Source organism: Streptomyces sp. NPDC005483 (genome assembly GCF_040606035.1).
Classification (GTDB): domain Bacteria; phylum Actinomycetota; class Actinomycetes; order Streptomycetales; family Streptomycetaceae; genus Streptomyces.
Genome location: NZ_JBEXEA010000039.1, coordinates 1 through 57671, shown reverse-complemented (window position 1 = coordinate 57671; position 57671 = coordinate 1). Strand labels below are relative to the sequence as shown.

The 57671-nt window shown below is 69.8% G+C and carries 24 protein-coding genes and 6 pseudogenes (1 of these 30 running past the window's edge); 16 read left to right on the top strand and 14 right to left on the bottom strand.

Annotated features, from left to right (window positions below; all coding sequences use genetic code 11):
- The 4 genes in view from ABZT06_RS42550 to ABZT06_RS42535 are tightly spaced (at most 43 nt apart) and all read left to right on the top strand, a layout consistent with a single transcriptional unit that may run on beyond the window.
- Nucleotides 1-1210, top strand: the 3' portion of a protein-coding gene (locus tag ABZT06_RS42550; RefSeq protein ID WP_355753401.1) for a glycoside hydrolase family 13 protein. It extends 422 nt beyond the left edge of the window; the window shows 1210 of its 1632 coding nt (coding positions 423-1632); its start codon lies off the left edge, out of view; its stop codon occupies nucleotides 1208-1210.
- A 43-nt stretch (nucleotides 1211-1253) separates the two neighbouring features.
- The gene (locus ABZT06_RS42545; protein WP_355753398.1) at nucleotides 1254-2585 is read left to right on the top strand and encodes an ABC transporter substrate-binding protein; all 1332 of its coding nucleotides are present in this window, start codon (nucleotides 1254-1256) and stop codon (nucleotides 2583-2585) included.
- A gap of 6 nt (nucleotides 2586-2591) precedes the next feature.
- Entirely contained in the window at nucleotides 2592-3965 is a 1374-nt protein-coding gene (locus tag ABZT06_RS42540) for a sugar ABC transporter permease (RefSeq protein WP_355753395.1), read from the top strand.
- Complete coding sequence (locus ABZT06_RS42535) at nucleotides 3962-4801, top strand: carbohydrate ABC transporter permease (protein WP_355753393.1); 840 nt, start codon at nucleotides 3962-3964, stop codon at nucleotides 4799-4801. The genes ABZT06_RS42540 and ABZT06_RS42535 overlap by 4 nt, the downstream gene beginning before the upstream one ends.
- Before the next feature lie 143 nt (nucleotides 4802-4944).
- Here ABZT06_RS42535 and ABZT06_RS42530 read toward each other — a convergent pair whose 3' ends face one another.
- Nucleotides 4945-6027: an esterase-like activity of phytase family protein gene (locus ABZT06_RS42530; protein WP_355753392.1), complete on the bottom strand. Its 1083-nt coding sequence runs from the start codon at nucleotides 6025-6027 to the stop codon at nucleotides 4945-4947.
- 379 nt (nucleotides 6028-6406) lie between these two features.
- On the opposite strand from ABZT06_RS42530, the gene ABZT06_RS42525 reads away from it, so the two are divergent.
- From ABZT06_RS42525 to ABZT06_RS42505, 5 genes are all read left to right on the top strand, one after another.
- Nucleotides 6407-9265, top strand: a complete 2859-nt coding sequence (locus ABZT06_RS42525) for a nitrate- and nitrite sensing domain-containing protein (RefSeq protein WP_355753390.1) — start codon at nucleotides 6407-6409, stop codon at nucleotides 9263-9265.
- A 64-nt stretch (nucleotides 9266-9329) separates the two neighbouring features.
- Nucleotides 9330-9764, top strand: coding sequence for a roadblock/LC7 domain-containing protein (locus ABZT06_RS42520; protein ID WP_355753388.1), 435 nt, complete (start codon nucleotides 9330-9332; stop codon nucleotides 9762-9764).
- A complete protein-coding gene (locus ABZT06_RS42515) occupies nucleotides 9761-10132 on the top strand; it encodes a DUF742 domain-containing protein (protein ID WP_355753386.1) in 372 nt (123 codons plus the stop codon). The genes ABZT06_RS42520 and ABZT06_RS42515 overlap by 4 nt, the downstream gene beginning before the upstream one ends.
- A gap of 104 nt (nucleotides 10133-10236) precedes the next feature.
- Complete coding sequence (locus tag ABZT06_RS42510; protein ID WP_355753384.1) at nucleotides 10237-10845, top strand: ATP/GTP-binding protein; 609 nt, start codon at nucleotides 10237-10239, stop codon at nucleotides 10843-10845.
- A 65-nt stretch (nucleotides 10846-10910) separates the two neighbouring features.
- On the top strand, nucleotides 10911-11276 hold the full coding sequence (locus ABZT06_RS42505) for a response regulator (RefSeq protein WP_355753382.1): 366 nt from the start codon (nucleotides 10911-10913) through the stop codon (nucleotides 11274-11276).
- Between the two features lie 256 nt (nucleotides 11277-11532).
- Here the strand turns inward: ABZT06_RS42505 and ABZT06_RS42500 are convergent, their stop codons facing one another.
- Complete coding sequence (locus ABZT06_RS42500) at nucleotides 11533-12003, bottom strand: SRPBCC family protein (RefSeq protein ID WP_355753379.1); 471 nt, start codon at nucleotides 12001-12003, stop codon at nucleotides 11533-11535.
- 442 nt (nucleotides 12004-12445) lie between these two features.
- Between ABZT06_RS42500 and ABZT06_RS42495 the strand changes: the two genes are divergently transcribed.
- Entirely contained in the window at nucleotides 12446-15502 is a 3057-nt protein-coding gene (locus ABZT06_RS42495; RefSeq protein ID WP_355753377.1) for a hypothetical protein, read from the top strand.
- A 16-nt stretch (nucleotides 15503-15518) separates the two neighbouring features.
- Here the strand turns inward: ABZT06_RS42495 and ABZT06_RS42490 are convergent, their stop codons facing one another.
- Nucleotides 15519-16703 (bottom strand): ISAs1 family transposase, encoded by a 1185-nt coding sequence (locus ABZT06_RS42490; protein WP_355753375.1) that lies wholly within the window; start codon nucleotides 16701-16703, stop codon nucleotides 15519-15521.
- A 668-nt stretch (nucleotides 16704-17371) separates the two neighbouring features.
- Here ABZT06_RS42490 and ABZT06_RS42485 point away from each other — a divergent pair.
- On the top strand, nucleotides 17372-27025 hold the full coding sequence (locus tag ABZT06_RS42485; protein ID WP_355753373.1) for a hypothetical protein: 9654 nt from the start codon (nucleotides 17372-17374) through the stop codon (nucleotides 27023-27025).
- Nucleotides 27026-27599: 574 nt separating this feature from the next.
- Here ABZT06_RS42485 and ABZT06_RS42480 read toward each other — a convergent pair.
- A pseudogene (locus ABZT06_RS42480) lies at nucleotides 27600-27770 on the bottom strand (iron-sulfur cluster biosynthesis family protein); the annotation flags it as partial.
- 132 nt (nucleotides 27771-27902) lie between these two features.
- Nucleotides 27903-28064: pseudogene (locus tag ABZT06_RS42475) on the bottom strand (iron-sulfur cluster insertion protein ErpA); the annotation flags it as partial.
- Between the two features lie 259 nt (nucleotides 28065-28323).
- On the opposite strand from ABZT06_RS42475, the gene ABZT06_RS42470 reads away from it, so the two are divergent.
- Nucleotides 28324-29292, top strand: coding sequence for an ATP-binding protein (locus ABZT06_RS42470; protein ID WP_355753371.1), 969 nt, complete (start codon nucleotides 28324-28326; stop codon nucleotides 29290-29292).
- Nucleotides 29293-29359: 67 nt separating this feature from the next.
- Here the strand turns inward: ABZT06_RS42470 and ABZT06_RS42465 are convergent, their stop codons facing one another.
- Nucleotides 29360-30193 carry a helix-turn-helix transcriptional regulator gene (locus ABZT06_RS42465; RefSeq protein WP_355753369.1) on the bottom strand — a complete coding sequence of 278 codons (834 nt, stop codon included), beginning with the start codon at nucleotides 30191-30193 and terminating at the stop codon, nucleotides 29360-29362.
- A 238-nt stretch (nucleotides 30194-30431) separates the two neighbouring features.
- Nucleotides 30432-31298 carry a transporter substrate-binding domain-containing protein gene (locus ABZT06_RS42460; protein WP_355753367.1) on the bottom strand — a complete coding sequence of 289 codons (867 nt, stop codon included), beginning with the start codon at nucleotides 31296-31298 and terminating at the stop codon, nucleotides 30432-30434.
- Between the two features lie 377 nt (nucleotides 31299-31675).
- Between ABZT06_RS42460 and ABZT06_RS42455 the strand changes: the two genes are divergently transcribed.
- Nucleotides 31676-32578 (top strand): LysR family transcriptional regulator, encoded by a 903-nt coding sequence (locus ABZT06_RS42455; protein ID WP_355753364.1) that lies wholly within the window; start codon nucleotides 31676-31678, stop codon nucleotides 32576-32578.
- A 65-nt stretch (nucleotides 32579-32643) separates the two neighbouring features.
- Here the strand turns inward: ABZT06_RS42455 and ABZT06_RS42450 are convergent, their stop codons facing one another.
- A complete protein-coding gene (locus ABZT06_RS42450; protein ID WP_355753362.1) occupies nucleotides 32644-38181 on the bottom strand; it encodes a hypothetical protein in 5538 nt (1845 codons plus the stop codon).
- Between the two features lie 1288 nt (nucleotides 38182-39469).
- Between ABZT06_RS42450 and ABZT06_RS42445 the strand changes: the two genes are divergently transcribed.
- Nucleotides 39470-45016: a hypothetical protein gene (locus tag ABZT06_RS42445; RefSeq protein ID WP_355753361.1), complete on the top strand. Its 5547-nt coding sequence runs from the start codon at nucleotides 39470-39472 to the stop codon at nucleotides 45014-45016.
- Nucleotides 45017-45026: 10 nt separating this feature from the next.
- Here ABZT06_RS42445 and ABZT06_RS42440 read toward each other — a convergent pair.
- A pseudogene (locus ABZT06_RS42440) lies at nucleotides 45027-45125 on the bottom strand (IS5/IS1182 family transposase); the annotation flags it as partial.
- A 122-nt stretch (nucleotides 45126-45247) separates the two neighbouring features.
- Nucleotides 45248-45574: a prolyl oligopeptidase family serine peptidase gene (locus ABZT06_RS42435; RefSeq protein ID WP_355753418.1), complete on the bottom strand. Its 327-nt coding sequence runs from the start codon at nucleotides 45572-45574 to the stop codon at nucleotides 45248-45250.
- Between ABZT06_RS42435 and ABZT06_RS42430 the strand changes: the two are divergent.
- Nucleotides 45545-45747, top strand: a pseudogene (locus tag ABZT06_RS42430) (IS5/IS1182 family transposase); the annotation flags it as partial. The gene ABZT06_RS42435 and the pseudogene ABZT06_RS42430 sit on opposite strands and share 30 nt — an antisense overlap.
- On the opposite strand, the pseudogene ABZT06_RS42425 reads toward ABZT06_RS42430, so the two are convergent.
- The 3 genes and pseudogenes from ABZT06_RS42425 to ABZT06_RS42415 all read right to left on the bottom strand — a co-directional run.
- A pseudogene (locus ABZT06_RS42425) lies at nucleotides 45748-46251 on the bottom strand (winged helix-turn-helix domain-containing protein); the annotation flags it as partial.
- A gap of 156 nt (nucleotides 46252-46407) precedes the next feature.
- Nucleotides 46408-46677: pseudogene (locus ABZT06_RS42420) on the bottom strand (transposase); the annotation flags it as partial.
- A gap of 17 nt (nucleotides 46678-46694) precedes the next feature.
- Nucleotides 46695-47543 carry a transposase gene (locus ABZT06_RS42415; RefSeq protein WP_355753359.1) on the bottom strand — a complete coding sequence of 283 codons (849 nt, stop codon included), beginning with the start codon at nucleotides 47541-47543 and terminating at the stop codon, nucleotides 46695-46697.
- Between the two features lie 590 nt (nucleotides 47544-48133).
- Here ABZT06_RS42415 and ABZT06_RS42410 point away from each other — a divergent pair.
- Nucleotides 48134-54529, top strand: a complete 6396-nt coding sequence (locus ABZT06_RS42410; RefSeq protein ID WP_355753357.1) for a hypothetical protein — start codon at nucleotides 48134-48136, stop codon at nucleotides 54527-54529.
- 235 nt (nucleotides 54530-54764) lie between these two features.
- Here the strand turns inward: ABZT06_RS42410 and ABZT06_RS42405 are convergent, their stop codons facing one another.
- Nucleotides 54765-57197: a hypothetical protein gene (locus ABZT06_RS42405; protein WP_355753355.1), complete on the bottom strand. Its 2433-nt coding sequence runs from the start codon at nucleotides 57195-57197 to the stop codon at nucleotides 54765-54767.
- Between the last annotated feature and the right edge of the window lie 474 nt (nucleotides 57198-57671).

Sequence of the window (57671 nt, the reverse complement as noted above, 5' to 3'; positions counted from 1 at the left end):
GCCCAACAACTGGCACGCCATGTTCGGCGGCCCGGCCTGGACCCGGGTCACCGAGCCGGACGGCCGCCCCGGCCAGTGGTACCTGCACATGTTCACCCCGGAGCAGCCCGACTGGAACTGGCGCGACCCGGAGGTGGCCGCCGAGTTCGACCGGGTACTGCGGTTCTGGCTCGACCGTGGGGTCGACGGCTTCCGTATCGATGTCGCCGCAGGTCTGTACAAACACCCCGAACTGCCGGACTCGCCGGACCCCGAGGCCGATGCCCGCACCCGCGACTCGGTCAACCCGCTCGCCTGGAACCAGCCCGAGGTGCACGACGTGTGGATCCGCTGGCGGTCCCTGTGCGAGGAGTACACCGCCCGGGACGGCGAGGAACGCCTCCTCGTCGGCGAGGTGTCTGTGCCCAGCGCCCGGGAACACGCGAAGTACGTACGGCCCGGCGAACTGCACCAGGCCTTCTTCTTCGACCTGCTCAGCGCGCCCTGGAACGTGGACGCCTTCCGCAAGGTGATCTCCGAGGCCATGGCGGACATCGCCGGCACCGGCTCCACGGTCACCTGGGTCCTCAACAACCATGACCAGGTCCGCACCGTCACCCGCTACGGCGAACCCACCCCCGAGGGCAGCGGCCTCGGCGCCGCCCGCGCCCGCGCCGCCGCGCTGCTGATGCTTGCGCTGCCCGGAGCGGCCTACATCTACCAGGGCGAGGAACTCGGCCTGCCCGAGGTCGTCGACCTGCCCGACGACGTCCTGACCGACCCCATCTTCCGCCGCACCGGCAGCCGCGCCCGGATCCGCGACGGCTGCCGGGTGCCGCTGCCCTGGTCCGGCCAGGCGTCCCCGTTCGGCTTCACCTCCGGTACGGAGGGCGCCAAGCCCTGGCTGCCGCAACCGGAGTACTTCGCCGAATACGTCACCGACCGTGCCCTCGCCGACACACGTTCCTTCTGGCACCTGTACCGCGACGGCCTGCAACTGCGACACACCCTCCCGCAACTGGGCGAGGGCAGTCTGCGCTGGCTGGACACCTCACCGGGCGTCCTCGCCTTCGTCAGGGGGGACGGCATGGTCTGTGCCGTCAACTTCGGCACCGCCCCCACCCCGGCCCCCGTGCCCGGCTCTCCCCTGCTCACCAGCGGGCCGTGCCCGCCGGGCGTGCTCGCCGGATCCACCGCGGCCTGGTGGATCAGCGACGGCACCGATCTCTGACCTCTCGCCCACCTTCTATCCATCCCTGAAGGGAACATCGACGATGATGCGACCACGTATCGCCCTGCTCACCGGCTGCACCGCACTGGTCCTCGCCCTCGGCGCGACCGCCTGCGGCGGTGCCACACCCACCGCGGCCGGCGGGGACAAGCCGCTCAGCGGCCAGACCGTCACCGTCGCCGGCGTGTGGACCGGCAGCGAGCAGAAGAACTTCCAGAAGGTGCTGGACGCCTTCTCCGAGAAGACCGGCGCCAAGACCCAGTTCATCTCCACCGGCGACAACGTCTCCACGGTCATCGGCAGCAAGATCGAGGGCGGCAACGCTCCCGACGTGGTGATGGTCCCTCAGGTCGGTGTGCTCCAGCAGTTCGCTGACAAGGGCTGGCTCAAGCCGCTCTCCGCCGCCACCCAGCAGTCCGTGGACGCCAACTACGCGCCGGTCTGGAAGACGTACGGCAGCGTCGGCAGCACCCTGTACGGCCTCTACTTCAAGGCCGCCCACAAGTCGACGGTCTGGTACAGCCCCGACGCCCTCGCCCAGGCCGGAGTGTCGGCCCCGACCAGCTACGACCAGCTGCTCAAGGACGGACACACCGTCTCCGACTCTGGGCTCGCCGCCTTCGCGGTCGCCGGCGAGGACGGCTGGACTCTCACCGACTGGTTCGAGAACGTCTACCTGTCCCAGGCCGGACCCGAGAAGTACGACGCCCTGGCCACGCACAAGCTGAAGTGGACCGACGCCAGCGTGGTCAAGGCGTTGGGCACCCTCGGCAAGCTGTTCAAGGACAAGCAGCTCGTCGCCGGCGGCGCGAGCACCGCCCTCAACACCGACTTCCCCGGCTCGGTGGAGAAAGTCTTCGGCCCCAAGCCCGAGGCCGCGATGGTCTACGAGGGTGATTTCGTCGCCGGCGTCGCGCACGACCAGTTCGGCCGGACCATCGGTAAGGACGCGAACTTCTTCCCCTTCCCGCCGGTCGACGGCGGCAAGGCCCCGGTGGTCAGCGGCGGCGACGCGGCCGTCGTCCTCAAGAACGGCAAGAACAGCAAGGCCGGCATGCAGCTCCTGGAGTACCTGGCCACCCCTGATGCGGCCGGTGTGTGGGCCAAGGCGGGCGGCTTCCTCTCCCCGAACAAGGCGCTCGCCCTCGACACCTACGGCGACGAGGTCACCCGCGCCACCGCCAAGTCCCTGATCGACGCCGGCGACTCCGTCCGCTTCGACATGTCGGACCAGGCACCCGCCGCGTTCGGCGGCACCAAGGGCGTCGGCGAGTGGAAGCTGCTCCAGGACTTCCTGCGCGACCCGTCGGACCCGAAGGCCACCGCCGCAGACCTGGAGACCGCAGCGGCCAAGGCCTACCAGAACCGGGGCTGAGCCGACATGACCGCCACGACCGTCAGCGAGGCGACGGCGGCCCCTCGCCCGCCGACGCCCTCCACCCCGCCGGCCCTCGCCCGGAAACAGAAACGGCGCGGCCGTGTCGTCGCCGTACTGTTCGCCCTCCCCGCCCTGCTGCTGCTCGGCGCGCTCGTCGTCTACCCGGTGCTGTTCTCCGTCGGCCGCAGCCTCTTCGACGCCTCGGGCACCCGCTTCGTCGGCGCGGACAACTACGTCGAGATGTTCCAGGACCCGGCGACCCTCAAGGCCATCCGCAACACCGTGATCTGGGTGGTCGTAGCCCCCGCGCTGCTGACCGGACTCGGCCTGATCCTCGCCGTACTGGTGGAGAAGATCCGGTGGGCCACCGCCTTCAAGCTGCTGCTGTTCATGCCGATGGCGGTGTCCTTCCTGGCCGCGGGCATCATCTTCCGCCTCGCCTACGACCAGGACCCCGACAAGGGGGTGCTCAACGCCGCCGCCGTCTCCGTCCACGACGCGTTCAGCGCGACCTCGTCCTACCCGACCGCGCGCGGCCGGACGGGCCCGGGGCTGCTTGTCGAGAAGAACGGCGCGTACGCCGCGGACCGGGCCGTGTCACCCGGCTCCACGGTAGCGCTCCCGATGGTCGGCGTCCTCCCCGCCGACCTGCCGGGCGACGCCGCGACCGCCTCCGGGGCGGCGGCCGAGCAGGCCGGCCCCGACGAGGTGCGCGGGGTGGTCTACCTCGACTTCACCCCCGGCGGCTCCGGTACCCCGGGGAAGGTCGACGGGCAGGAGAAGGGGCTGCCCGGCATGAAGGTCGAGGCAGTCCGCGACGGGAAGACCGTGGCCACCACCACGACCGCCGCCGACGGCTCCTATCACTTCGGCAAGCTCGCGGCCGGCTCGTACACGGTGACGCTGCCCGCGTCCAACTTCGCGGCCCCGTACCAGGGTGTCTCCTGGCTCGGACCCGCCCTCGTCACCCCCGCCATCATCGGCGCCTACCTGTGGATCTGGACCGGCTTCGCGATGGTCCTGATCGGCGCGGGCCTGTCCACGCTGCCCCGCGACGCCCTGGAAGCGGCGCGCATGGACGGCGCCAACGAATGGCAGATCTTCCGCCGGATCACCGTCCCGCTGCTGGCCCCCGTCCTCACGGTCGTCTTCGTCACACTGGTCATCAACGTGCTGAAGGTCTTCGACCTCGTCTACATCATCGCCCCCGGACCGGTGCAGGAGGACGCGACCGTGTTGGCCACCCAGATGTGGCTGGTCTCCTTCGGCGGAGGCAACAACCAGGGACTGGGCAGCGCCATCGGTGTCCTGCTGCTGCTTCTGGTGGTGCCGGCCATGGTCTTCAACGTGCGGCGCTTCAAGAGGAGTCAGGGATGAACGCGGTCAAGAGGGGCCTGAGCAACGGACTGGTCCAGGTCTTCCTCGTGCTGGTCGGCCTGATCTGGCTGACACCGCTGGCGGGACTGTTCATCTCCTCGCTGCGGTCCTCCGAGGACACCGCCGAGGGCGGCTGGTGGACGGCGCTGGCCAGTCCGGGCCAGTTGTCCTTCGACAACTACTCGTCCCTGCTGAAGAACGCGGGCATCACCCAGGCGTTCTGGAACACCGTGCTCATCTCGGTGCCGGCCACGGTCCTCGTCGTCCTCCTCGCGGCCCTGGCCGGGTACGCATTCGCCTGGCTCGACTTCCCCGGCCGTGAGCCACTGTTCCTGCTGGTGGTCGCCCTGCTGGTGGTCCCCGTCCAGATCGGGCTGCTGCCCGTGGCCAAGCTCTTCGGACAACTGGGTCTGTTCGGCACCATTCCCGGCGTCGTCCTCTTCCACGTGGCCTACGGACTGCCGTTCTCCGTCTTCCTGCTGCGCAACTACTTCGCGGAGATACCCAAGGAGATGCTGGAGGCCGCCCGCATGGACGGCGGCGGCGAGTGGCGCATCTTCGTCCAGCTCGTCCTCCCGGTCGGCCGGCCGGCGATTGCGAGCCTCGCCATCTTCCAGTTCCTGTGGGTCTGGAACGACCTGCTGGTGGCCCTGCTGTTCGCGGACAGCTCCTCGCAGCCACTCACCGTGCAACTCCAGTCCCAGGTACGGCAGTTCGGCAGCAACATCGACGTACTGGCCCCGGGGGCGTTCGTCTCGCTGATCGTTCCGCTGGTGGTTTTCTTCGCCTTCCAGCGGCACTTCGTCCAGGGGGTGATGGCCGGCTCGGTCAAGTGAACCGGCGCTGACGGCCGGTTTGGCACGGCCATCCCGCCCGGACAGTCCTGCCAGTGCCTCCCCGCCACGCAGGACGGGCAGCCGGTGCGGCCGTTCCACCGACGAGTGGAGCGCCGCACCGGCATCCGCGTCTCTGCCGGCCGTCAGGTGCGGGGCAGCCGGGCGGTCAGTTCGTACAGCCGGGTGGTCTGAGTGGCCCGCTGGTTGTCGTCGCTCACCATGAGCAGGCGGAGTCGGCCGTCCCGGGTGTGACCGGTGACCGTGACCCCCTCGATGTTGTCCAGCAGCGGGTTCGGCTGCGGCTGCTTGGTGGTCGCGCCGAGGGACGGGCACGCCGAGACATCGGTCAGCAACGTCCGCGCCATGGGCCGCACGCCGGTCAGGTCACCGGTGAGCTCGGGCACCTCGCTCACGTCGGTGGCCCGGCGGGAGTCGGCCAGGACCAGACGCACGGAGTTGCCCACACCGGCGGTGAAGCCCCGCTCCAGCACCAGCAGCCGGCCGTCGTCCGTGGCGGTGATGTCGGAGATGTCGAGCCCGGCGTCACTGCGGTAGGCGAACTGCGCCCCCAGGCGGAAGGCGCCGGAGTGCCCGACCCGCTGCCAGGTCTGCAGCCGCCGGATGCCGGCGTCGTCACCGGTGAGCGCCCCTTCCATGGAGGCGACCAGGGTGCGGCCGTCGGACAGCAGTGCCAGGCCCTCGAACGTCAGGTTGTGGGTGGCCCGTCCGGCGGGAGCGACCTTCAGGGCGTCCGGCACGGGCAGACTGCCGAGGTAGCGGCCGGAGGCGGAGTACCGGTGGACGGCCGGCTGCTCCTCGTCGGTGATCAACCGGGTGCCGTCGTGGTCGACCACGATCGCCTCGGAGTCGAGTTCGGTGCCGTCAGGAGTGGCCAGGGGCCGCACCGCGACCGGCTTCTTGGTACGTCCGTCCAGGGTGAACAGGTGTGAGTCATCACCGACGGCGAGGAACTGACCATTGGTGTCCCGGGCCAGTCCCGACAGTTCGGAGACCGGGATTCCCTCGAAGGTGGTCTTGTCAAGGGAGTCGGAGAACCCGTTGATGGCCACCCAGCGTGAACACGTGTGACCGATGCCCGGAGTGACGGTGGCCTGGGCGGCGCGGGCCGAGGAGGCGGATGCCTCGGCCGGAAGGACGGTGACGGCCGTACAAGCAAGAGCCGTCAGCACGGGCGCTGCGACGGTGAGCAAGAGGCGTGCGCGCATTACGCAACCCTTCTGAATGATGTGGGTGAGCCGGCCTCACCGGGCGCTCGGCCGCAGGCACTGTGCGTGCGCCGGCGGCCCGCGCCTGCGAAGTGTCCAGGTGGACACGTATGTTTGCGAGGCGGCCACCGAAGCATATCGTTCCGTCAGTGCCGGTGATCGGTCGTCACCTAGTTACCAGAACGTGATGCGAGTTCTGTGAGCGATGTGTCAGCTGGTGCCTACCATGAACACACAACGTGGAAAAGCCGCCACATTTCCATCACCGTTGCCGCCGCCATGTGCACACATATGCGCTCCCCGGGATGCTTGAGTGTCGCGAGTACCCCCTTCACCGAACCGTCGACGGCCGCAGGCCCGCCTCCGAGACAAGGCCTCAATGACCCAACGTGGCTGGTCCATGCGCCGCAAGTTCACCATCATGCTGCTGTTTCCCCTGGTGTCGTTGGCGGTGCTCTGCGCCTACGCCGCTTACCTCTCGCTCGGCAACGCGCTCACCCTGCTCCATGTCGACACCATCGGCAATCACCTCGCCACCCCGCTGGGGCGCACTCTGGTCGCGGTGCAGCATGAGCGTCGCGACGCGGTGGTGGCTGCCGTCTCGCCCTCCGCCGCCAAGGATCTGGCAGCGGGCCGGAAGGCCACCGACACCGCCCTCGCCGCTTTCCGGGCGGAGGCCGGCCGCGGCCATGTGCGCGCGGCGGAGAACGACAAGGTGCGCAAGGGGGTCGACGGCGCCGAGCGCTCCCTCGACAGACTGGCGACGATCCGGAAGGGTGTCGACGCGCACACCTCGTCGCCAAACGACGTACTGGCCGCCTACACCTCCCTCACCCAGAGCATCGGTGAGGCGCTGCGCGCCATGACCATCCTCCCGGACGAGGACGCGCAGGACTTCGGGCAGGCGCTGTACACCCAGGTGCCCGCAGGTGACTTCCTCTCGCAGGAAGACGCGCTGATCTCCGCCGCCGCCGCGACGCCGCAACGGCGGATCACCCCGGACACCTACCACACCCTGGTGCAGAACATCGGGGCGCAGCGGATGCTGAGCGCCGAAGCGGTGGCCCGGCTGCCGGCCGCGCAGCGCGCTCCGTTCCTGGAACTGAGCGCTCCCGGCGGTGCCATGGCGCGAGTCGTCGCGCTGGAGGACAAGATCATCGCGTCGGGGCCGGGGGCCAAGCGGCTGCCGTTCGCCATCTCCGACTGGCGGACCGCCTACGACACCACCGACGAGGTGACCAGCAGCACCGCTCTGAAGGACATCAAGCTCGTGTTCACCCGCACCGGACCGCCGGCCCACCGGGCCCTGGCGCAGCTCGTGATCGCGGGTTCACTGGGTGTCGTCTCGCTGCTCGTGTCCGTGGTGATGTCGATCCGGATGGTCCGGTCACTGCTCGGTGACATCGGTCGGCTCAACACCTCCTCGCGCACGCTCAGCGAGGACAAGCTGCGCGACGTCGCGGGCCGGCTGCGGCGCGGAGAGCAGGTGGACGTGCGCCCCGGTACGGACCGGCCCGTGTTCGTCAACCGTGAGATGGCCGAGCTGGGGGCCGCCTTCGAGGCGTTGCAGCGCACGGCGGTCGAACTGGCCGAGGAGGACGTCCGCCTTCACCAGGGCATCAGCCAGCTCTTCGTCAATCTGGCCCGGCGCAGTCAGGTTCTCATCAACCGGCAGCTCAGCATGCTCGATGTGATGGAACGCCACGAGGAGGACGCCAACACCCTCGACCGGCTCTTCGAGCTCGACCAACTGGCCACGCGCATGCGCCGCTACGCGGAAGGTCTGCTCATCGTCTCCGGAGCCGCTCCGGGCCGGTTCTGGCGCCGTCCCATCCCGGTGGTGGACGTGGTCCGGGGTGGCGTCGCCGAAACCGAGCAGTACGTTCGTGTCGTGGTGCTGCCGGTGCCGGAGATCGGCATCCAGGGGCGGGCCGCCGGAGACGTCATCCATCTGCTGGCCGAGCTCATCGAGAACGCCGAGGTCTTCTCGCCCTCGGACAGCGAGGTGCGCGTCAGCGCGGGTCTGGCGGCCACCGGCCTGGTCATCGAGATCGACGACCGCGGGCTCGGCATGCCGGCCGACCAACTGGCCGCCGCCAACGAACGCATCAAGGCGCCGCTGGACGTGACGGCATTGGACAGCACCCGGCTGGGCCTGGTCACGGTGGGCCGACTGGCCCAGCGGCACAAGATAGAGGTGACCTTGAGGCGTTCCCCGTACGGTGGCCTGAACGCCGTCGTGCTGATCCCCGAAAGCCTCCTCGAATGGAGCCGGTCCGACCAGGACGGCGCACCCGAGGCCGCAGCGGTGGACACCGCCCGGTCCGCGCGGCCGAGCACCCCGCAGCCGGCGCTGGGCGCCGCCCCCCAGCGGGCGGGTGAGCCGGCCGGGGCGATGTCCGCCCCGCCGGCGCCGCGGCAGATCGCCGCCGGCCGTAACGGATCACCGGACCCCGCCGCGTCTCCCGGAGCGCGACAGCCGTCCCCGGGAACCGGACGGCACCGCCCCGCCCCGCAGCGCACGACCGGGAGCACCGCTTCTCCGGCAGCCGCCACCGGCGCGGCCCCGGTGCCAACGGCCCGCAGTACGCCGCTCACCACGGGCGCGCTGTCCACCCGGAGCGGCGGCCCGGCCGCCCACGGACATCCCTGGTCCGGCGGCAGACCGCCGGCGGCCGTCCCGAAGCCGCAGGCGCACGTCCGGACCGGCGCGAATCCGCCGGCGGCGGCCTCCACCGGTCCGGCCGACCGGGAAACGGCCGGTGCCGCAGCGGCCGGCCATCCGATGCCGGGAAGCGCCGGGGGCCCGACGGTCCCTTGGCCGGACGGAGACACCATCGACGGTCTGCCCCGCCGAGTGCCCCAGACCAACCTGGCCGGTGACCCCGGCGGGCCCGACGCCGAGCCGCAGGGCCACCGCCTCATGGACTGGGGTCGTCCGGACCATGAGCGACGAGTGGGTCCGGGGGAGTCCCCCTGGCGCGGCGGGCAGTACCCCGCGGGTCAGGACCGGTCCGCCGCACCCGTCCCCGGCCGGCCCGCCGCCCGGGCGCTGACCCGCCCGGCTGCCCGCACGGCCGGTCCCAGTGGGGAACTGCCCGCGGACGCCGCCGCGGCCGAACGCCCCGATCGCGTGCGCTCCATGATGACGGCCCTGCAAGCCGGCGCCGCCAGGGCGAGGGTCGCGCAGGCGGAGGCCGGTCGCTCGCCGCCCTGCCGTCCGGGACTTCCGCGGTAGCCGCCCACCGAGCAGCCCCGCATGCCCTTCATACGACTGACGACCACAGAAAGCGCGGCGGACGATGACGGACACAGAACTGCCGGTGACGGGTTCCCAGCTCGACTGGATGCTGAGCGACCTGGTGAGCGCCGTGCCGGAGGTGGGTCACGCCGTCCTGTTGTCGACGGACGGCCTGCCGCTGGGCTCCTCCGACGCACTCGACCGTGACCAGGCGGAACGGCTGTCGGCGGTCGCCTCCGGCTTCCACAGCCTGGCGAAGGGGGCCGGCCGGCATTTCGGCGGCGGTGCCGTACTGCAGACCATGGTCGAGATGGAGGGCGGGTTCCTCTTCGTGTGCGCCGCCGGTGACAACGCCTGTCTGACGGTACTGACCCGGCAGGCGGCGGACATCGGCGTCGTGGCGTACGAGATGGCCATGCTCGTCAAACGGCTGGGCTTCCACATGTCCGTGCCCACCCGTGACGGCTCGACGACAGGCGACGGGACCGCCGGGTGATCGTCGCCGACGGCGGGGCCTATGAGGAGAGCGGACCGGTGGTCCGGCCCTACGCCATGGTGCGCGGGCGGACCCGCAGCGAGGGGTACTCGTTCGACCTGGTGGCCTTCGTCGTGGCGGCCGTCGAGACGGTCGGGGACCGGGTGGGGATGCAGCCCGAACACCGGGCCATCCTCAAGCTGTGCCATGTCCCCCGTCCGGTCGGTGAGGTCGCCGCCCGGATGAACCTCCCGGTGGGAGTGGTACGGGTGCTGCTCGGAGACCTGTTCGCGGCACGGGCCATACGGGTGCGAGAACCGGACGGACCGGACACCCGGCCGAGCATTCGAATGATCGAGGAAGTCTTGGAAGGGCTGCGTGCGCTGTGAAGTGACCGACGCGAAGCGCACCATGACGGCACGAAGGTGGTTTCCGCCGTGCCCCAGCCCCTCCGCGCAAGACACAGAACGCTTTACGGAAAGGCACGTTCGCCATGTCTCCCACAGCGCGCGCCGGCAGTTACCTCACGTCGGCCGACGCCCTGCCCGACGCCGCGAAGATCCTGATCGCCGGTGGCTTCGGGGCGGGCAAGAGCACGTTGGTCTCCGCCGTCAGCGAGATCGTCCCCTTCCACACGGAGGAGGTGCTCACCCGCACCGGCACCGCGGTGGACGACCTCGCGGGCGTGGAGGGCAAGTCCACCACCACGGTGGCCCTGGACTTCGGCCGCATCACCATCCACAACCGGCTCGCGCTCTTCCTCTTCGGCACCCCGGGGCAGGACCGGTTCCTGTTCATGTGGGACGAATTGTCCGCCGGGGCGCTCTGCGCGGTCGTCCTGGCAGACACCCGCAGGCTGGCCGACTGCTTCCCGGCCGTCGACTACTTCGAACGCCGGGGCCTGCCCTTCGTGATCGCCGTCAACTGCTTCGAAGGCACCCCCACTTTTCCCACCGACACGGTGCGCCGCGCGCTGACCCTGCAACCGGACGTGCCGGTACTGCACTGCGATGCCCGTCTGCGCAGCGCGGTCAAGGACGTTCTGGTGCAGGCGGTGGAACACGTGCTGCGTGTGGAGACTGGGCGCCTGGCGCGGGCCTGACCGGCACCCGAAGCGTAGGGCTCCCCCTATGGTCGGGCGACCTGCCCGTTGTGCATCCTGGGGGCATGCGCATCAACATCGTCGTCGTAGACGACGACCCTGGATTCCGCCGCATCGCCACGACCCTGCTGACCGCACGGGGCCTGCGTGTCGTGGCGGAGTCGCGGGACGGCGCCTCGGCCCTTGCCGCGGTGCGGGCACACCGCCCCGACGGGCTGCTGCTCGATCTGCACCTGCCCGACCTGGACGGGCTGGCCGTGGCCCGGCTGCTGACCGAGGAGGAGTACCCGCCCCGGACCGTGCTGACCTCGACGGACAAGTCTCTGTGGTCGCCGGAGGAACTGCGGAGCGCGGGCATCGAGTTCTTCGTCGCCAAGGACAAGCTGTTCGACGCCGATCTACGGAGCATGTTCACGCGTACCGCGCCCTGATCACCGCCTCGCACCCTGAGAAGTTCTGTCCGGTCGGGGATCAGGACGAGGATGCGGTGCTGGGGGTCTTCGGCGAGCTGGGTGAGGACGGGCAGCCGGCGAGCCCGCACCGCAGTGCTGCCGCCGCTCGCCCTCCTCATGAGCCACAATCGCCGGACGGCCGTTCAGCCGCGCCCACTCCGTCGCGGGATCCACCTCCGGCACCGCAGAAACCCCTTGTACGGTCCGCCCGGACCGGCTCCGCACCCGGCCGGCGTCACGCCTGCGAGGTCAGCTTCGCCAGCTGGGCCAGCCACAGGTCGTTCAGCTGTTCCGCCCAGGCGTGCGACATCGTGTCGAGCGACTTGGGCGCACCGGTGCGGACGGCGTTCTCCACGACGACCTCGGTGCCGCCCTCGACCTCGGTGAACAGCCACGCCTGGTAGAGCTGGACGCCTCCGCCGATGCCCAGCCAGCCGAGGCGGCGGGGCGGCTCGTTCTCGCCGACGAAGACCTCGAAGCGCTGACCTGCCCAGCGCACCTCGAAGGTTTCGGCGAAGACGTCCGTACTCACCTCCTCGCAGCCGGGGACCCAGATGGTCCACCGTGCCACGTCGGTGATGAGGGCGAACGCCCGATGGGCCGGTCCGGGCACGACGGCCCGCGCGCGGTGGAAGCTGTGGGCGTCGGTAGGCGTGAACCCGGACGGCCAGTGGATGTCCGGATGGCTGTCGGAGATGTCGTGCATCGATCTTTCTCTCTCACGCTGCTGATCCGCTTCGGGCGGAGCGTCGTCGGCGAACCTTGGGCGAGGGCGTCCTCACCTCCAGTGTGCCGGTGGATGCCCATTCCCCGCATACGTCATATGACTGTCTAGGGCGCCCGCCTCCCTCGTCCGAGGTCCCTCGTCTCCACGAGAGAGAAGAGCGGGATGCCGATGACGCTCAAAAGGAAGCGATCTTCAAGGCATGGGCATGACGATCGTAGTCATTCGTGGCGCGCCCCCGGTCCGCGTCACCGGGCGGTCTCGACCTTGCTGGACGACGTCGTGCTCCGGCGTATGGGCAATAGATGTTTTGCCTGAGACGGCAGTAGGTTGGTCATGGTCGGTGAGACGCTCAAACGTATGAAGGAATGATGTGATGACCGTCGCGGACAGTAGCGCCGGAGGCACGCAAACGTGTTTCCCGGTGGAACAAGACATCCGGCAGCTGGCCGAGTTGGGAGGGCTGACCCGGGCCGAGGTCGAGGCGGCCATCGCACGAGTGAACGAGCAGCTCGGCATCGCCTATCGGAACAACCTGGGCGCGCTGATCGCCGGGCCCGATGTACGAGCCCGGCAGTTCGGGCAGCGGGCCGTCGGTACCGTCGACCCGGACGGCACGGTCCGCGTCGACGACGGCGCGTTCGCGGTGAGCGTCGTTCAGCCGACCGTACCGCGGACAGACGCGGAGAGGCATGTTCCCTCCGGTGAACATCACGCCCACACGGACGCCACCCGGACTCTGATCGACCTGGCGCGGCGGCATCTGGGCAAACTCAGCGAGCGAGAGCTCGCGCCCCATCTCGAACAGGCCCGGCAGGAGATGGCGGCCCGCCACGAACTGCCCCCTGTCGCCCTGGGCGGTGACCTCGACGCGGCGGTGGCTCTGCGGCGGCTGCTGCTGGACGACATCCAGGCGGTGGTGGCGTATCTGTCGGCGGTGGCAGCGGGTGTGTCCGCCCTGTCCGGGGACGATGCGGGCGGTCTCTCCGCGGCCGTACTCGTCTCCGAGTGGCTGCGCGCGCACTTCCACACCGAGAGAACGAGCCCGGTGGCGGCTCCCGGCGGATCGTCCCGCAGGGTACGGCGGGGGGACGCGGTCGATCCCCTCGACAGCGCCGCCGGGCCACTGAGCTCGACCGGCTCTCCAGCGGTGTCGAGGTCGTCTTCGGAGAGCCAGGGGCCCTGGTCCGGGACCGATGATCTGCAGCAGCAGCTGGCGGATTTCCGACTCGGATCCGGCGTCGACGCGCCCCTGAGTGAGGAACCGGAACAGGACTTTGATCCCGGCGCCCCGGTACCGCCCGGTCAGGCCGGTACGGGAGTTGAACCTTCCGAATACCGAACGGATTCGGCTCCGCCAGGGTCGGTGCGGCCCTCCCGGCAAGGCACCGGCCGTCCGCTGAGGGAGAACTCCGCCGGTGTGTCCCAGGAGGCGATGCCGACCAGGCCCGCCAGACGGCCTTCGGCAGCATTGGACCGCAGGAAGTCGTCGGCCGGCATCTCAACAGCCAGCGATCCGCAGTCGCTGTCCCGGCGGCAGTCGATCGCCCAGAACCTGGGGATCGATATCCGCAAGGTGTCGAGTGCCATGGAGGGCGGCGTCCCGGACGTCATCAGTCAACGCTTGCGTGACCTGGCCGACCGGCACAACCTAGTGGTCAGTTTCCGCCTCACCAATGTCGAGTCGCTGCCATGGAACGCGCATGGTGGTGCGGCTGTGGGCAAGCCGGAGGCCATCAAAGCGAAGTCGGCCTCCGAAGTGGACTCCTTCCTGGGGCTCAACCGCGCACTACGCGGCCTGGTCGCGTACTACCGCCCCAACCGCCCCGACCCGGCACGGCTGCGGGCGGAGTCGCCCGAGCGCCAGCAGCAGATCTGGCGTGCCTATGCCACGCGTATGCGGGACTACGTGGTGCTCGCCGCGGACATGAGGAAGCTGAAGGGCAGGTTCCGGGTCGAACCGCACGGGATCATCACCGCACGGGTTCTCGTCGGCAACGACGGGACCCCCATCAGGGCGTACCGTGAGGGTTCGAGCGTGCCTTCGCACGTGGCCGGTGCCTCGGCCGCGAACCTCACGGAGAAGTGGGTTCCGGTCACTTCCGACTACGACCTCATGCACATCACGGATGAGAACGGCGGGGAAGTCCCACAGGAGCAGAAGCAGGAGTTCCTTGCCGAGGCGCTGGCCGAGGGATACATCGAGCATCCCGAACTCATGGGCTGGGAGCCGCCCAACGAACGTGGCCAGGCGCTGAAGAAACGCCTCACCGAAGATACGAAGTGGGTCCTCACCTATGCACCAGCTGTCTCCCCCTTCGTCGAGCGATACCCACCCGACGTGCAGAACCAGCCGTCCGAGGCAGCCGACGACGGCCGGTCGGGCACGGGCCCCCAGGATCAGACCGACTGGCAAGCGACGGCCGACAAGCTCTACGCCGCCTACGACCCCTACCTGGAAGCCCTCCACCGACTCACAAACGGCACTGGCCAACCACGGGACACCGCGGTCGCCGCTCGCGACCTCCTCGCCCATGGCCGGTCCCTCGCTTCGCTCGAAACCGATCCGTTCACTCCCTGGGCCGAGGCGTACACACAACTGCCCGCCCGAGTGGCCCAGTTGGCGTCCCGGATTCCGACCAGAATGGACGCGTCCGAACGTCGGTGGCGCATCGGAGCGCTGCTGGCCGCGTACTATCAAACCGACGACTCCCGCAGAGGCGCCGTCGTCGACGCCGTGTTCGCCGCTCTCACGCTTGACACGACCCCGGCCGACGTCATCGTCGCCAACGTCCGGACCGACCAGTCGCGCATCGCCGGCATCAATCACTACCTGTCCGGAACCGACACCGGCCTCACCCCAACAGAGCGGCAGAGACTGCGTGAGCTCGTCGGCCGCACAGTCGCCGAGCGGCCCGTGGCGGACCCGGCCGACACGCCTTCGGACACCGCTGACACGGTGGACACAACGGAAGCGGCAGGCCCGGCGTACACCGCGCAGAACCCCACCGCACAGAACGCCGGACAGCGAAGGAACGAGCCCTGGCGCATGTCCCTCGGCGGCGAGTTGCTGCCCGTGGCCGTAGTGCGTCAGCCCATGCTGTTCGATCTCGCCGAGCTGACCGAGTCGCACGGCGTCGCCACCCTGTCACCGCACGACTCGGACTACCAGGAAACGACGCTGGAAGCCGCGCAGCACGTCGCCGACCACATTCGCGGCCAGGTCGACGCGATGGCGGACCAGCGCGTCACCATGACCAACGCCGAGCTGCGCGTTGTCCTCCCCGGGCCCGGACACGGTTCCGCGTCTGAGCTGCCGGGGGTGGACCCTTTCCTCACCTACTCCCACATCGCACAGCTCACCGCCAACGTGCTGGAGCACCGTGTCCTCGTCACTCAGCGCAGCGAACCTGGAAGCGACCGAACGATCGTACTCATGACGCTCTGCCCGCCGGAGCCCGACCGCAGGGCTTCGGCGTAGTCGAGCAATGTCCGGTTCACGCGAGTCCGAGGAGGGCGAGGGGACGGTCTGCGTTGCGGGCGTTGCGTCGCAGGGCGGCAGCGACATTGGTTGTGCCGGACAGACGCAGGGCGCCGATGGCGAGGTTGCGCCACGTGGCCATCGCCCGGGGCGCGCTGCCAGTGCGCAGTTGTGAGGCGTCCTCGGCGAAGGTGGTGTCCCTGACGTGGTGCAGGGCTTCCACCTGCCAGTGTTCACGGATGAGTTGGGCAATCCTTGCAGGGTTGGCGTGCTCGGCGGTGAGGCTGGTGACGGCGTAGACGGTCTTGATCGTGGTCCGCCCGGTCTTGCGGTGGGTGCGGCGACGCTTGACCTGGACTGCTTGTCGAGCGCCGGGGAAAAACAGGTTGTTCACGGATGCCACCTTGATCCGCCGGATTTCCGATCTCCCGTGGCCGGCGTTTCTGGTGCGGCCCTGGAGCGGGATCTCCCGCCAGGGAAGGGCCCTCAGTTGCCTGCGGAGACGTTTCTGGTTGCCCTTGGCGATCACGATGTAGTGCGCTCCGCGTCCCAGAAGGTAGTCGGCGTGCTCTCGCTGGGTGTGCATGGCATCGCTGGTCACCACGGTCCGGGACAGGTCGACGACGGTGTCCAGCAGCGGCTGGAAGCAGGTGATCTCGTTCGTCTTGACACCGACGTCGAGCTGGGCCAGGACCAGGCTGGTGGTGTGCTCCAGAGCGGCGAGCAGGTGGATCCTGCGGTCGCCTGCCCTGGAGGCTCCGCGCAGGCTCTTCCCGTCGACGGCCAGGCCGCGCAGTCGGCCGGCGGCAGGGGTGCACCGATCGGCAAGCCAGCGACCCACTGCCCGGTCGAGCGCATCGCCGTCGATCCGGGCCAGGAGCCTGCGGACCGTCGTCTCCGCAGGTCTGGCCCGCCTCGGGAGGAGCGGGTCGTGCCGGACCCCAACGCGTTCCAGGACGTGCGGTGGAGCGTCGGCGATCCACTCGCCGACCGCCAAGAGCGAGGTCGCGCCGGTCAGGACCGCGCACGCGGCCAGGGCGAGCACGACGGTCAGCGCGTGGCGCACTCCGCGCGGATCACGGGGATCGGGCACCTCGGACAGGCGCTCCAGCAGGCTGGGCAGCTCGTCCGGTGCGAGCTCGCTATGGTCGCGAAGTTGGGCAAGGGCAGGCGGGATCGGCGATGATACGTCGGCAGGCACGGTCTTCCAGGCAGGTCATGGGGCGTCGAGAACTCCATGATCTTGGTAACCGTGCCTGCCCGACACTCCCGGAAGACGTAGCCGACATGCGGTGCGTATGTAGCATCGGCCTGTGACCAGAACGCCGAGGCCGGGGACCAACTGCCCAGTGTGCGGGCTCGATCAGGGATACGAACCCTGGGGTTCCGACGGTCTGACGCCGTCGTTCGATATCTGCGCCTGCTGCTCCAGCGAGTTCGGCTACGAGGACGCCACGAACGCAGGTGTGAGAGCCGCGCGAGACGCATGGATCGAGGCCGGCTGTCCCTGGCGCGGGCCTGAGAGCCAACGACCCGCAGGCTGGGATCCCAAAGCTCAACTCGCCGACCGCTTGAGGCTGCCGCACTGGGACTGAACGGTGGGGCATCGGGGTGCGTGAACGCCCCTCATCCTCACAGGTCCACATGGTCACGAATCAGGCATTCCTGAACTACGCCGAAGCCCTGAGCCCGACCGTCCCTGAACCACGCCACACGTATCCGCATTGGAGCGGCAGCGAGTGGTGTGAGATCCGCAAGGAGGGAGATCAGAAAGAAGTACGTGCACGCACGTATCGCATGCGTCGATACGCAGGTACATTCGGCAGTTCGTCGGTCGAAATTCTGTCGAATGCATAGGGAATGGCAACCATGAGTCGCCCCGGTAATGGCGCTGGAGTCACTCAAACGTGTTATCCGGTACAGGAGGACGCGGCAGCCCTCGCCGCAGCCGAGGGCTGGACTCACGCGGAAGAGATACGGTTCGCCGAACGCGTCGTCCAAGCACTGGAGGAAACGTACGCGCAGGCACTCTCGCCCGAGGCGCGTGCGCGACCGGCGCGAAGCGCTGCGGGCACGCCGCCGCCCGCAGCACTCGCGGCGCACGAGGGTCGGACATCGTCGCCCTCCCGTGGTGACGTCGAGGAGCTCGGACACGTCGACCTCGGGGAACTGCTCACCGCGGCCACCGGGCATCCCGCCGCCGGGACGTCACCGGCCCGGACGGCTGCCGCCGTCGTGCGGCAGCGGGCCGCGGGGCGGCCGCTGCCGGAGAAGATCCACCTGACCCTCGATGCCGTGGAGCTCAATGACGCGGCGATACACACGCTGGCCGGATGGGCGTCGAACACGGTGCGGGAATCACTGCACCTGGGCGACGCACCCGCCATGGGGGCGGCTGCGGATCCGGGGGGTGCCGAGAGGCGAGCGTCCGCCCTGCTGGGCCGCCTCGAATCCGTCCTGCTCGACGTGTCTCCGTCCGCCCACGGCGATGTCCAGTCCTTTGTCGACGAGGTCACGGCCGAAGTGGAGAGCGTCCGCTCCGCGCTCGCCCCCGGCAGCGACGCGGTGCCTCCGCCCACGGTGTACGCCGTCACCTCCCTGTCGGAGGCCGAGCACCTGCTGCACGACCTCGCTCCGCTGCTCGGAGTCTCCCTGCGCGCCGAGCTCTATCTCGCCGAGGGGGAGCGGCGGGTGCGGTGGGCCGACCCCGACGGGCGCGTGCACGCGTTCGAACCCCCGGCCGGCGAGACCGCGGACGTGCACCGGCTGTCCGTCTCCGAGGCGCGCGAGGCCGGGCTGCTGCCCCGGGCCGCCCACGGCCTGCTGCACGGGTCGCTCTTCAGCGAGCGTGAACTGGCCGAGATCTACCGGACCTCGTGGACGGCGGAGCGCACCTTCGCGGAGGCCTTGGAGCTGGCCGCCGCGGCCCGCCGGGAATGGCTGTCCGGCCTGGACCCGCGGCTGCCGGATCTGATGCGGCGGCTGGTCACCGAGGCCGACGCGCAGCGAACGCCCGCTCCCGCGGCCAGCCCGGCGCGGCCGGGCGGCGACGGGGTCCGGACCGTGGTCCGGGCCATGGCCGATGTGCTCCAGGACCAGCGGTCCGCACCGGCCGGCCGGCCCGCACCGGAGGCCGGCCGGCCGGTGTCCGCGCCCGCGCCCGCGGTGCCGATCGAGAACGTCCTGGAGCACACCGTGTTCGCGCCCAACGAGGCCGGAGACCTGGTGGCCCTGGGGCTCGACCCCCGTCCGCTGGCCGACGCGGCCCTGCGACAAGCCGCCGTCACGGTCGCGGACTCGGTCGTGCTGGAGGCAGCGACCGGCGGGTCCGAGCCCCTCGGGGACGAGGCACCGGGGCTCCTGCTCGTCTTCTCCGCGCGGAGCACGACCGCCACCGACGTCGACTTCGGCGGAATCACCGTCGAGTCCGTGGCACGGGCCCTGGCCCTGGCCGAGCCGAACCCGCTGTCCGGGCGGACACCCGACCGGGTACTCGTGCTGATGGCCCCTGGCACCGAGGCGCTGGCCGCCCGGCTCGCCGTACAGACCGGCCGGCCGGTGGCGGCCAGCCGCTTCGGAGGGGTGCTGGACCCGGAGCGCAGGACGCTGTCCGAGGCGCCGGCCCCCGACCCGCTGCGGCAGGCGACGGGATTCCGCCTCTACACGGGCGACGACCCCCAGGGCATACCGGTGACGACCCGCTCGCGTCCCGCCCCCGGGACGCAAGCGGCCGCATCAGCGACCGGGGCCGGACCGCGCGACGGTGCGAGGGCGGATCCCGTTCCCCCGCACCCGCCTGCCCACGCCGCCCCCGAACCGGCGCCGGCCCCCGCCGACGACATCGACCGCATCGACCCCGTCGTCCTGGCCGCAGGTGTCCCGCGCGGGGTGTTGCCCTACATCTCGCAGGTGATCCGGCAGCTGCGCGCCCTCGCCGTCGAGCGGGGCGTCACGGTGGAGGAGTCCGTCTGGACGGGGTTGCCGAGCCACTTGCTGAGCAACTACCGCTTCCTCGTCCCCGATCCCGCCGATGCCGAGACCGGCGCCGGCGCGGCCCCCGGATGGCGCACCGGCCTGCCGGTGATCCTCAGCCCCGGTGTCGAGGCGCTCGTCACCCTGCTCCCCACCGATCCGGTGGTCGTCAGCGGTCCGGGCCGGAGTGTCGTCGCCAACGACAGTGGCGGTCCGTGGACAACCGTCCAGGAGACGGCGGAGACGCCGCTGGACGTGACCCACCCGGCTCCGGCGGAACCAGGTACCGGGGCTGTGAGCACGGGTCCGGCCCCTCTCGTCGCGCCGCGCCCCGAGACGGACCACTTCTACAGCAACCAACTCGTCAGGGGCTCGTTCCTGACCGGCGCCCACGTACAGACCCGGTCCGGCGCACTGGGCGCGACAAGGGGCGCCCTGGGACTGTCGATGGGTGTCATCCCGGTTCCGGGACTGGCCTGGCTCGGCGCCGTGCGCCTCGGCATCAAGCTGTCGGGCAAGGCCAACGCATCGACCCGGTCCACCTCACGCGTCCTGGACGCGGAGGGCGGACACGTCGAGGTCGCCGGCTCCGAGTCGCCGTACGTCGCCGCCGACGCCCGGTGGTTCGTGAAACTGAGAACCGACCGGCTCCGGCCGTGGACGGACATCGAGGCGACCGAACTGACGACGACGGGGGACGAATTCCTGCTGCTCTACCTGCCGGCGTACTACCTGGGACAGCCGGGGCCCGCCGTCACGGCGCGGGGCGAGGAGGTGAATTCCGAGGGCCTGCCGGAGGCGTACACCGCGCCGTGGCTCACCAACCTGCCGGTGCTGGAGGACCAGATCCTGCGTGCGCTGGACGCGGAACTGAGGGCGGCCGGGAACGACCCGGCAAAGAAACTCGACTGGTTGCACGGCCAGGTGCTCGACGGAGTGTCCCGGCTGGCCGAGAACCTGGACAGAGCCGTCAACCACCGTCTCGGCTTCCGGTTCGACCTGCACGACGGAGCGGGCGTCGTCGCTTCGGTGGAACTGCGCTCGACACGGCGCACCCCGGGACAACTCGTCGGTGCCACCACGGACAAGGCGCACATCGAGAACGTCCGGACGGCCATCGACGGCGGCAGCGGCAATCATTCCCTCAACCAGGGTTCGGGCCTGACCCTGTCCGCATCGGCCGACACCACCGCGGCGTTCGGCCAGGCCGGTCTCACGGCCGGCGTGAGCGTGGCCTCGGGAAGCACCTCCTCGCACAACACAGGGCGGATCGGCCTGTGGGTACTGGTTCCCCGGTACATCGGGTACACCTCGGCGTACGACCTCGTGTTCGAACACCGTGCGCGGGTGACGGTCAGGGGCCGCCCCGCCAGGAGCACCGAGCCGGTGTCCAACCGGGTGCTGCTGCGGACCCTGGAACCGGAGGCGTTCAAATACGGCTTCCCCGTCGAACGCGCCGCCCTCAAGGCGCAGCCGGAGCCCGACCCCGGGTCGGCATCCTCGCTGGAGGACCCCGTCACGCCGGGAACTCCCTCCGCCGAGTCCTCGGCACCCGATCCGGACACCGTCCCGTACTCGCCCGACGCCCTGCGGCGCACCGGCAGGCGGGAAGGCGACGCGGAGCACCGCCCGCTGCCCCCGTACGTACAGGACGGCCGGGGCATCGGGATGGGCATAGCCAAGGTCGGGCAGGAGACGGTCGAAAGCCTGGAGGACTGGCTCACCAGGGAACTGCGGGCCAAAGGCTTCCTGCCGGACACGCCGACGGCACCGCTGACCGGGGCGAACTGGCGCACGCAGCGCGCCACCAGAGAGGGGTTGATGGCCAATCAGACGCTCTACGAGAAAATGCTGTCCGGGCGCGCGCTCGACTCCTTCTACGACCAGATACACCAGACCGGCCTCAGTTTCGAGTTGAAGGTACGCCGGGGAGCCCTCGGCGTTTCCCTTTCCGTCGACACCGCCACGGTCACCATCACCGCCACCAAATCTCCCGGCCAGAGACCACAATACCTGGGCTCGACCGACACCCAGGCGGCAGTCAACCTGGCCATGGGAATGGGAAACGCGGAGCACGGTACCAGCGCGTACCGCAAGTTCTCGCTGTCCCTTTTCCTTAAATGGGGCTATGAATTCTTCAAGTCGGGCGGCCACGGATTCGAGATCTTCCGGCAGTTGGGCGCCTCCCAGGCGCTGTCGTACACTCACAATCGGCCGGAGCTGCTCGAATACAGCGGAATACTGCACCAGTACACGCTGTTCAGCGACTACACCGTCACCGTGGACTACGGACGGTCGGGTGTCACCGGCGGCCGGCGCCACCCGTCCCTGTCCTACACACTGCCGGCACAGCCCGCACAGGTCTCCTTGCTGCCCCTCGGCGACACCAGCGACCCGGGCCGTACGAGCGACCTGCCGGTCCCGGCGTCGGTGCTGAAACACGCCGCGGTCTACTACGTGGACGCCAGTGGCCTGCCCGACCTCACCCAGCCCGTACTGAACCCGCTGGCGGGACCCGGCACCACGGCGGACCCCGTGGTCAGGTCGTTCACCGCCACCAACAACATCCGGGCCTTCGCCAAAGAGATCATCCGCGATGCCGCGGACGGACAGGACGAGACCTTCGCCCTGACGCCCGATCCGTCCGCGCCCCAGGGCATCGGTCACCGTGTGGCGCCCGCCATGAGCGAGTACACCACCGACCAGCCGTTCGATCCGGGATTCTGGCGGGATGCCAAAGCCGCCGTCAACATCACCGGATCGATGCGGAAGGCGAAATTCGCCCAGGCCACCGACCATCCTTTCGTACTCGGCCGCATTCTGCTGACTTTGAGTCAGATCAACGACAGTGACACCTCGGCCAGGGGAATCAGGCACAACCAGTTCGACATCGGTCTCGGCGGACCAGCGGGAACGGGGCAACCGGCCGGTACGGTGCAGGGCGGGCTCAACACCGGCCGGACCTACCAGTGGAACGACACCCGAGGCAACGGGAGGACCGCGGGCAAAGAGTACATCCAGCTCGATTTCAACAGGGCTTACCTGTTCGAAACAGAGGTCGACTATGTCGTCAGCACCCGTCTGGAGAAGGACGGCAAATTCGTCGCCCTGCACCACGACGAGGCGACCGGCACGGTCCGGGACAAGAAATTCTCGTTCGTGCTGTCCGAGCCGATGGCTCTCGACGAGTACGGCAGGGGCCACCTCCCCGTCTCCGACCGTCAGATGCTCGACGTCATGCGCCGCTGGAACGACGGTGAGGTCGCCCTGCGCGGCGACACGGTGGCCGGGGTGCTCACCCGCTGGATGACGGAAACCACCGAGGAGGCGCTGCGCACGCTCCAGGAGCCGGACGGCGCAGCCGAGCCGCCGGCCGTCGTCGACCGCCGTGAACTGGCCCGGACCCTCGCCCGGCTGCACCGCAACGGCGCGCTCGTCATCCGGGACAGCACGGTACGGGACGCCTTCGAACAGACCTTGAGAAGGGAACTGCCCGATGCCGAAGAAACGGTCCTGCCGTACGGAACGGACCCCTACGCCGAGCTGACCCTCCCGGAGTACCTCACCCGTGCGGACGCCGGCGGGCGGACCCTGGGGCACAGCGGCGTCCACGACCTCGTCCACCAGGGCGGCAGGACGACGTACGACATCGTGCGGGAGCAGGTGGAACGGGTGGCTCCCGGGCTGCTCACCGCCGAACCCGCTCTCTGGGTCGGGGACGGCGAAAGGATCGGGCGTCTGCAAGGAGGCGTCAACGCACTGCAGGCACTGCTGGGAGAAGGACGCGATCTGACGCTCTTCGACGACCTGCTCTCCCCCAACGGCATGACCCTGTACCTGACCAACCCCGTCGGGTGGCTGCTGGGGGACGTCGTCACGATCCAGCTCTCCGCGGAGCTGACCTCGCCACCGCGCATCCGGGACTTCCAGCCGGGCACCGGCCTGGAGAACTACGGACACGGCTACGTCCAGACCAGCGCGGGCCGCTCCACGGCCACCGCCCAGTCGGGTACCGCACGCTTCGGGTACGGCGAGACCCACGGCTCCGACCAGGTCCGAGCCGGGGTGGGTGAAGGCCGGCACACGGGCTCGACCCGCGCTCAGACGGCCACCACCGAACAGACCGTGTACGACTGGAACGGCCACTACCTGGTCCGGGTGAACGAGGTCTTCAAGATCAGTGTCCGGCGCGTCGACATGGCGGGCCGGCCGATCACCGCCGCCCTCACCGGCTGGTACCGCGCCCTGGACGCCCACCGCTCCCGGGGCAGCAGCGTGGCGGTGCCCGGTGTGCTGGACATCCAGGTCCCCCGCGGACTGGGCGAGTTCCAGCCGGTGGCGGGCCCGGCGCTGCCGCTCGACCCCCGCCCCCTGCCGCCGCTGCCCGGCGACTCGTACGTGACGGGCACCATGCTGGACGACGCGCTGCCCGCCGCGCGCGCTCTGCTCGCCCGCATGTTCGGATCGCGAGCCGACGGGGCCCGGACCCGTACGGCACTGACCATCGACCAGTTGTTCACCCGCACCTCGATGACCAACCACATCAGGCGGGCGGTGAGCGGGGGAAGCGACCTGCTCACCCCTCGCCTGCACGTGCCCGGCCGGGAGTCCGAGCAGGCCGAGCTGAGCCTGCGCGGCCGGCTGCTCGACGTGCACGTCCTGGGCTCCGTCCAGGGCACCGGAACCGGCCGGTACAGCAAGCACCAGAGCGGTACGTCGGCCAACGTCGGCCACGACGCGCACCGGCCCACCCTGGGCAACGACCCCTCGGGCTCCGCCGGAGCCGTCGATGAGGAACGGCGGCTGACGCCGGGCGCCGACAGCGAGTTCTCGCGCACCACGGCTGCCGCCGCGGCCGAGGTCGGCACCGCGAACTTCCGGCGCGAGGACCACGTCAAACAGCAGGGGCCCACCCAACTCGTGCGGGTCCGCGGCATCTTCAGCCTCACAGCCAGACGTTTCGACCGGGGTGTGTTCCTGCCGGACCTCAACCGCGGCACGTATGTCAGCGGCGCCTTCGCCGGCGACGTGTACATCGAAATGCCGGAGAACGAGATCCCGGCGTGGCTCGAGACCGTCCGCTCCGCTCGGTACGAGAACAGCAAGGCGTACGCGTGGCGAGGGCTGAAGCACGCACCGGAGTACGACCTCTCCCACCTGCTGGTCCAGGCGGCGCGGACCGAAGGGGCGAGCGCGGCCCGCGCCCATCAGCTGGTCGCACGTTCGATCAGCCGGACCAGCGGCCGGCCGTTGACGCACGCCGTTCTCCGGCTCGACCTGGCGAAGCTCGACAAACACCGGGTCATCGAGCACTACCGGTGGGCAGTGCGGACCCTCTCGGCGGAAGTGAAGCGAGCCAGGGAGCGAGGTCCCTACCCGGAGCCTTCCCTCCTCATCCAGTACCGGGACCATCTGTCCGCCCACCCCGATCAGGTCGACCCGCCGGGCACCGCCGACCCCGACCGGACCATCCGGCGGATCACCGAGCAGGTGAACAGGGAACGCGCCAGAATGGGCAACGGCGGTCAAGCCCCGCCGCCGGCGCTGCCCGCCGCCGCGGGCATCTACGCGCTCGACCACACCCATCTCATCCGCGGCATAGCCGTGGAACTCCGGGCCCACCTGCGTGTCGTCCTCACCGGCAGGAACACGGTCCTCACCCGCTGGGTCGAACCGGGCGGCCGAGTGCACGCCTTCAGGCCCGACGGCCCCGGCGGAGGCGAGCCGGCCGGGGTCACCGCGGACCAGGCGAGGGACGCGGGTCTGCTGCCGGACGGTCTGCACGCCGCCGTGCGCGCGGTGGGCCTGGACGACGTGGAGCTGCGCGACCTCTACCGCACGAGCAGGGACACCCTCGGTGACTTCGCGGTGGCCGTCGGCCAGGAGGTACGCACTCGGCGGGAGCGGCTCGACCGGCTCGACGGCCGGTTGTGGGACCTGCTCCTCAAGGCCGCCGAGCGGGTGTCCGCCTCGGACACCCTCGCCGGCGGAGGAGGGGGAGTACCCGACGGAGCGGCGCGCGAGGCACTCGCGCTGCTGCGGGACATGGCGCGGCAGGCCGCGACCGGGCAGGCCGCCCGGCAGACCGATGACGTGCAGCGTGTGCTGAGCCTGATGGGCGACGCGGCTCCTGCCGGCGACCGGGCACCGGTCATCGCGGAACCGGAGCCGGGGAGCCGTTCCGGCCCGCGGCCCGTCGCCTCGGTCATCAACGCTGCTGTCGGATCGCTGTTCGTCGGATGGAAGCCCGCCTGGAAGCGCAGCCCCACGACACCTGGGGCGCTGAACGACGACACGCCGACCATCGAGACGACCCCGCCGCAGAGCGCGGCCACCCTCCAGGTCCCCGTCCCGGCTCCGCTGACCGACGAGCCGGACACGACGGCTGACGACGTCCCCACGGCGGCCGACCTCCAGTGGGAACGTCACCTCGAAGCCGACGCACAAGGCCATGCGGCTCCCCGGCCGGAGAAGCAGCGAGCGGACTTCCCCGCCAGCCGGTCGGTCGCCTGGAAGCAGTACCTCTCCGCGTACCGCACCCACCAGGACCTGGTGCGGCGCCATGAGGCGGGCCCGGTCACGGAACAGGCCGCCAGCCGGCTCATGGTGGTCCGCCGGGACCTGGAGCAGACCCGCCAGGCACTGGTCGCGTGGGGACATGCGGACCCCGGCGCGCTGATGGCGGCCTACAAGGCGATCCACGAGCCGGGACGGAGAACCCCACAGAGCACCCCCTCCCGGGCGTCCACACCGCACCCGTCGGTGCGCTCGGGCACGCACAGCGCACCCGCACCGCCCATCGATGTCCCCGTCTTCTACAACCACCTCGACGCGTCCGGCATGTCGGTACGCCGTGACACGCTGGGGCAGTCGTTGCTCGGCACGCCACCGGGCTCCACCAAGTGGAAGAACCTTCGGGACGCACTCGTGTCACTGCCGTCCCCCCCGGAGAACGGGACCGGCCGGGCCGGTACCGTACCGGCGCGGCACGGGCCCCGCAGTTTCCTCGACGAACCGCGTTCGGCTGCCTCGGGGGGCCGCCCCGAGGAAACCTCGGGCCCGCGTTCCGGCACCGTTTCCCGGCCGCCGACACCGCCTGTGACGCGAGCCGCACCAGCGACGGCCCCCCGCGCGATCCGCCGAGACCAGCCATGGAGGCCGCTCACCGGTGAGACCCTGCCCACCACAGTGGTGCGGCACCGCGAGACGTTCGACCTCGCCCGGCTGGCCGGACTCGACGAGGAGGAACTGACCGTGGCGGAAGTGACGCGCAACGGGGGCGACGCGGAACGTGACGGACTGTTCGACGCGGCGGGTGCCCGCGTCACTGCCCACATCAGGGAGCACTTCGAAACGCTGGCACCGTTCAGAACACTGACCAACAGTGAGGTGTTCCTCACGGCGCCCGACCGCAACAGCATGGCGTGGTCGGTCCTGGCCCAGGATGTGGCCAACCGCCTCGACCACCGGGTACGCATCGAGCTGGTCCGGCAGTCGAGTGGTCCGTCGGTGTCCGAGGGTTTCATCATGGACATCTGTCCGCAGACATGAGCACCGCCCGTACACCCGCCGGCGTGGCCTGGCCCACATGGGCGGGCAGGACTTCCCACGGGCCGGGCCGCCTGGTCAGAGGTGTTCTACTGCCTGCAACGTGTATGTGGCGGGCGCTGGTAGAGCAGGGAAGCCAGCGCCCGCCGGGCCAGTGCGACCCCCACGCTCAACCCCGCACCGCGGTTCGAGGTCATACCCGAGTAGGCATCGAAAGAGTCGCCGAGATCACCTTCCAGGAGACGGCTGTCCGTCAGCCAGCGAAAGGCACGGGACGCCAGGTCCCAGTCCGCGAGCGGCAGGTTCGAAAGGCCGTGGTCGAGGCATCCTTCGCACCACACGGCCCACTCGACGTCACTCGTCATCATCGCACTGCACGCGTCGATGTCCCCAGGTCCCGGCACCCGACCGGTTCGGGCACCGAACAGCAGGGTCAGGGACAGTACGTCGTGGACGGCCCGACGCTCGAAGGACCCCGGATGCCACCCCGCGAACGCCTCATCCATGATCTGGCCGGCTGCGGCCTGCGCGCACAACCACGCGGGCACGTCGTCGAGGCCGTGTTGCGGATGGCCTCTCACTGGAACGAGTCACCGCACGCGCAGGAGCCCTTGGCCAGCGGATTGTCGATGGTGAAACCCGACTTCTGCAACGTGTCATGGAAGTCGATGACGGCCGTGCTGCCCGTCGCGGCGTCCTGGAGGTAGGGGCCGCTCATCGGATCGATCACCACGGCGACGCCGTCGAACCAGGTCACAGACATCTTGTCCGCAGCCAGCGCGAGACGCTGAGCCCGCACCTGGGGCTCGGGCTGCGCGGTGGGCCCGGAGCCGTTGCGCTCCGCCCGCATGGCCGTCAGGGCGGCGGCGTATTTGTCCGTGAAGAACAACTGGTAGCGCAGACCCGCGCAGCCACCGGGCTGGACGGAAATCTGCAGGGCGAGACCAGGCTCCTCACGCTCCAGCAGAGCCGTGACCTTGGCCACGGCCGCGTCCGTCAGATCGACCGAGTACGTCGGCCGGTCCAGCGTCTCGTTCGTCATGTGCTGATCCCTCCGCAGGCGTGCAGTCTCGACAGGGAAACGAAGGACGGGGGTCCCCGGGTTCACGACGCGGGCACAGTGAGGACGCTTTCTTCACCGGTTGCTGACTTCCCCGGCGTGCGGGTGCCTCGGGTGTGTCACGCAACCCCTGAGATGGGGCGGCCCGTTCCAAGTCGAATGACTGATGCGGGCATGCCTTTCACCTGTGAGAGTCGCAACCAGCAGTGACACCGGCGTGGAACAAGGGGGATGTGCGCAGATGTGGTCGGCCACCGGTGACTGGGGGAGCGTCCTGGACGTGGTGGAGCAGCCCGTGTGGGCGGTGGACGCCGGCCATGTCGTCCAGTACGCCAATCCGGCGCTCGTCAGGGCGCTGGGCCATGACCGGCCGGACGATTTGCTGGGCCGCGACGGCCGCCCGCTCGCTGTGCCGTCCGACGAGCTGCCGGGCGCGGCCGGCATGACGCTTCCCGGGCGGGGCGAGGGCGTACTCGTGGGCGTCGACGGGTCGATGCTGAGCGTGGAGTGGAGCGTGCTGCCGTTGAGCGGCACGCACGGTGACGCGTTCCTGTACGCGTTCCGGTTCCCGCGCGCCTCGGCCGACTGCACCCCGGATGACAGGCAGCCCCGGCTCCGGCTGCTGGCGCACCGTCAGGCCGAACGTGACCACCGGTCCGCCGGCACGCTCCAGCACAACGTTCAAGAACGCCTGGTGCAAGCCCTGATCGGGTTGCAGCTGGCCCGTCAGGATCTCGCCGCCGAGCCGGCGCGAGCGGTCGGTCTCCTGAGCGACGCGGCCCGTGCCGTGGAGGAGGCCCTGGCCGGGGTCCGGGAGGTCACCGACGCGCTGAGTCCCGGCGCCCTGCGGGTCCGTGGGCTGCCCGCGGCGCTCGCCGCCCTCGCCCATCGCTGCCCCGTGCCGCTGCTCCTCTCCGGTTCCCTCACCGCGCGGTTGCCCGGTCCGGTCGAGACCCATCTGTACTTCTTCGTGGAGGAGGCCGTGGAGCGGGCAGTGCGGCACGGCCGGGCCAGTCAAGTCGAGGTGCGCGCCGACGCCGGAGCGGACGTGGTGGTCGCTGTCACGGACAACGGGAAGCGGGCCGCCGGTGCGGCGGACACCGCGGCGCTCGCTGTTCTGGCCCAGCGCGTGGCGGCCGTGCACGGCACTCTGACCGTCACCCGCACTCCCGGAACCGGCACCACGCTCACGGCCGTCGTCCCGCTCTGAGCACGTTCGTGCCGGTCCCGGTCCGCAGATCCGCGTGGGCGTGGCCGCACTGTGACGCCTACGCGGGTCAGCCCTGTTCCTCCAGCACCGCGACCAGCTGGGTGCGCGCGGTCACCCCCAGCCTGGGGTAGATGCGGTACAAGTACGTCCCGACGGCGCGCGGCGACAGCCCCACTTCCTCGCCGATCAGACGGTTGGACAGGCCGCGGGCCGCCAACCGCGCGATCCGCAGTTCCTGCGGACCGAGCAGGTCATGTACGCGGCCGGACCGGGTCCCGCCCGGCCCGACCGGCGCGGGCCGGGCCGCCGGCACGGCCCAGGAAGACCGCCGGTCCCCGTCCCGGTCGTCCCGGCCCCGGGTCTGGGCCTGGGCGCACGGCGTGTGGTGGGCCGGCATCCGGGCCGGACGCTCCTCACCGAGGTCATGGCCGAGCCGGACGGCCGCAGGTGCGCACTGCCCTTGGTCCCCAGGCCCGCTGCCCGGGTCCGCCGCACGCCGCAGCGGACGGACGGTCATCACCGTTGCGCTGCGTTCCCGGGTGTCCCGGTGCACCGCCTCCGTCCGGGCGGCCTGCCACCCGCGCGCGCCCCGCGCCAGGTGCCGTGCCCGGTGTACGGCGTTTCGGCCCGGTGGCCGGGAGGCGTCGCCCACCACCAGCGGCAGTCCGCCGTCCTGGTGGAGGGCGGCCACTAGCAGCAGGGTACGGATGGCCGCCGGGAGCAGCGCGGCACCCAGCGGCAGCGCGGCACCCAGCGACAGGGCGGCCGGACGGTCGGAGGAGCCGGACCGGTCGGGCACCGGCTCTCCGGGCCACATCGGCAGTTCGGGCGACGACAAGGGGCCGCCGGCCGCGGTCGCCGGGGACAGCGGGCTGAGTGACGGCGCGGACAGTCCTCTCACGGACGCGCGGCGCGCGGAGTGCGGGCGCGTGGCCGGCGGCCCGGCCAGTGGCCGCTTCGGCGTCCACCGCGTGACGAACGACGGCACGTCAACGGCGAGCAGCAGCGGCCGGACCGCCCGTTCGTGAACGAATCCACGCCCGACACCAGTCGTCCCGCCCCGGACGAGGCGCCCGACCCCAGGGGACCCGGCACCCCGTTGCGGCGCGCCCGTCTCGCCGTCTTCCTGTTGTTCTTCGTCAACGCACTGGCCTACGCCAACATCGTTCCGCGCCTGCCCGAGGTCCGTGACCATGTCGGGCTCCGATGCCGTAGGGCTTCTTGTCGTAGGTCTTGGGCAGCACCTTGATGTCCGGATTGGTGCTGGAGTTGCCGGCGAGGACTCCCTGGTCGAGGACGTACGCGTCAGCGCGGCCCTGTCGCAGTGCCTGGACGCATTCGGTGTTGGTGTCGAAGAGCTGAATCTTCGCCGAGGGCACGCGTTCGTTGAGGACAGCGGCCGCGGTGGAGCCGGACTGGGTGGTGACGGTCTTGCCCCGGAGGTCGTTCAGGGAGGTGATGTCCTGCTCATCCTGTCGCAGCTGGATGCCGAGGCCGTCGACATAGTAGGGACCGGCGAAGCCGATGACCTTCGATCGTTCGGGGGTGATGGTGTAGGTGGCGAGGACGGCGTCGACGGAGTGGTTTTTCAGCAGCGCTTCGCGGGTGGCCGCGGTGACGTTGACCAGCTTCGTCTTCGGCTCGCCGATGATGTACTTCGCCAGCAGTCGGGACATCGCGGCGTCGAAGCCCTCGACCTTGCCGGTGGTGGGATCGAGTTGCGAGAAGAGGGCCGCGGTCTGAGTACCGCCGACAATCAAGGTGCCGGACTCTTTGATCTTCGCGGCAGTGGAACCCGGTGGCAGCAGGGACGCGTCTGCCGGTGCCTGCTCGGCTATGAGCCGGTCGACGGTCTTCGTGCCGGCCCTCTTCTGCGCCGTGGCCGGCGTTCCCGGTACTGCCGTCTCGGCGGAATCGGAGGAGCAGCCCGTGGTCAGGGCGAGGAGGGCGACGGTCAGGGTGGCCAGCGCGGCGGGGCGAAGGCGCCCGAGTGCGGTATCGAGCACGGTGGACTCTCCGTAGGCGAGGGTGCGGTGAGGAGAACTGAAGGAGACCGGTACCGCCGCACCGTGGAACGGCGCGGCGATACCGGACGGACCGGGTAGCGGGGGAAGTGAACCCGGTCCGCGTTTTTGGGGAAACAGGTGCGACGCTCGGCGTACGGTCAGGCCTGACAGGAGGCCTCGGGTACGGGCTCGACGGCGGCGTCGGCCGCACGGGCCGCGTCTGTCTGCACCTTGGAGAACACGGATGACTCCTGCGTGGAGCGGGAAGTGGAGGACGAGCGAACCGCTCGTCCGCTCCTGCTATTTGACCGGAACGTGTGCGTAGTGTCCAACGAAGATTTTTTCGAGCACACATAGAAGTCATTTATGCTTCACGTATGTTGGATATTCACCAACTGAAGGTCCTGGAAGTCGCGCGTACCGGCTCGTACACGGCGGCGGCTGCCTCCCTCGGCTTCACCCAGCCCGCGGTCAGCTACCAGATGCGACAACTTCAGCAGGCGGTGGGCGTGCCGCTCGTCGTGAAGGCCGGGAGGGGACTGCGTCTCACCGAGACCGGTCGGTCGCTCACCCGGCACGCCGATGTGATCTTCTCCGCCCTGCGCGCCGCGGACCAGGAGGTCTCCTCTCTGGTGGCGCGCGGCGGTGGACTGGTACGGATGGTGGCCTTCCAGAGCAGTTGCGTCACTCTCGTCCCACGGCTCATCACTCGACTGCGTGCGCATCATCCTGACGTGCGGGTGACGGTGACCCAGGCCGAGCCGGTAGCGGCACGACGCCTGGTCAGAGACGGCGAGGCCGATATCGGCCTGCTGTGCAACTGGGAGGGCGAAGACCTGCCCGAGGGCGAGGCCACCATGCGGCGCGTGGAACTGATGACGGACCGCCGGTGCGTGCTCATGCCCGAGGACGACCCGTTGGCGGGTCATGATGCCGTCGACCTCGCATCCCTGGCCACCCGGCACTGGGTGATGGAGAGTTTCCGCGATCGTTTCATGGCTGCCTGCACCAATCTCGGCTTCGAACCGCGCATCGCGGCCACCGTGGACGATGTGAGCGCCTTGCAGGCTCTCGTCACATCCCGCCTCGGTATCAGTCTGGTGAGCGAGATGGCCCTGTCCTCGTACGTGACTCCCGGTCTGGTGTACCGGCCGCTGCGACAGTGGCCCTTGCGTCACACGTATGTATTGCTGTGGCCCGACATGGCCACCGTCCCCGCGGTGGCGACGGTGTTGCAGGGGCTTCGAAGGATCGCGTCTTCGACCGCGCTGCCGGGGTAGCTGTTCCCGTGCGGCCCGCGCCGGTGGTGACCGCGAGCGGCCCGGATCCGGCCGGGCGCGCGGACTCAGTCGCCGGGCACGTTCGGGCAGATGCGCATCATGTTTCTGACAGCCTGGCCGCGCCGCCCGACGTGGACCCGGTGGTTGAGTATGTCCGCCAGCGCCTGCGCCAGGACGACCGACGCAAGCAGATCACCCTCCGCCGGAGGTTCGAGAGCCACGAAGCAGGGACCATCGGTGGTGGTGTATGTCGCACCGCGCGCGGGACGCATGCCTTCCGAGTCCAGCTCCGCGCGTATGCGATCGCCCATCACTTCGGCGAGTCCGGCGGCGGCCCGGCCGACCTGCCGCTGCCACGCCCTCGGGTCCGGACGGGCATCGCTCGACCGCAGCGTCTCGGCCAGGCGTCGCATCGCCTCGGGCACCTGGTCGTCCCAGGCGTAGTGCAGACCCCTCTCACCTGCGTGCGACAACGGCGTACCTGTCAGTCCGCGTGTCAGATCCTCCTCGTCCGCTCCGACGTGCCGCGGTACGACGGACCGAAGGCTGCCGGGGCCGGGGCCATCGGCGTCCACTGCCACGGGTGTTTCGGTCGTGCGCATGAGTACGTCGGCAGCGACCCACCGGCTGCCGCCGGGGCCATGCAGTTCTATGACGGCGACGGCGCGAATACGGTGGCCGAGCAGTCCCTCTCCGGCGGCGTTGACGAAGGGAGTTCCGAATCGCAGCAGCTCGCGACGTTGACTCGAGGTAGTGAAGTTCTGCCCGAGCATGGCGAGATCACCCGCGACCGGGACGGTCGGTCCGCCGCGGTCGGCGGGGCCGTAGCGAGAGGAGTGGCTGTAGGTCACGCTCGGTGTGACGGTTGTCTCCGCCTGTGACTGGAAGCCGTCGGCGGACAGTTCGATCCGGTCGATGGCAGTGTCCTTGCCGGCCACTTCCGACCGGGGCGCGTACAGGGAAACCTGCACAGACACCGCGGCTGTTCCAGGGCGGCCGATGAAGGGGGCGACGGCCGCGGGGTCCAGGCGGGTCGGCTCTGCGTACTGGATCAAAGTCGTCAGTCGGATGAACACGCTCTCGGCCGACACGGTGGTCCGGGGCGTGACGGTCCGCTCGGAGGAGCCGCTGACGGCCCGGAGCGCCACACCCAGCTCCCGGACACCAGCGAAGTGATAGATCTCGAAAGGCCGTACCGGCACCCAGCGGGCTCCGGACAGCAGAACACGCAGACTCTGCGGTATCTCCATCTCCACGGCCGTGCCGGCCGAGGGGGGCGCCGGCTGCGGCAGAGTCGGATCCTGTGTGAGAACGATCGGATCGACAGACTCGGCGCGCCGCTCACCCTCGTCCGGCGTCTCGGAAGCGTTGAACCGGAGCAGGACGGTGGCCGGTTGTACTTCCTGACGCCCGGTACTTGCCGCGGGCAGGGAAGCGGCTTGTCCGCCGGTCATGGCGAAGACAGTCCGTATCATGTGCCAGCCGGTGCCGATCATTTCGGTCAAACGTCCGAACAGGGACTCGGTCAGAGCGCGCGAGGAGACCCGTACTTCATACCCGTAAGGCACCGAGAACTCCGCCGTTCCACCGAACGTGCGCTGCCAGGAGCGCAGTTCGCGAATGGAGTTCTGGGCATGGACCCTGCTGCTCTGCCGCGCCAGACCCACCGTGGGCCTGGCCCGTTCACCGGCGCGCTCGCCCAGGGGGGAGAAGTCGGCCCGCCCGCTGCGGGTCCTGGTGGTGTAAGTCCTTGTGATGCCGGGGGCGCCGAAGGCCGTACCGTCGCCGTGGGAGTGCCCGAAGACGTTGTCCAGGCCGGATGTGGTGGACACCCGTCTGCCGCGCAGGGAGGAGAGATCGAGGCCCGGTACCGGCCGCGCGACAAGTGCTACCTCGACCAGTCGCGGTCCGAGCCAGGACCGGTGCACGAAGTGGAAGGCGGTGTGGCCCGCGGGGCCGGCGTTGACCAGCGTGCGCAAGCCATGGCTGCCGGCGTGCTCGCTGATTCGTGTCAGTACCCCCGGTACATAGGCGGCATGTCCGGGCGTGGTCACCCCGGGAGCCTCCTGCTGGACGAGCCGATGGACGCGCCGCTGGAAGGAGCCGCGGCCACCGTCCGAACGCACCTCGGTGACGGCGCCGGCACCGAGGATGCCCCCGCTGTCGACGTACCACCTGGGCGGACGCCGGTCCGAAGCGGAGACCGATGGAGGGCTCTGGCCGGACGCGGCCACCAGCACCGCCAGGTCCGGGTGACGGTGCAGGTCGTTGTCGACCAGCAGAAACTCCACACCCTCGGGTATCTCGACCACCCGGGAGCGGCTCAGGCCCGGCCCCGGCGCGACGGTACCGCTCACCGCGTTGCGCGCACCGCGTCGGACGGTCACCACATAGTGGGCTGTGGCCGTGAAGCGGTGGACGGGAGTTGTGTCCTCGGTGGTGACCCGGAAGACACCCGTGTTGTCGTCGACGACGGTCGCGACCGTCGAAGTGTCCCGTACCGCGAAACCCCCCTGGGGAGCGAAGCCCGCGTCCGCGTCGCCGTACCGGCCTGTCAGTGACAGACCCCCCTGCCGGCCCGACTGCCTGCTGAGCGTGGCGGCCGACGCGACGGTGGACTGCAGCCAGCGTTCGGCGTCCAGTCTGGGCGGCCGGGGCAGAACCTGTACGTCGGTGAGGTAGCCGGTGACGTCGACGGTGAAGTCCGTCCCGGCCAGTACGCCGGGAGTGCCGGCGTTTTCGACGACGTAGGAGTCACGGAAGACGCGCAGTGCGTGAGCAGTCAGGTGGTGAGGGGAGAGCGCGGCATCGAGGACCTCGTTCGCCAGTGACTCGGGAGCGGTGGCGGGCTCGCCCAGCGCGGTCTGCCACACCCACCGTCCCGCCCCGGTCAACCGGTTCGCGGCCCAGCCCGCACCGGCGGAGACGACGTCACTCAAGGGCGACGGCAATGAGGGCAGCCACGTACGGGCGGCTGCCGTCGCATCGGAGGAGGCTGAGGCGCGTGCCGCCGGCGCGTCCCCGGGTCTCCCGGAATCGACCTCCGGGCTCTGCGCGGCCCCTTCGCTCCATCCGCCCGGGGTGGGCGGCATCACGTACCGCTCGGCTTCCTCCGCGGCCTCGCGGGCGAGGCCCTCAGCCATCCACCGGACCTCGCGGCGCAATGCGGCGCTGCCGGCGACCCGGTCGAGCAGTGCTGTCTCCGGCAGGAGCAGGACTCCTTCGTCGACGGTACGTCCCGGACGGGGCAGGGCCAGCGCGCTGTCGTCCTGGTGCCGACGGTCCCGAGTCCGGGCCGGTCCCGGTCGGGGAGCGGCGGAGGGTGTGTCCAGTGTGCGGAAGGTGGGAACAGCCAGGCGCACACTGCCGTCCTGGTGGGTCGGCGCGAGGGCGGGGCCGTGGCTGTCGGAGATGTACATGCGGTAAGTGACGGGTACGGAGAACGTCTGTATGCCGGTCTCGGTGGGGCTGAGCAGGTAGTGTTCCTGACCGGTGCCCACTCCGGATCCGGTGGTCGTGGTGGTCTGCGAGGAGTAGGACCAGTCCGCGCGGATCTGCTGGAGAGGCTGGTCGCCACGACTGGCGGACAAGCCGGTGACCGAGCCGTCGACGCCGGCGTCCCAGGCGAACGCAGTGCTGTGGAACCGCTCCTCGCCGGGTGTGGTGGATCCGGTGTAGTTCAGGGTCTGAACGCCGGGCAGGGTGCGCTGGTGCTCGATGCCCGCATTGGCGTGCGCGTCGGGGTAGCGGCGTTCGGCCACCATACGGAGGGAGACGCGCCGGGTCCCGAGGGCCCCCGGCACCTCGAACCATACGGTGGTGCCGCCTTCGATCATCTCGTCGAGGGCGGAACGCAGGCCCAGCCGGGACCGCATCTGCTCCAGTTTGCGCAGATTGTTCAGCCGCTGGACGTGTGTGGCCTGGTCGGTCGTTCCGTGCCACGATCGCGGTCCGGTCCGGGGCTGGTCGGCGGGGAGAAAGCCGTTGTCGCGCAGCCACTGTTCAGCTCGGTGGAAGAGCGGTTCCGTGCCGGAGACCTGGAGGGGGGTGCTGGACACCCCGAGATGTTGCAGGTGCAGCAGTTCGGGCGGCAGATAGCGGGTGACCGACGGAGGATGGCCGAGGGCATCGACAGACGGCACCAGCATGTCGATGGAGTACCCCGCGCCTCGGGCCAGACGCGAGCCCGCGGCCGGCGGGAGCGGCGCGTCGTCGGGACGGACGAGGGTGACGTGCAGCCGCATGCGGGGCGTGACGTGAAACAGGGGAAGCGCGGTCCGCAACGAGTGCGCGGTACGGGCACTTCCGCCGCTGTTGAGCTGGTGTGCGAAGTGGTGCTGAGCGCCGAACTGGACGCCGAGCTGCCCACCGAGTGGTGTCGCACCGGAGTCGGTGAGGCGGGGCCCGAGGCCGAAGGACACCGACAGACGGAGACCGGCTCCGTTGCTGATCTGCGCGCTGCCCTGCATACGCAGTGACCGAAGCACATAGGTTTCCAGCACCGAACTCGCTGTGGTGGGCCCTGTGGGGGTGCCGCCCCCGACGAGCTTCGCGCTGATCCGGAGATGGCCGAGGATCTCGTCCGCGTCGGTCGTGAGTGTGGGGGAGGCGACCGTACCCTCCCAAGCCTGCGGAAGGTTGCTCCGGAGGTTGCCTTCGCTCAAGAACTCCGACAGTGCCTTCCGGGAGGCGTCGGACAGGGAGGCGAACGGAGCGGCGAAGGCGTTCATGACGTCCTCGAAGAGGATGTCGTGGTCCGCCAGTGCCTTGGGGCCGAACAGCGGCACCTCGTCCAGCAGCCGGTCGAGAGGTGCCGGCACGGTCTCCGGTCGAGCCGTGTCCGCGAGCGGCAGTTCCTCCGCCGCGTCGGCCAGGTAGGCCGGGAACCAAACCCGCAGTGGTTCCGGCGGGGAGCCGGAAAGGGGGCGCCACTCACCATCGGGCGGCATTCCGGCCGGCGTACCGAGGGGTCCCGGTCCTCGGCGCAGTTCCCAGGCCATCGCGTAGTCGAACGGCCAGTGCCTGCCCTTGCTGCGGATCAGCACCATGGGCTGAACGGTTGTCCCGATCGCCACCGCGGTCGTGAGCTGGTTGTACGTGAGGTTGGGCTGCGACGTGAGAGTGACACTGCGCAGCGGGCCCTTGTTCGCGGCCCAGGTGTGCGAGAAGGGGTGCGCGATGCCGCGCACATCACCGCTGCCTCCGGTGTCGCCGGCCTCGTCGGTCCCGAAGGCCCAGCGCTGGACACTCACCGGTGGTCCGTCGGGCAGCGGATCGAGCTGCTGGACAGAGGGGCCAAGGGCCGTGAGCCCGACCCGGAGCCGGACCGGGTGCCGTTGCCGACGGCAGGCGAGGCTGAGCGGCAGACCGGTGCCACTTAGCAGCCGAGCCCATTCCGCGGACAGCAGTCGGGCAGTCAGGGACCGGCGGACCGCGTCACGCAGCTCGGCATCGGGGCCCTGGCCGTCCTCCAGAGCCGCGATCACCTGGGCGCGCAGCCATGAAAGAGTCGCTTGCGGTACGGGCGTGATGTGCGCCAGTTCCTGTGCACCGTCGCGGCGTGTGCCGAAGCGGGCCACGGGGACGCTGAGGGTACCGGTCACAGCCCTCGCGGTCGCCGGAGGCGTCGGCTGTGACTGCTGCCTGTCGGCGAGTGAAGGCGCTACCGCGTCCATGCCCGGATCGTGCGACTGGGCCGAGGTCATGACGGGTGGCCGGTGCAGGCGGCAGTCAGGCTCCCGGCGGGCATGGCCGCACCTGCGCTCCCTGGGCGGTCCTTCGCTGTACCGTCCGTCCGGCACCGCGCTCAAGCGGCTCACGCACGCACGCGGCTGCCTCACAGCGCTCAGCCATGCTCTCTCCCCACACCTTGCCGCCGCTGCTTCGGGTAGTCGCGCTGCTCCATATTGGCACCGAACATCGGCATGCGGGGCGCGGCCCGGTGCTGTTCACGAGCATGTAAAACGCGGCAATGGACTGCGGAGACACGCGTTGAAACATCAAGGACATATGTGCGGTTCGACCGGGGGCGGTCTCGCTGACGGTGCGGAGCGTCCCGTAATCGAGGCGCGGTGGGCGCAAGAGGCGTGTGCATGTGTCGCGGCGCAGCCGTTGATCGATCGGCTGGGGGACAGTCGCGGTCTCCAGCCGATCTTTGATCACCCGACGCGAGGCCTCACCCGTCGGCGCGGCCTCCGCTAAGCTTCCCGCGGCTCAGATCCGCCACTGCGGCGGCCGGAGTCGGCTCCACGCCGGCGGGTCCGGCCACTGTTTCAGGGGGTGGGGCGGGCGCCGCCGGCGGGGCCGGCAGTGCCGCCGTCGGCCGGGGCGGCACCACCCGTGGTGGGCCTGCGGGCGCCGCGGGAGGCCGAACTCGCGCGTTCCCGGTGATCGCCCGACGGAGGTGAGGTCGATCCGGACGCCGGTGAGAAGTGTTGCCGCGACCGCAGGGTCCGGCATGGTCGGATCGTCGACACCAGCCAGGCGGGCTGCCTCTGCCAGGAGGTCGGTGCTCTCGGGCACGCGGTGAGCACCTTGCATCAGAGCATGGCACGCGGTGTGTGCGGCGTTTCGAGATACATGTGTGGCTGGAGCGGCGGGGACAACACCGCGGACTTCACAGGGAGCTGAGACACGAGTCTCGTCGGACTGCGCGTAAGATGTCAATGGGGTTCGCAATACCTCAACAAGACCGCGGTGAATGGCGGGCCCTGGACGACCAGGGCCCGCCCGTGCCGTCTTCGGACGATGGGCGAATCACCGGTGCCGGTACTCATGCCCTGCACGTTGATCGTCGAGTTCGCATCACATGTGCGCAATTGCTTCTGATACGTATCGTCTGGTCACATGTATACCGTAGTGCCTTGTCGGGCATATTGACGGGAGGAAAAAGTGACTGCACCGGGCGGCGGACCGACTGGCCAGGAGTGCTTTCCGATCGAGGCGGACGTGCACGGCATGCGCCTCGCGGAAGTAGCCGAGCAACAAGCCCTGTCTCTGGTACGCACGTTGCTCAACGAAGCGTATGCGGACGTCCTGGCCACCACGGAACAGCGCTTCGCACAGGGCGAGACCGACAGGGCGTCGACGCGCGGGTCCGCCTCCCTGCCCTCTGTCGACGCGGAGGTGCTCCGGCACTGGGCCCCCCTCATGGCACAGGCCCACGAGAACCTGGCGCAGCTGGGTGAGGAGGACAGAAACGCATTTCTGGCGATCGCCGGGCAGCTCATGGCGGGCCGCCACCAGGCTCCCCCGATTTTCCGCGCGGATGTCGTACTCGACTCCCCCGAGGAGGCCTACCTCTCCCTGCACGAAAACATCGCGGTGCTCGTCGCCGACCAGGCGCGTCGTACGCCACGCCCCCTTCTTCCACCGGCCCGACAGCCGGCCTGGCTGTTGTCGGAACTGCTGCGCGAGGAGTTCGGAACCCAGGCCACCGTGGGAGGTGTGGGCGGCGGGCCCGGTGAGTGGGTACGCAAGCGCTTGGGCACTGGACGGCGCTCCCAGTCACGGCCCTCGGATTCGGACTCGGACGGCACCGCCCCAGCCGGGGCAGCGGCCCACGACATCGGGCAGTACCGCGCACTCAGCCAGTGGCAGCAAGCACAGTACGGAGGGCCGGCCCAGCACCGGTATGCGCCCGGTCCGTCGTACATCGCTGCGCAACTGGCCTCTGGGGCGCATGCCCCAGCTGCGGCCGCGCCACAGGGAGGCCGAGGTCCGGGACTGACGGTCATGTCCGTCGACCGTTGGCCACAAGACCTGGGCATGCGATGGCTGGCGGGCCACAACGGCGGTGTACACGTCGTGGAGTCCCCGTCCCGCGGGCGGGCGATCGTGAAGTTCCACGCCGACGTGGCCCCGACTGTCTACGCGGACGCCTTCATCAGTGCCGTCTCCGGCGTGTACATCCCTGTCACGCGAGTTCTGAAGAGAGGAACCACCGAGGCAAACCTACTGCACCGGATGATCGCGACGGGTGATACCGACTGGGCGAACGACCACGACGAGCTGCTGACCGGCTACCGCCACGTCACGGTCACCGAGTTCGCCGAGGGGACTCCGATCGACGCCCTGAGCCGGTCCGAGCTGCGGACGCTGCTCGAGGACAGTGAGTCACTGCGTCTTATCGGCGCACTGATGCTGGTGATCGACCCTTTCCTCGGCCCGCCCGACCGCTTCCGAGCCAGATCCTCCACCTCCCTCGTGAACTGGGGCAACGTCCTCTACAGTGCTCAGCTGCGGCGTGTCACTGCCATCGACAACGAGACCACGTACCTGAACCCCGGCTTCAACGTGGCGGCTCACGCGGCCGAGTTGGAGGCGCAGTGGTCGGACACGCGTTTGGAAGAGCTGGTGAATCTGCTCTCGCAGCATCGGCCGGGGCTTGCCCTCAGTGGGTGGGACGACGCGTCCGACACCGTACAGCTCGACTTGGAGGAGGGTGCGCGGCAGCTCCGTGAACAGATCGGGTCACTGGCCCGGACCTACGAAAACGCGGTCCGACGGGACTTCGCCCGCCAGTTGCCGGGTGCTCAGCAGCCGCACACGGAGCTGACAGCGGCGCTGGCCCAGTACGCGGATCTCCGCTGGGGTCCGCAACGAGGTGCCAGGCGGAGCGCGGAGAGCTTGCTGGCGCAACTGGCACGAACCGGCGCCTCGGTCAACGCGTATCCGCCGGTCGACCCCGATGTCCGCATGCGCTGGTCCGTAGAGTTCACGCGGGCGTGGCAGACCCTCGGCCGCTACGACCAGGCCGCACAGGGCCGGGCTCTGGCAGCGGCCGGCCAGATCATGGCAGGACGCCACCAGGCGCCGCCCCTCGACCGCCCTGGCCCTGTGAACACACCGCAGCACCCGTACACCGTGCTGCACCATGACATGACCGTTTTGATCGCCGAGTCGCTGCTCGCCCATCCGGGCCCGACGGGGCCGGATCACCCGGCTCGGCTCCTCTCCGAGCGATTGCGCCGGGAGTTCGGTACCCAGGCCACCCGTGGCGGCCCGGCCGGCGCGCGCACCCCCGCGCTGCCGGAGCCTTCGGGGGAGCGGGAGGTGAGTTCTCCGCACACCTCCGGCACTTCCGGCACCCGGTCCGAGGAGATGGCCGCGTCCGCAGCCGAAGTACCGGTCGGCGACGCCACCGTACGGACGGCTGGGCAAAGGGACCTACAGGTATTCTTGGACGCTCCTCGTGTCACGACGTCAACAGCGGTGACATCGACGGGAGCCGTTGGCGAAGCCGCCGAAGTGGCACCTGAACAGAGCGCAACGGTCACTGACGACGAGCTGGGCGATCTGCCCGCTCCCCTCGTGGAGTACGCCTATCGCGTCTACAGCGCCAGGCGGCGCCTGCCCATGGTCATCGGCCGCGAGCATCTCGATGCCTTCCACCGTCAGCGTGCCGACCACCTGCGCACCGTCATCGAGAACACCATTGACGCCACCTCCAGAGGCAAGCGCGTTCCCACAGCCCCCGCTACCACCGTGGAGATGCGTTACATCGAAACCGAAACCCAACGCATCCTTGACGCTCACGCGAAAGACTCGCCGACTCCCACCCTCACCACTCCGCCACCCACCCTCGGTGCCGAGGACCTGGAAGAGCTCCGTAACCACATCCATCGTCACATCCACCAACTCACCCAACCGCCCCGTACGCTCTACACTCAGCCCCGCCCTCACCAACTTCCCGACCCTGCCCTCGTCATTCGCCACTGGAGTGCTCTCACCGCACAGCAACACAAACTTCCCCTTATTCAACAGGGGTTGCTTCTCGTACCGCACTTTCTCAACTCTGCCAACCCTCCCGTCATTCGAACTCTTGGCGGTGCGCCCGAAAAGCCCGAGTATATTTATGAAGGGTTTCGTGCCTGGTTCGCCGAGCCCGGTAACGAAAACAGTTATCCGATGCGGGGTGCTACTCAAGATATTGTGACGAGCGAGGGGCGTAGTCATAGCGTTCCTATCGGTGCAATCACCTATAAACTGCGTGACTCAAGAGGCCGTTCGCTGACTCCTGAAGTGCTCGAATTGCTGCGAGCGAATAATTGGCGCCTCACTTCGGGGAAGGGGAAAGCATGGCATCTTGAAACGGCTTACGATCTAGAAACGCGTATGACGATAGCAGCATTTCAGGCATTTTTTCGGGCGAACCCAGGCAAGCGTCCTTATCATTCGGCTAGGAACCCAGAAGACCAAATCATGGTCTGGGGTGAAAATCTGAGCAGGAGGGTGTCGAACTATACCTTTCGCGCTGACCCTCGGCCAGAGGTCAGGGAAATGTTTGAAAGTGAAGGATTTCCTATACTGGACACTGGTGAAGGGTGGAAACTCGCTGGGGGGTACGGCGGCAAAAAGACCAGTGCCAATCCAGTGTCCGAGCTTCCGCCGGAGTGGTGGCCGGGGCGTGGCCGCTTCATATCGGAAGCAGATTCGCCTGCGGCGGTGGACCATGCACCCGCTGCGGGGGAGGGCGCTACGTTCACGTCCGGTACAGGAATCTTGCCGGGATTCGGCCAAGCTGGTCCGTCGCAGACCGGGAGCCCGGCGAGAGCGTTGTCGCCCAGTACGGGGACTCCTGTTTCCGAAATGGAAGTCGACGATGTCCTTGAGGCACCCGCCGAGGAGGTTGGAAATCAGTGGCCCGGTGCAGTCGACGCTGCCTTCGTCGCTTCGCATACCCAATTGCGCAGCCGGGATGCGGAATCGTGGGTCGCGTTGTGGACGGATCAGGTGCGTGCCTCGGTGAACAGCGCACTGCGGGAGCGGCGTGATGAAGCCTCTCGATCCGGTGATCCGGCAGTCGGTGACCAGTATGTGGAGCCGCTCACCCAACACGACATGGCTCAGCTTGACCAGTGGCTGCCGGCGGAAGGAAGAGCGGAGGAGCCAGGGGACCCGCAGTGGGCACGCGATGCGGCCACAGCGTTGGTCGCATGGCGACGGGCAAGTAATCCGGCCGGGGCCGAGGAGGTCCAGGCTGCCGGTGCCGGTGCCGGTGCCGGTGCCGGTGAGGCGTTCATGGGCGACGAGAACGGGCTCTCCGCTTGGCTGGGCAGTGTGACGTCCTCTCTCGACGTGGCCTTGCAGCGCTGGCGTGACCATGCCGTTTCTGTCGGCGGGCCGCAGGCCATTCCCTGGTACATGGGTCCTCTCACGCACGACGACATGGCGCAACTGGACCAATGGCTGCCCATGCCGGAGGAAGGGCGGGGGCCGGGGGACGAGGACTGGGCACGCAACGCCTTGGCGGCACTGAGCGGGTGGCGCTTGGCGAACCGCACCGTGGAACCGACGCCTGAGGCACCGCAGGCGCATTCCAGTGCCACGGACCGGCAGTCCGCACGCCCCGCGACAGTCCGCACCGCTGGTCCGCCACCGGTCGGATCTGTGGACGCGCAGGCACGGGACTATGCCCTGCAGGACCACACCTCCCTTGACTACGGTCTGCAGGTACAGCAATGGGCCGCGTCCTTCCAACTGGCCGGGCCTGGAACCGCCGGCCAGTTCCTGTCCGTGGCCGCGCTTGAACAACAGCTTCGAGACGTGAACTGGGAACTTCGGGCCGAGCTGGACAGGCTCACCGCGGTCACCGGAGCATCAGCCCGGGATGCTGACCTCACCCGTCGCCTCAGCGCGGGCACGCTTGAGGACATGCGTTCCACCTTGGCGCGCGCACGAGGTCTGTGGCCCGTGCGTGACCAGACGGAAGCTCACGACATCTGGAAGCAGGCCGCCGGCGGCCCCCTTGACGCGGCGCGGACTGCCCGGAGCCTGGCCGCGGCGCGGCGCAACGGCACACCGGTCCGCCGGCCCCACGTCCCCGTCTACAGCGCTCGTACGGCACACGCCCTCACCGACGGCGTCAATCGTCTGCTCGACAACTCCGAGCTCCGCGACCGTCTGACCCCCTTCGAACAGGCTCGCCTGCACGCAGCGGCCCACCCTCAGCACCCCACCACCTCCAGCGGCTCAACCGCAGTGCAAGCCACGACCACGACGGGGACCGTGACCGCGGCAGCATCGGGCGCGGCGAGCACGGATACCGCTCCGGCGCCGGCGGACGCGTCAATACGCCAGGAGCCTTGGCGGGCGCGCGCACACACCAGCACACATGTCGAGGGACCTCGCCCCGTACTCACCATCGACGTTCAGGACGCCATCGGCATCAGCAGTCAGGAGGCCGTGTCCCTCGCTGACCCGAAGGTGCTGGAAGCAGTCGTCAACCGAATCACCGACCACATTCACAGCGAAGTCAGTGCGCTCCACGGAGCCAGGCTCTCCATGGTGGATATCCAGATCCGCTTTGACGCATACACGGACATCGCCAACTGGCTGCCGATACTGCAGAAGGCGGCCGCTGCCCTGCGTAAAACCCTGCCGGTACACCTCGCAGGAACGGATATGCCTCTCATCAACCTTTGCCCACCGGAATAGAGCGACACCAGTAGTGATAGACCGTCTGCCACGGCGGCGCGTCATGCGGCAGGGCTCTGCGCACACGGCCGGCCCGCAGCCAGTACGCCAACGCGTTGAAGATCTACCGCCGTGCTGGCGTCGCCGGTCGTCCATCGGACTCGACCGCCGGAACCACGTGGGAAGACATCGGCAGCCTGGCCGAACAGCATCACGGCGCTATCGCGATCACCCACACTGGCCGGGCGGCTCTCAGTCCGTCGGCAGGTGGCGTTGGAGCCAGACGAGGACGCGGCTGAGGTGGTCGGCGGTCTCCGGGAATCCGCGTACGCCGTGCCCCTGGGCGGGGTACAGGACCAGTTCGGTGTCGACATCGTTCCGCAGCAGGGCCTGGTGGGCTTCGACGGCCTGCTGCGCGGGGGTGCTCCTGTCCCGCAGGCCCGCGGTCAGCAGGGTCGGGGTGGAGGATCGCGCCATGGCGATCAGTGGGCTCTGGTTGAGGTATGCGCTGCGCGGGCCGTGCGGGATGTCCCGCAGGAACAGCTTAAGGTCCCACCTGTCCGCGGCCGGGTCGGTCATCCCCGGCGCAAGCCCGACTCGCTCTTCGCGGACCGCGGCTACGACCATGACATCTACCGTGACCAGGTCCGAGCCCGCGGCATCGTACCCGCCATCGCTGACTGCATGGCTTTCGCCGAGTCCGCGTCCGCTGGGAACGCCGAGTCGACATTCACGAAGCCTTCCTCAAACTGGGTGACCTGGCCGGAACGGACGCCGACCTGGTCGGCGAAGAGGATCTCCCCGCCGTCCTTCCTCGCCTTCGCGCGGATCTTCGGCCACGTCTCCTGCCGCCGGCGCGCCACGGCCTCGGCGTCCTGTTCGACGGCCCGCTTGTCCGGGCGCTGGAAGGACAGTCCCCACCGTTTAAGATACTTGCCCACCCCGGGCTCGGTCAGCCGCACCCGGTACAGCTTCGCGATCAGCTCGCCGATCAGCCGCCGCGTCCACAGATGCCCGCTCAGACCCACGTCACGGGGCCCGGTGATCGAGGACCGTCTGACGCACGGCGGCCTGCTCGGCCTCCCCGAGCACCTGATGCACCCCGACCGGTTTGCCCCTCGGCCGCATGACCAGCGCCTCCCGGCCGCCGACCTGTCACTTCGCCCACCACCCGTCGACCGCCTTCAGCGACACCCCGAAGAACGCCGCCACGTCCTCACGGTCCCGCCCGCCGCCAACGCGGCCACCGCCCGCAGCCGCAGGTCCTCCTGCGCCGACGGCGACAGATGCCGCGCGTCCCCCACCGGATCGCTCACATCAACCCAACGACCCAGAAACCAAGCCGTTTCGGATCAATAGCTGCTCTTATTTGAATAGTTACTGAGGTTGAACTGGTGATGTCGCTGGATTGCTCAGGCGGGTCGGATGGCCAGGCCGGTCTCGGCGAGGCAGTCGTCTATGAGGTCGCTGCGGTACTGGATGTGCCGTAGGCCGCGTCGGATGCGCTGGACGAGGTGTTCGGGAGTGCTGAACGCGACGTTGGAGAGCCAGCCGCGCCGCAGCAGTGACCAGATCCCTTCGACGGGGTTGAGGTCGGGTGCGTAGGGCGGTAGGTAGTAAATGGTCAGCCAGTCCCGGGCTGCCGCCCATTCCCGCAGGTCGGCGGCTTTGTGGACGTTCAGGATGCCCCTATGTTGCGTCAAGGAGCAGAAGGCGACACAGCGAGGGGTGTCGGCGGCTGGAGTTGACCGTATATCTCACGGGCGACGTAGCGTTTGAGACAACGGATGATCTCGCGTTTCGACATGCCCTGTTTCGTGCGGCGTTCGAGGTAGAGACGTGTCCGGGCATCACGGCGCAGGCGCGTTATGACGATGCGGTAGAGGGCGGCATTGGCCTGCCGGTTTCCTCCGCGGTTCAGCCTGCGACGCTGGGTCTTTCCGGAGGACTGCTCGACGGGGCTGACGCCGCACAGAGCGGCGAACGACGCCTCGCTGGCCAGCCGTTCCGGGTTGTCGCCGGCGGCGATCAGCAGGGCAGCGGCACTGTCGGGCCCCACGCCGATGACGTCCAGGAGCTGAGGATGCCAGCAACGGAGGGCCTTGGTGGTCCGGCGGGCGAGCTCCTTGACCTCGGTGGTCAGTTGCTGGATGCGCCGGGCCAGCAGCCGGATCGTGAACACGGCTGCATCGTCGCCGTCGGGAAGGTCGGCGCATGTGGCGATCAGGGCTGTGTTGCTGAGGCTGGACAGGGCCTCGCGCAGCTCGGGATCGACGCCGAGGAGTACGGCTTTGAGCTGGTTCTTCGCCTGCGTGCGGGCCTTGACGGCCGACTCCTTCGCCAGCCGGAGCACACGCATGTCGGCCGCTGGGCCCTCGCCGGATTTGGGTATGACGTCAGCACGCCCAGACAGCACCGCACGGGCGGCGGCCTCCGCGTCGACGGCGTCGGTCTTGCCGCGCTTGCGGCGGGTGGCGCGGTCTGGCTGATTGACCTCGACGACCTGGACGGCGTCGGGTGTTGTAGGGGTTGAGCCAGCAGAACACATCAAGGATCAAGGCGGACCTCGAAATAGCTGTGCAGTGTCCCGGGATGGATGCCCAGATCCTCGGCCGCCCCCGGATTCGGCTTCCCGGTCTCCGTCAGGATCCGCACCGCAACGCCACTGCTGCCGGTCGTCACCTCGCTGGCCGTCTTCCGCTGCCTCCGGGTGGGGAATGGCGTGCCGGTAGCGCTGCCCCTCGCGGGCAGTTTCCCTCAACCACTGAACGCCAAACCCCAGCCTCGGACAGGGCAGTTCGGATGCAATATCCGCGGCACGGCGCCAGTGGCGCGTTCCTCTTCCAGATCGTGCCGCTGGTCGTCTTCTCCGCGTTTCGTCCGGACGCGAGCCGCGCGGGGGGAGTTGGGCAGCTCGGTCAAGTGGCCGCGCCCTCGCGCACCTCCGGCGGGGGCGGCCGAAAGTGGGTGCGGCACCCGTACGTGTGTGCCGGGCCCACTTTCATCGTTTTGGGCGCGTTACGAGCATCTGAATTCCAGTCTCCGGGAATTCCGCTCACGTACATGTTTACGTAATGTGTGGGGCGGCGAGTCAAACGGCACGGTGCCACACCGTGCCCGAGTGAACGGGGGGCCGGTTTGCCGACGAAGCACACGGACGAGGCCGGCATCTGGAACCCGTGTCTCGACCGTGCGCTTTTCGATCCCGCCCAGTCGTCCGTACTGACCGGGCTGTCCACCGCCGAACGCCTCGACCTGCTCATCTCTCTCCAGCGGCACGCCGAGAGCTGGCTCGCCGCGCACACATCGTCGAGGACGGCGACGACGGCCGGGGCGATCCACCGGGAGCCGGCGCCGAAGGCGGCACTCGGCGTCCGGCCGGCCTCCGCGCAGTCCACGCGGACGGTCGGTGCCGCCCCCGCCGCGTCCCCCGCCCGCCCCGGCCCCGCGCTTCTCGGCGGCGCCCGCCCGTCCGGAACTGCGCTGTCGCACGCCGATGCCGATGCCGTCGCCGCGCCGCATCCGTATGACCCGCCTGTTCCCGGTCCGTCCACCAGCCGTCTCCCGGCGGGTCCGCCGCCCCTGAGCGCCGCGGTGACCTCCTTCGGTACCCGGGACGATCCCCACGGCACCCTCGCCCACGTCACCCCGGTTCCGCAGGCCACCGTCGACTGGCTGCGGCAGCAGGCGCTGCGGGCCGCTCCCGGCCTGCCGGACGGGGCGCTCGACGACAGACTGCGCGCCGCCCTGACCCCGGCCCGCCTCAGCGCCGACTGGGGCCGACTGTTCAGCGCCGGCGGCCTGACCTTGCACCCCGGCGAGCCGGACGGCCCGTACGGTGTGCTGCGCCTGCGTCTGGCACTGCGGGCCGTCGGGCCGGCGCGGCAGCAGATCGACGCACTGCCCGACGGGCCCCCGGTGAACTCGCAGCGCTGGACGGTCGCCATGGCCGACTCCGGCGACACCGCGAGCGACAGCGACGTGCGCACGGGCAGCCTCGCCCTCACCCACAGCTGGTCTCCGCCCGGCCCCGGAGTCTTCGCCGGCCTCTCCTTCGCACCCCAGCTCTCCCTCACCCACAACCAGTTGGCCACCTCCGTCGCCGTCGGCGCGGTCACGCAACCGATGACCATCATGCGCAGCCGGGGTCCCTCCTGGCCGTTCGACTACGAGATGGACTGGGAACTGGCCTGGGGCGCCGCGCCGGCACTGGCACCGGACACAGACAGGGCCACCGACACGGGATGGCGGCCGGCCGGCCCCGCCCCCGACCGGCTGCTCGTCTGGGTCCCCGGTTACCTGGCCCAGGCCGGCGAGCCACCCGTCCCGGACCCCGCCGACCCGGCCACCGTCCCGGCCGGCCTCGCGGCCCTGTCCGCCTCCCTGCCGCTGTACGGCGCGGTGTCCTTCCCCGCCGCCGACCGCCTCACCGACGACGTCCTCACCTCCTTCCGCCACGCCTTCGGGCGACGTGGCCTGGCCGAGGAATCGGCACGCGAGCTGCGGGAGTTCCTCGCCGAGGGCAACATCCGCAGCATGCTGCCCCTGATGTGGGACGGCCACGTCACCTCGCCCACGCTGTACGACGCCGGCGGCAGCGTGCTGGGCGCGCTGCGCATGACCGCCCGGTTGACCGGGGGAGAACGGCCCACCGGCCCCCGCACCGAGAACACGGTGCTGGAGACGTACATCGCGCGCTCGCTGCGCATGCAGCACGCCACCACCCTCACCAATGGCGCCGCGCTCACCCTCCCGCTCAGCGTCGCCCTGACCGGCGGCGACCCCACCGCCCCCACCGGCGTCCAGCTCACCGTGCAGGCCGGCGTGGAACACCAGGTCAGCCACACCCTGCAGGCCGCCGGCAGCGCCCGCGTCGTCCACTCGCTGCGTACCACCGACGACATGTTCCACGTCACCGCCGACCTGCACATACACGTCCAGTTCGTCCCAGCGTACGGCGAGAGCCGTCCCGCGGCCCCCGCCACCCCGCTCGCGGACGGCGCCGTCTACCCGCTGCCGATGCTCGTCCCGTCCGTCGCGACCCTTGGCACCGCACCCGCCGAGCCGCGACATCTGCCGTACAGGTTACGGGAGTTGAGACTGTTGGGCATGTCGACCACCCCTCTCCTGGTGGCCGGTACGGAGCCGTTGTTCGACGAGGCGGAGCGGGTGCTGGCGGAGCGGGGATTCCTCCCTTCCTCCCCGTCCCCGGCGCTCGCCCTGCCCGCCGACCCGGCCCTGCTGGTGCAGCGCCTGAACAATCTGCGCAAGCTGGACCAGATGCGCGGCCGGCCGGGACTGCGCGGCGCGCTCGAAGAGATGATCCAGGGTGGTGCCGTCACCTGGTTCGAGGCGGCGGGCCGCCGGATCGCCCTCACCCTCACCACGGCCCGTCCCACGCCCGCGCAAGGCGACGGCAGGGCGGACGGCATCGTCCACGAAAGAGACGTACCGCGCGTGCACGCCCAGCCGTACGGCGGAGCCACCCTGGCCGGCGACGAGTCGTTCGGCTCCACCCCCCGCGCCTGGAGCGCCGGCGTCAGCGCCTCCCTCACCCATCCCCTGGGGCACGACCAGCTCCAGGCCGTCACCCCCGCACGCACCTACGGCCGGCGCGTCTCCACCGCCGTGTCCGTCTCCGCCGGAACGGGCAGCGAGACCTACGTTCTCACTCCCACCGAGGACGGCAGCCAGGTCTTCCGGGTCCCCACCGTGCACCGCATGACCCTCACTGAGGACGATGCCGGCGCCACGACGGCGGAACGCACCACGGAGCTGGGCACCGCCGGGGGATATGTACGCCTGGCCGTCCCGACCTACCGCACCCTGGAGGCACCCGCCGACCCGGCACCCCCGGCCGTCGCACACGTGCGCGACCCGGACGACACGGACACCTCACGCGCTCTCCTGCTGCCCCCACCCGGCGCCGCCGTGCGGCAGGGAGCGCTCCGGGTGCCCGAGACCGCCGTCTTCCAGGAGGTCGGCGGCAGCGAGCACCTGCGTGCCGTCGTCACCGCCCTGCTGGCCGCGCTGGAGGAGGAGTCCGCGGCGGCCGGGCCGCCGCCCCCCGTGCCGGGCGCCTGGCCTGCGGAGGACGCGGCCGCCTCCGCCGCTGCCTCTGCCTCCGCCGCTGCCTCCGCCTCCACCGCATCCGGCCCCCGGCCGTTCCTGCTGGCCGTCCGGCTCCCCGCTCCCCTCACCGACGCCTTCGCCCTGGCGGCCGGCGCGCTGACCGGGGCCGTCACCGGCGCGGCCCGGCAGCTGTGGCGGACCGCCTTCGGCGAGAACGCCGCCGCTGCGCACTCCACCGCCCACCAGGTGCTGCACACCGCGCTCTCGCCCGCACACCTGATCGCACACGCCGGCCGCGTCTTCCGCGACACCTATGTGGTGGAGGGTGCGAGCACCCCCGGTGCCGTGGCCGGCACCGACATCACCGTCGAGATCACCGGCTACCTCACCGACGTCCGAGTCCTGCCCCAGCCGCCGGCGATGAACGCGGAACGCTGGCTCCAGTCGACCAGCACTGCCGCGCACACCACCAGCACGACGTCCCTGCACCGCACCTCCCTCACCGCCACCGGTGCCACGGGCACCGCCGCCCGCGGTTTCTCCGCCACCGCCGGGTACGGCCTGCGCGCCGCCGACACCCGCACCACCACCGGCCAGGACAGCACCGGCGTCTTCCGTGTCACCACCGAGGACACCACTGGCGTCCACCGGTTCGTCGCGACCGCCCACTACCTCGTCACCGTCCGCACCGGCGGCCGCAACGTTGCCCTGGGCACCCTCACCAGCGCGCCCCGACTGGAGCGCACCCGCGTCCTGGATGTGCCGGACGCGGTCGAGTTCCTGCTGGTCGACAACGACCTGCACCGCTACGCCGACCTCGCCGCCCTGGTCGCCGCCACGGGCACGACCGTGTCCGCCCCGGCCCGCCCCGACCGTCTGCTCCCGTCCTGGTTCCGCGCCCGCAGGCACCTCGGCTACGGCGTGGCGACCGGTGTCGAGACCGACGGCGCACGCGGCGACCTCACCCGCACCGTACGGGAACTGGTGGAGCAGCAGGCGCCCGGCGCGACACATGTCGGCCGCTCCACATACGTACCCGGCGTGCTGACCCGGATCAGCGAACGCACCAACACCGTCGGACTGCGCGCCCTGGTCAACGCGGGCCCGCACGGGCACACCGCGTTCCACTTCGTCCACCGGTCCTGGCTGGGCCCGAGACTGGTCGAGGTGTCCTTTGCCGCCCGGCCCCGGCCCGGCACCGATCTGGACGCGCTGCGCGGCCGGGCCGTCACTGCCACCAGCGGACTGGACAGCATCCTGGGCCACAGCACCGCCGACGGCGCGGCCCTGGACCCGCCGGGAGCCACCCGAACCACCCGTACCGCCCTGCGCGGCCACGACCTGTCCCTCACCCCCGGCGCCCGGCTCACCGGACTGAACCCCCGGCTGCCGCTGACCGCCGGCCACCAGCACACGCTGACGGCAACCCGTACCTCCACCCGCGAAGTACGTGCCTGGGAGCGCAGCCTCGGCGCCACCGTCGAGTTCGACGTGCCCTACGCGTACACGGTGACGGTGGCTTCCCGGCCGCTCGACGAAGCCCTCCTGGTCCAGCTCACCCAGCGTATCGGCACCGGGCTGGCCGCCTTCGGCGCCGCCCTCCTGGCCTCCCCGGCCGACCCGCGCGACCTGTTCACCTTCCGGCACCGCGTCATCCGTACCCTGCCCGCCGTCGCCACCCTGCGCTTCAACGGCTCCGAGAGCCCGCCGGCCCGTCCCGCGCCACAGCCCGCCGGCCCGCCCGAGGTCCGCCCGGCCCTGTTCCCCGAGGACCCCACCGCCCCCGGTGTCCAACCCCCGCAGGGCAGCGTCGCCGTCGACATGCGCACCGGCCCCGACCCCCGCCCCCTCCTCTCGGGCCTGCCCTGGACACCCCGACGGCCCATCGTCGTCTACGACTTCGACGGCGCCGAACACCTGCTCCGGGCGCTGCGCGAGGTGGACGGAAGCCTGAAACTGCCCTCGCAGCCGCTGACCAGCCGTTCGGCCGAGGCGACCCTGACCCGCCTCACCAGCCTGGCCGCCACCGGCCGCCTCACCCTGGTGGGTCCGGCCGAGACCGCCGCGCTACGGGGCCGGCCGCACGGCACGGCCACCTCGATCCGCTTCACCCTGCACCGTGCCCGGATCGAGGCCACCAGCAAGGACACGGCGATCGACCGGGTCGAATGGGTGAGCGACGGACTCTCCTCACAGAGCGACCGGACCGCGTTCACCGAGGCGGCCCTGGCCCTCGCCGGTCCCCTCGGCGGGTCCGGGGCCACCCGGGGCACCCTGTCACTGCCCTTCGGCGGCGGACGTCCCGCACTGGGCGACACGGCCGGCCACACCAGCTACCGGCGCGAGGTACTGAGGTTCGGCACCCCCAAGGAGGACGACACCGGCGCGGGCCTGACCGGTCACCGGGTGCGCGCCATCGGCCTCCTGGAGGTCCGGGGCCCCGGGGGCACCCGCTGGGTGGTCGGCACGCTCCGGCTGCGCACCACCGAGACCCCTGTCGAGGCGGAGGAAGCGCCAGGCCCAGGGACGCAGGCCGGCCCGGCCCCCGCGCCGGGCATGAGCGACAAGGCCCGCGGCAAGCGCCCCGAAGCTCCCGTGCCAGCGCCGGAGGCCCCGGTCGTCGACGGCGAGGCGGAATCGGTGGGATCCGGGGCGTCGGGCAGAATCCCCGGACTGCCGGAGGGCTTCGCGTCGGCCGTCGCCGACGAGGAGCAACTCGCCGGCCTGGATCCCGCGCTGGTCCTGCAAGTGCTCCGCGACCAGCGCGACCGGCTGCCCGTCCTCCCCGTCGACGCGGACGCCGCCGCCCGCCACCGATTCCTGGACGGCCTCGCCCGCACCGCCCGAGCCCTCGCCGCCACTCCGCCCCCGGCCACCGCGCCGGCCCCCCACCCGGCACCGGCGTCCGTCACCCGCGCATACCTGGACGAGCCCCGGCCCCGCGCCGAGACACCTGTCCGACCGCCCGCGCAGACGTCACCGCCCGGGGAACCCACCGCCGATGACCGGCCGGCAGCGGCACCGGTCGCGTCCGCGCGTCTCGCCGAGGACGCGGCTGCCGGCGACGGGCGGGCCACCGCACCACCCGCCCCCGCCGCCACGCACGTCCAGGGGCACGGGGGCGCCCTGGCACACGAGGACGAGTACGAGTATGAGCACGAGCACCACGCGCTCATCGCACTCCTGCGCGTCTCCTGGGAGCGGGTTCGCCACATCGGCCGCCGAGCCGGTGACACCACGGCGACCGCGATGAGCGTCGCCCGCCTGCTGCGCACCCGCCTGCCCGCACCGGGCACCGGCATCCGCGTGCCCCGCGTCCGCGTCGACGTGGGCGCGCTGCCCCCCGAGGCGCTGTCCTGGATCGTCGAGGTCATGGGCCAGGTACCCCGGTTCGCGGGTCAGGATCTGCGGGTTGCACTCCCCGGTGGCCTCGGTGCCCTCAACCTGTGCCGTCCCGAATGACCCAGGCATCGGGTCCGGTACGGGGCCAGCCGTCCGCAGTGTCGATCGCGTCCTGGCTGGGCTGCTGACCTGCCCTCTCTGCCCTCTTATGCCAGACCGTCCTGCGCAGTGCCCGTTTCCACAGTTCCTGTGAGGATTTCTTCTCGAAGGTGGAGCCGCACGGATCACCAGAGGTCACGGCCGGTTGACGCCAGATGGTGAATAGCGCGGTTCTGTGCCTATGGGCTGGAATTGTTCAGTGCACAGCAGCCGGTTCCGGCGGGCAGAGGGTCATGAGAGTCATGATCTCCCCTTGGACGCGGCGGGTGACAAGTACGCGGTGTTCGAGGAAGTTGGCGGTGAGTTGTGCTACGTGAGAGTAGTTGAGGAAGGGGTCTTCGGTGTCGTTCTCCGACGCCGTGGAGGGTTCGTCCGGGGCGGGGAGCGTGAGGCGTAGCTCGACGTTGGTCATGGTGATGCGCAGTTGTGCCTGGTAGGAGACCTGGGCACGTATGTGTTCAGCGACGTGCTGTGCGGCTTGACGTGTGACGTCCTGGTAGTTCGGTGCATGCACTGAAAGGGTGTGGATGTGGTGGGCGGAGGTGAGGTGCGCGAGTTCGAACTCCATCGGCTGGCGCATCACGGCGACGGGAAGCGGGTCATTGCTGGTCATTCGCCACGGCCGGTGGCGGTGCTGTGCGGAGGAATTCTCGCGCCCCCCGCGGCTCGTTGCCGGCTGGGAGACTGCGGTCGCCGTTGGGTCGGTGGGGGCGGACACGGCGGCATCATCCGGTGAGGTCGAGGCCGTGTCGGTCGGGCCGGTGGTGGCAGGGCCGAGCCGTGCTGCCCCCTTCCCGTCTCCTTCGGCGCGCTGCCGCGTGGAGGTTTCGTCACCGGCCGTGACGGCGAACCGCGGCTGATCCAGAAAGGCGTGCGGCGCGGGATCGGAGGCTGCGGGCGCGGAGGTGGTGTGGCTGTCCAGTGCCCGCCGGAGCGCTTCGGCCTGCGACCCGGTGAGGCGGGAGGTGACGTCGGGGTCGCCGGCCAGCCGCTTCAGCCCGTCGTGCAGTGCGTCACCGGTGTCGGCACTGTAGACGGTGACGTCGCCGGGGCCGGACCGGTCGGTGTCTGCGGCCCGCCAGTGCTGCTCGACATAGTTCTTGAGGCGCATCATCGCCGCGAATACGGGTGGCTCCGCCTGCGCGTCGGCAGGGGAGGAAGAACCGGTGAGCCCGTTTCCCCAAATTTCGTCGACAGCATGGGCGAACCCACGGATCATCCACTGGTCTGGTTGCCAGGCACCCTCATATGGCACATCCAGTTCATGTGAGCGGCGCAGGGAATGTTCGCGTTGTTCCACCTCGCTGCCGATACGAGAAAACAGGCCGGACGCACCGTGAGTAATTGACTTTTGCGCCGATTCAATGATTTGCGGACTGATCAGATGGTCAGTCGGGCCCGAGTCCGCCACGTGACCGACCAGATCATTGACGAATTTTGCTGACACCAGCGGAATCTGCTTGTGGCGGTCCTCTATCCCGAAGAGGTTGACGGATACCGAATCCGGATCTTTCGCCAGACCTCCGAAGTAGGTGGCATTATCGATGGCCGTCAGCTGGGCGCTTCCGGAATCGTAGAGCAGGTTGCTGTAATTGATATGGTAGTCCGACATCCGGTCATAGTTGCCGAGGAAAATATCTGCCGTCAGAAGCCTTCCCACGGACTCAAGAGAGACGGTGTCCGTCAGGAACTGGTGCAATCCCTGCGCATCCAGGCGAGTCAGTTCATTACCCGGAACATGCTCCATGACCGAGAAATATTCTGGCCCGCCCTGCCCGGCGCCCCCCTGATGCATTGCCACGAGGTTGACCATCGAACTCCTGGCATCAGGGAGTATTCCTTCTATTATCTGCCCTTCCGGGGTGTCCCACTTGACCACCCTGGCTCTGGGAGTAACAACTTTGGCAACCTCACGAATGAAGCGGTCGGCATAGTGGGACGACGTATCCCACATCGGCTTCACCACTGCCTGGATTTCCGTGGAGGTTGCGACGAAGTAGACCCCCACCATGCCTGACCGCTTCGTCACCGTGACTCCATCAGGCCAATGGAGCGGATCCAGATTGCGCAATTCGCGGGTGGCGAGAGCGGGGTCGGCTTGCGGATCGTGCGGGCGGGCCGAGGTGGTGTGGCTGTCCAGTGCCCGCCGGAGCGCTTCGGCCTGCGACCCGGTGAGGCGGGAGGTGACGTCGGGGTCGCCGGCCAGCTGCTGCAGCCCGTCGCGCATCGCGTCACCGGTGTCGGCACTGTAGACGTGGACAAGGGAGTGCACGTATTCCGCCCGCCGGGCAAGGTCCTCGCTGCGCTGGGCGGGTTCCAGACGGTTGTAGGCGTTGATGACGGCTGCCAGGCGCTGTTGGGGAGTCGCCAGACGGTCGGGGTATTCATTTCCGAACCGCTGCACGAAGAAGCGGAGGATGGAGGTTCGTTCGTCCTTGTCGAGTCCGGACCAGTCCGGTGCCCTTGTCCCGGACAGCATCTTGATGAGCGCGGCGTACTCGCCTGCCTTGCCGTCGAACCACTCCTGCACGTCCTTGCCGACGATCTGCATCAGCTCCGCACGCGGACCCGGCCGCATCCGGCTGACCGCGGCCGACAACTGCGGATGGCTGTCGAATTGCCCGCCCAAGCAGGGGTTCCACAGGAGCGCGGACTCACTCGTAGCAGGCATGCGGCCAACCCTTCACGCAGACGTCGGAGATCCCTCGACCGTTGAACGGCACGGCCGACACCGCAGGTTCACGGCGATGCCTTGCCCCCGTAGCGGGCAGTCCCTGGTTGCAGGGAAGCCTGGCGAGTTCTAGGGGCGACGACGGCTCGCACGATGACGCGGAGGCCGGCGAAGGCCCGGGAGCCGTACTGGGTTCCGCGGTCGCAGCGGAAAACGGCGCCGTCCAGGCCGTCACGGGTCACGACCGCCAGCTGCGGCGCGTCGGACACCGGACCGGGCGCGACTGCGGCCGGCGATGGAGCGGCCGACGACTTTGCGGCGGTAGCAGTCCAAACAGTGATTCCTAATGCTGTCTGTCAAGCCGCGTGAGTGTTGGGAGGCACGGCCTCGTAGGTCCGTCCGTCGCGTAGGAGTGCCCAGAGGACGTTGACG

Bases quoted from the DNA above. Each gene is read 5' to 3' on its own strand.
- ABZT06_RS42545 (WP_355753398.1), top strand. From the start codon at position 1,254: ATGATGCGACCACGTATCGCCCTGCTCACCGGCTGCACCGCACTGGTC.
- ABZT06_RS42540 (WP_355753395.1), top strand. From the start codon at position 2,592: ATGACCGCCACGACCGTCAGCGAGGCGACGGCGGCCCCTCGCCCGCCG.
- ABZT06_RS42535 (WP_355753393.1), top strand. From the start codon at position 3,962: ATGAACGCGGTCAAGAGGGGCCTGAGCAACGGACTGGTCCAGGTCTTC.
- ABZT06_RS42530 (WP_355753392.1), bottom strand. From the start codon at position 6,027: ATGCGCGCACGCCTCTTGCTCACCGTCGCAGCGCCCGTGCTGACGGCT.
- ABZT06_RS42525 (WP_355753390.1), top strand. From the start codon at position 6,407: ATGACCCAACGTGGCTGGTCCATGCGCCGCAAGTTCACCATCATGCTG.
- ABZT06_RS42520 (WP_355753388.1), top strand. From the start codon at position 9,330: ATGACGGACACAGAACTGCCGGTGACGGGTTCCCAGCTCGACTGGATG.
- ABZT06_RS42510 (WP_355753384.1), top strand. From the start codon at position 10,237: ATGTCTCCCACAGCGCGCGCCGGCAGTTACCTCACGTCGGCCGACGCC.
- ABZT06_RS42505 (WP_355753382.1), top strand. From the start codon at position 10,911: ATGCGCATCAACATCGTCGTCGTAGACGACGACCCTGGATTCCGCCGC.
- ABZT06_RS42500 (WP_355753379.1), bottom strand. From the start codon at position 12,003: ATGCACGACATCTCCGACAGCCATCCGGACATCCACTGGCCGTCCGGG.
- ABZT06_RS42485 (WP_355753373.1), top strand. From the start codon at position 17,372: ATGAGTCGCCCCGGTAATGGCGCTGGAGTCACTCAAACGTGTTATCCG.
- ABZT06_RS42470 (WP_355753371.1), top strand. From the start codon at position 28,324: ATGTGGTCGGCCACCGGTGACTGGGGGAGCGTCCTGGACGTGGTGGAG.
- ABZT06_RS42455 (WP_355753364.1), top strand. From the start codon at position 31,676: ATGTTGGATATTCACCAACTGAAGGTCCTGGAAGTCGCGCGTACCGGC.
- ABZT06_RS42435 (WP_355753418.1), bottom strand. From the start codon at position 45,574: ATGACCGACCCGGCCGCGGACAGGTGGGACCTTAAGCTGTTCCTGCGG.
- ABZT06_RS42415 (WP_355753359.1), bottom strand. From the start codon at position 47,543: ATGTGTTCTGCTGGCTCAACCCCTACAACACCCGACGCCGTCCAGGTC.